Below are 54,561 nucleotides of genomic sequence, written 5' to 3' on the forward strand. Positions count from 1 at the left end.
CGCTGAGGAAAGTGCAGCGAGAGAGCGGGCGAATGAGCGGGTGAAGCGGACAGAGGCCTCGAATTCGAATCTGTTACAGCGCATTGCGACCTTGGAGGAAGAGAACCGACAATTGCGCCGAGAGCTCGAAGAAACAAAGCAGTTCAAGTCTGCTCGTGATGCTTTCTTAGAGACAACAAAGGGTTTCCGCTGAGCCATGCTGATACAAGTAACCAAGAGGCGTCAGAACGGATCTTTTAGTGCCAAGCGCGTCGCAGACGATGGTAGCGTTATCCATACACAAAACAGTCTCTCTGTGGTGCTCCCTGGTGCATACTGGGATGTGGCCAAGGTAGGCACCTTGTGGAACGTTTGCGGGCCGACAACAGAGGTTACTTTCACGGCCAACGGGTACACAATTACCGAGGACCGCATTGAGGTCGACTGGATAAAGTTCGTGAAACCAAATACCCAGCTACTGGAGATTTGGCTCCAGAAAAATGTGAAGGGCATTGGAGTGGTAAAGGCGGGGCGCCTTGCACGTAATCCTCGACTGATTGAGATGATCGAGGAACAAGACGTACACTCGCTGTTGGAAGTAGGAGTTCCGAGACAGTCCATCGCTCCATTACTGTTCAACTTCCCCAGCCCTGTCCACATGGCAGCTATCAATTGGCTTGCCGCTCATGACCTACCAGTGAGACTTGCGGCTTCCCTCTCGGCGGTTTGGCGAGATAAAACCATCGAGATGTTGGAGGAAAATCCTTTCCGCCTCCTCAAGTTCAACCTCCCCTTCAGGCAGTGCTGTGAGGTTGCAAAGAAGTTTGGATTCAATTCTTCTCACCCGAAATACCTTGCCGCGTTGGCCTTTAACCTCATATCCCAGTATTGTCGCATTACGTCATCAACCCTGATCCCTCGCTCTGTATTCGAAAAGGAATGCACAGCGATGAAGGCCGATTTCAGTAAGGTTTTACGGCACGCGATGGAGGAGGAGATTGTCGGGTACATTCGTGGTGAGGATGGCTTCCAACTCGAAGGGGAATTTCTACTCGAAGCGCTTGTAGGGCAAAGGCTACGTAATGCAATGTTGCGGTCAGCTGGCGAAGGTAGTTGCATGGCGGGGTGGGAATGCGGCATTTCCCAAGAAGAAATCAAGCTGCGATTGCGTGAGTTCGAGCTGACTATTCCATTCAGCTTAACCGATGCGCAGAGGCATGCCGTCGTGCTTGCGTGCCGCATAAACGTAATTTCGCTATCCGGCGGGGCCGGGACCGGTAAGACGACGATCCTAAAGGCTATCCTCACAGTTCTGGAAAAGCTATCTCTTGGAATTGATATCTACCAGATGGCACTCTCGGGGCGGGCCGCACAAAGAATGGCTGAGGCAACTGGTCGGCCGGCTTCGACGATCGCTAAGTTCTGTGTGGATATGGCGAGAGACAATCAGAGAACCCGCCCCGAACACTGCATTGTCGTAATTGATGAAGCCAGCATGGTTGATCTGTATTCCATGCACAACCTGTTGCGATATTTGCCTGCGGCGACGCGGTTCATCTTTGTTGGTGATGTAGATCAGCTTCCGCCTGTGGGTGGCGGCCTGCTGTTCCATCACATCATGAAATCGGATTTTCCATCGGTTGAGCTGAGGGAGGTAAAGCGGCAAAGTGCCGGGAGCGGAATTCACCTGTTCGCAACAGCAATCAGGCATCAGCGCAGTGCCATTGTCCTGCCTGACTATCAGGCGAAGGCAGACCTTGATTGCTCCATACTCCGTAGCGTGGATCCGGTAGAAATCAGTGAGTTGGTTCAAGCTCACGGTGGCTCAAAAAAGTGCGCGACCCTGACGGGCATGCAGAAAGGTAAAGCTGGTGTTGAGAACCTTAACAAGGTTATGCAACGCAAACTCGGCTTTGAGCGCCCGGCAGTGCGCTTGGCAGGTGGGGAGGGAAGCTTTGATTACGTAAGTTCCACCGGCAGAAAATTTTATCTTAACGACCCGATCCTCGTAACCAAGAACGACTACAAAACTGGCATCCGTAACGGCGATCTTGGCACTATCGTGAAGGTCTTTGATGAGGCAACTGAAGACGGACGGCTTGGCCTCTTGAAAATCGATGGCCGGACGATCGATCTCAGCGTGGACATGTTGGACAACCTGAATCTTGGTTACGCAATGACAATACACAAATCACAAGGTTCTCAGTGGGAAAACGTGGTTCTTGCCTTGGACCAGGGTGCTATACGCATGCTGGATAAGACGCTTCTCTATACTGGAGTAACACGCGCTCAAAAAAAGCTAATTGTGTGCTGTGAGGACATGGATCTGGTCCAGAAAGCCGTGGATCGGGGCTCAGTTGCCTTCCTGCGCAAAACGAACTTGTTACAGCACTTGAAGGCAGACTTTTGAGGTTGCCTGGTTGCGATTTTTGATGAGCGTCTACCTCAAGCGAAGCTCCGTCTCCTTCGACGGGCAAAACTGAATGGAACGGCGTATGGATTTATTTGAAGAGACGGGCAGTGCAACTAAGCACCTACCAGCTGAGGCGGGGACCCGCCCCTTGGCCGACATGCTAAGGCCCCGGGCAATAGAAGAAGTGATCGGGCAAGAAAAATTGCTTGCTGAAGATGGTCCATTGGGGGCCATGTTGGCAGCTGGTAAGATCTCCTCTCTGATCCTGTGGGGCCCAACCGGCGTCGGGAAAACTACAATTGGCAGATTGCTTGCTGTCAAAACGGATCTACACTTTGAGCAGATTAGCGCGATTTTCAGTGGGGTGGCTGACCTTAAGAAAGCATTTCAGGCGGCGCGTGATCGCCTTCGGTTGGGACAAGGCACTCTTTTGTTCATTGATGAGATCCATCGGTTCAACAAGACGCAGCTTGACGCTCTGCTGCCAGTTATGGAGGACGGGACCGTCACAGTCTGCGGTGCTACAACAGAGAATCCGTCATTCTCTGTAAATAAGGCCGTTCTGAGTCGCTGTCAGGTGATGGTCTTGGAACGCCTCAATGAGAACGCGTTGGCTGCCATGATCGGGCGCGCTGAAGCCGAATTGAACAAGTCTCTTCCGTTGGAGGACGAAGCCAAAGAGCTTCTATGCGCTATGGCAGATGGTGACGGACGTGCCTTGTTAAACTTGGTCGAAAGTGTGCTGGCTTGGCCTGCAGATCATATTTACTCTGCAAAGGAAGTCGGCAGCCGTCTGACACGACGCGCGGCGCAATATGATCGCGCGTCTGATGGGCATTATTCAATTGCAAGCGCCATCCAAAAGTCCATTAGGGGCTCCGACCCCGAGGCTGCGATCTACTGGGTACATAGGGCGCTTGAGGGTGGAGAAGACCCGCGCTTCGTTCTGCGACGCTTGACAATGATTGCATGGGAAGATGTTGGTCTGGCGGATCCAGAGGCATCTCGTGTCTGCCTAAGTGCTTGGGATACTTATGAGAAGCTTGGTAGTCCCGAAGGAGATCTGGCCATAACTCAGGCCGCGATTTACCTCGCATTGGCTCCGAAATCGAACGCTGGATACGTTGCGCACAAAGCTGCCCGCGCAGATGCAAAGAGAAGCGGTTCGGAACCGCCGCCAATGCATATTCTGAACGGTCCCACTGCCATGATGAAAAACCTGGGGTATGGCGAAGGCTATCAATACGATCACGATGCGCCGGACAGCTTCTCTGGTCAGAACTTCTTTCCCGAAGGTATGGAAAGGCCCGAGCATTACGATCCCGTGGAGCGGGGTTTTGAGCGGGAATTGTCGAAGAGAGTTCGATATTTCGAAAAACTTCGGCAGGAACGAAGTGACAAAATTGATTGATTGTTTCTAACTGATAGATATCCCATCCAAGAATTGACCGAATGCCATTCGAAGGGCTTTATGAAAAGACCTTTAAGAGTGTTGGACCAAACACGTTCCAATGGCTTACAAGTTGATGAAACATCGGAATAAGATAGAAAAACAAGGCATCGCCATCTTTCGATGCGCGACCAAAGAACAATATCTTTCCTGACCGTATCAGGAAGTCAGACTTACGAGGCAGGACATTGACCGAAGCGCAGAAAAAGAAGCTGGAGCAAAAGCTCTGGGATATTGCCAACGAACTACGCGGCAAAATGAATGCAGACGAGTTTCGCGACTACATCCTGGGGTTCATCTTCTACAAATACCTGTCCGAGCGTTTGCATATGTATGCCGATGACATCCTCAAGGATGAAGGGCGCACCTTCACCGGCCTTGACGCGGCAAAACCTGACGACCAGGAAATCCTGGAAGCGATCGAAGAGAACGCCCTCGAAGCACTGGGGTACTATCTCAAACCAGATGAGCTCTTCAGCTCTGTTGCCGTGCAGGGCGCGAAACCTGGCAGCTTCATCTTGGGGGACCTCACTGAAATCCTCAACAATATCCAGCGGTCGACGATGGGTACCGCCTCAGAAGAGGATTTCGATAACCTCTTTGAGGACATGGACCTGACATCGACTAAGCTTGGGCGCACGGAGCAGGCCAAGAATGACCTGATCTCAAAGGTTCTGACCGGGAGTGTCATGAACTTTGTGTATCTGGTCTGGCCCATGCGGGTTTTAGATACAGTCACGCATTGAAGCGATCCTCAAACATTATGGCGAAATGATTGCGGGCCGCAAACCATTCTCGAACATTTCGGCCGCCTTTCTCAAACTTGCGGATCGCCAAGTAGATCAGCTTCGTGGCTGCGTCTTCGGTCGGGAACGATCCCCGCGTCTTAATCGATTTGCGGATTACACGGTTCAAGCTTTCAATTGCGTTGGTGGTGTAGATGATCTTTCGGATGGCGGGATCAAAAGCAAAGAACGGGATCACTTCCTGCCAAGCCCTGCGCCAGGCCGGTGCGATGGAGGCATATTTTCCGGCCCATTTTTCCTCGAAGGCATCCAACTCCAAACCAGCTTGATCGGCTGTAGGGGCGCTGTAAATCCGCCGTAGATCAGCGGCCACTTCCTTGCGATCTTTCCAGGCACAGAAGTTCAACGAGTGGCGCACGAGATGGACAATGCACGTTTGCACGGTCGTGTCCGGAAAGGCTGCTGTGATGGCATCAGGGAAGCCCTTGAGACCGTCTACGACCGCAATCAGGATGTCTTGCAGCCCACGGTTCTTAAGCTCTGTCATCACGGAGAGCCAAAATTTGGCGCCCTCGTTGTCAGCGATCCAAAGACCGAGAACCTCGCGCACGCCATCCTTGCTGACGCCAAGGGCCACGTAGACGGCTTTGTTCTTGACCATGCGGCTATCGGCGTCACGGATTTTGACCCGTAGAGCGTCAAAAATGACGATGGGATACATCCGGTCCAGCGCCCGGGACTGCCATTCCCGAACCTCATCCAGCACCGCATTGAACCGCCCCGATTTTACCGGAGGGTGCTTTGTTCAACGTCAGGCTACTTTATCGAGTGTGTTTAGATTTGCATAGAATACCTCCTCTGCTTCTGCGGGTGTGATGTATCCGATGGGACCGAATAGCCGACGGTTGTTATACCAATCGACCCATTTCAGCGCTTCCCATTCGACTTCGCGCCTCGATTTCCATGGACCGATCTGGTTGATGACCTCTGTTTTGAACAGGCCAATGACGCATTCAGCGAGGGCATTATCATAGGAATCGCCGACTGTTCCAACCGATGGATCAATACCGAATTCGACAAGGCGCTCGGTATACTTGATCGAGAGATATTGCGATCCACGGTCTGAGTGGTGAACCAAGGTATTGTTATCAAGTGTTTTTCTTTGCCAGATTGCTTGATCCAAAGCGTCGAGAACGAACTGCGTCGCCATTGAGGTCGATACGCGCCAGCCAACGATCCGGCGCGCAAAGACATCGATGACGAAAGCGACATAGACCGTTCCCGACCACGTCGGGACGTATGTGAAGTCAGAGACCCAGAGCTGGTTAGGCCGATCTGCTTTGAACAAGCGGTTTACCTTGTCGTCAGGGCACGGCTGGGAGGTGTCCGGATTAGTCGTGACAACCTTTTTACCCCGAACTACGCCCTTGATGCCCAAATTGCGCATCAACCGCTCCACCGTGCATCGTGCGATCTCCTGATTATCGCGCAGTAAGACATGCCAGATCTTCCGCACACCATAGAGCTTGCGGTTCTCTTCCCAGGCCGCATTGATCTTGATGCACAGATCAGCGTCAGACTTCGCCCGGGCTGAAGCCCGATCAGGATCACGCGCGATGGAGCGCCGTTCATAATAGGTGGACTGGGCGATTTGCAGCATTTTGCACATCGGCTCGACCCCGAACTCACCGCGATGTTCTTCAATGAAAGCAGTCACTTGCGAAACGGGCGGTCGAGCTCCGCCTGGGCAAAATACGCTGATGCTTTCTTCCAGAATCTCATTGGCCTGCCGGAGTTCGCGCACCTCGCGCTCCAACTCCTTGATCCGCGCTTTCTCGGCACTGGTTTGGCCAGGCCGTTCGCCGCCATCACGCTGAGCCTGCCGGACCCAAACGCGAAGACTGTCTGGCGAACAGCCCAATTTGCTTGCGATCGCTGTGAATAAAGCAGCTTCGCTACGATACTCATCGCGGTGTTCCATCGCCAACCGCACCGCACGTTCGCGGAACTCAGGTGAATACGGCTTCGAGGTCTTCTTGTTGTGTGACTGTTCCATAATGGGCAATTCTCCGAAAGTTTTGCCCTCCGGTAAACCCGGGGCGGTTCACATCGGTCACGCGGCTGATCAAGTCTGGCGAAACTTGCAGGCCATAGACGTCCTCAAGATGAGCACGGATATCGCGGACCGTCAGACCGGCTGCGTAGAGGCCAATGATCTTGTCATCCATCCCATCAATGCGGGTCTGACCCTTCTTCACCAGTTCAGGTTCGAAGCTACCGTCCCGGTCCCGTGGCACAGCGATAGGCAGTTCGCCGTCTTGCCCCTTCAATCTCTTGGCGGATGACCCGTTGCGACGGTTGGTCTGATCAGGCGGGGCATCCTTGCCGTCTTCATAGCCCAAATGTGACGTCAACTCAGCACCGAGCATTCGCTCCATCAGCTTGATCTTGAGCTCTTTCATTAGACCGGCATCGCCAAGCAGGTCTTCAGGCCGCTCGCAGCCCTTCAGTAGTTCGTCCAGCAGTTCCTCGGATATGGTCATCGTCCTTGCTCCTCTCAGGAAGCATGGACCAGATCGCAGTTACACAGAAGATCGGACACTCTCGTTCTGACCCACCTGGATGCGATCGATTTCCAACTTCAGGACAGCAACGCTGATGTCTTGGGCGACGCCTATGAATACCTGATTGGGAAATTCGCCAGTGGTGCAGGCAAGAAGGCCGGTGAGTATTACACGCCACAACAGGTATCCACGATCCTCGCCCGCATCGTCACACTGGGCAAATCACGCCTGCGGTCAGTCTATGACCCCACATGTGGCTCCGGCTCCCTGCTTTTGCGGACAGCAAGGGAAGTCGATCATGTGAATGACTTCTTCGGTCAGGAAATGAACCGCACGACCTATAACCTTGCGCGGATGAACATGATCTTGCACGGGGTTCACTACCGCAACTTCGACATTCGACAAGAAGACACGCTTGAGCATCCACAGCATGAGGGGATGCTGTTCGAGGCCATTGTTGCGAACCCGCCTTTCAGTGCAAAATGGTCCGCGAATAAAATGTTCGAAAGCGATGACCGCTTTGCGGAGTATGGAAAGATCGCACCAAGTTCAAAGGCTGATTTCGCCTTTGTTCAGCACATGTTGCATCACCTTGACGAGGACGGCACCATGGCAGTCGTCCTGCCACATGGCGTGCTGTTCCGCGGCGGTGCCGAAGGGATCATTCGAGAGTTCCTTATCAAACGGAACTGGCTGGACGCGGTGATCGGTCTTCCTGCGAATATCTTCTATGGCACTGGCATTGCGACCTGCATCTTGGTCTTCAAAAAATGCAAAGAAGTCGACGATGTTCTATTTGTGGATGCGTCGACTTGCTTCGAAAAGGCTAAGGACCAGAACAATCTTCGTGACGAAGACGTGGACCGGGTGGTGGAAGCTTATCATTCGCGAGCTGAAGAGGAGCGTTTCAGCCATCGTGCCAGCCTGAAGCAAATCCAAGAGAATGACTACAATCTCAACATACCGCGATACGTCGACACGTATCAGGAAATTGAAACGGTTGATCTTGAAGCGACAGCACGGCGGCTTTGTGAGCTTGATCGAAGTGCTGTAGCGATTGACGCTGAAATCCGGCGCTTTTGCGCAGATATCGGGGTTGTGAGCCCAGTATGAGCAAGATGGTTGCGACATTCCCCAGATCGGTTCAGCCGGGCATTCCAAAACTGGCGGATACACCGAAAGGCTGGACCAGATACAAGTTGGGCGATCTGTTCGATGTCGTGTCCCGCCCTTTGAAGATGCAGGACGACGTCGAATATGATCTGGTAACGGTCAAACGGTCTCGTGGCGGCATTACGCGGCGCAGTCGCCTACCAGGCCGCAAAATCTCAGTACAATCCCAGTTTTACCTGCGAGAAGGCGATTTCTTGATCTCCAAGCGCCAAATTGTGCATGGGGCGTGCGGTATCGTCAGCGCCGAATTTGACGGCTCTATTGTCTCAAACGAATACGCCGTACTAAGACCGCGTGAAATGTTACTATTGGATTATCTGCGATACCTGAGTCATTCATTGTATTTTCAGCAAACATGTTTCCACGCCAGCATCGGCGTTCATGTCGAGAAAATGATTTTCAAGCTTGAAGATTGGTTTAGGTGGGAAATTCACCTGCCGCCTCTCAACGTCCAGCGACGCATTGTCTCTGGCCTGATTGCAGTGGAGAGAAAACTGACGGTCTTTGGTGAAACTCTCTCTCACCTGATAAATTTCAAACGTGGTGTTATGGACCGTATTTTTTCGCAAGAAATACGTTTCACCGATAGCAATGGGGCTGCATTTCCAGAATGGGAGAAAAAAAGGCTCGCTGACATTGCGACAATTGTCGGTGGAGGAACGCCAGAGAGCGATGTGCCTGAGTACTGGGGTGGAAACATCGTTTGGTTCACGCCAAGTGAAATAAAGTCCAAGTTTATAAGCGACAGTCAAAGGCACATAACTCAATTAGGGCTAAAAAGATCTTCAGCAAAATTGCTTCCCGCTGGTGCATTAATCTTATCCACTCGTGCGACGGTAGGTGAGGTCGGGATAGCAACGCGCGAGTGCACTACCAACCAAGGGTTTCAATCTCTTGTGGTCCAGTCCCCACATTACAACCAATTTTGGTACTACTGGATAAAAAAATACAAACATGAATTCTTACGGCGAGCGGCGAGAGTGTCCGATCTTCTGTGTAACTGCGATCTGGTCCATGCTTCCTGAGAGGAGCAAGGACGATGACCATATCCGAGGAACTGCTGGACGAACTACTGAAGGGCTGCGAGCGGCCTGAAGACCTGCTTGGCGATGCCGGTCTAATGAAAGAGCTCAAGATCAAGCTGATGGAGCGAATGCTCGGTGCTGAGTTGACGTCACATTTGGGCTATGAAGACGGCAAGGATGCCCCGCCTGATCAGACCAACCGTCGCAACGGGTCATCCGCCAAGAGATTGAAGGGGCAAGACGGCGAACTGCCTATCGCTGTGCCACGGGACCGGGACGGTAGCTTCGAACCTGAACTGGTGAAGAAGGGTCAGACCCGCATTGATGGGATGGATGACAAGATCATTGGCCTCTACGCAGCCGGTCTGACGGTCCGCGATATCCGTGCTCATCTTGAGGACGTCTATGGCCTGCAAGTTTCGCCAGACTTGATCAGCCGCGTGACCGATGCGGTGCTGGATGAGGTTCGGGAATGGCAGTCCCGGGCGCTGGACCGGATGTATCCCATCGTCATTTTTGACGCTCTACGGGTCAAAATCCGTGACGCCGATAGCCGCATGGTCAAGAACAAAGCCGTCTACGTGGCCCTTGGCGTCAGCAAGGATGGCGTGCGCGAGGTTCTCGGTCTTTGGATCGCTGACAACGAGGGCGCCAAATTTTGGCTCTCCGTGATGACAGAGCTTAAGAACCGTGGGCTGCAAGACATCCTGATTGCGGTCGTAGACGGTCTCAAGGGCTTCCCTGATGCCATCACAGCAGCCTTTCCGGACACGACCGTGCAAACGTGCATTGTCCATCTCGTGCGCCACTCGTTGAACTTCTGTGCCTGGAAAGATCGCAAGGAAGTGGCCGCTGATCTACGGCGGATTTACAGCGCCCCTACAGCCGATCAAGCTGGTTTGGAGTTGGATGCCTTCGAGGAAAAATGGGCCGGAAAATATGCCTCCATCGCACCGGCCTGGCGCAGGGCTTGGCAGGAAGTGATCCCGTTCTTTGCTTTTGATCCCGCCATCCGAAAGATCATCTACACCACCAACGCAATTGAAAGCTTGAACCGTGTAATCCGCAAATCGATTAAGACGCGGGGATCGTTCCCGACCGAAGACGCAGCCACGAAGCTGATCTACTTGGCGATCCGCAAGTTTGAGAAAGGCGGCCGAAATGTTCGAGAATGGTTTGCGGGAGAGTGTCCGATCTTCTGTGTAACTGCGATCTGGTCCATGCTTCCTGAGAGGAGCAAGGACGATGACCATATCCGAGGAACTGCTGGACGAACTACTGAAGGGCTGCGAGCGGCCTGAAGACCTGCTTGGCGATGCCGGTCTAATGAAAGAGCTCAAGATCAAGCTGATGGAGCGAATGCTCGGTGCTGAGTTGACGTCACATTTGGGCTATGAAGACGGCAAGGATGCCCCGCCTGATCAGACCAACCGTCGCAACGGGTCATCCGCCAAGAGATTGAAGGGGCAAGACGGCGAACTGCCTATCGCTGTGCCACGGGACCGGGACGGTAGCTTCGAACCTGAACTGGTGAAGAAGGGTCAGACCCGCATTGATGGGATGGATGACAAGATCATTGGCCTCTACGCAGCCGGTCTGACGGTCCGCGATATCCGTGCTCATCTTGAGGACGTCTATGGCCTGCAAGTTTCGCCAGACTTGATCAGCCGCGTGACCGATGCGGTGCTGGATGAGGTTCGGGAATGGCAGTCCCGGGCGCTGGACCGGATGTATCCCATCGTCATTTTTGACGCTCTACGGGTCAAAATCCGTGACGCCGATAGCCGCATGGTCAAGAACAAAGCCGTCTACGTGGCCCTTGGCGTCAGCAAGGATGGCGTGCGCGAGGTTCTCGGTCTTTGGATCGCTGACAACGAGGGCGCCAAATTTTGGCTCTCCGTGATGACAGAGCTTAAGAACCGTGGGCTGCAAGACATCCTGATTGCGGTCGTAGACGGTCTCAAGGGCTTCCCTGATGCCATCACAGCAGCCTTTCCGGACGCGACCGTGCAAACGTGCATTGTCCATCTCGTGCGCCACTCGTTGAACTTCTGTGCCTGGAAAGATCGCAAGGAAGTGGCCGCTGATCTACGGCGGATTTACAGCGCCCCTACAGCCGATCAAGCTGGTTTGGAGTTGGATGCCTTCGAGGAAAAATGGGCCGGAAAATATGCCTCCATCGCACCGGCCTGGCGCAGGGCTTGGCAGGAAGTGATCCCGTTCTTTGCTTTTGATCCCGCCATCCGAAAGATCATCTACACCACCAACGCAATTGAAAGCTTGAACCGTGGAATCCGCAAATCGATTAAGACGCGGGGATCGTTCCCGACCGAAGGCGCAGCCACGAAGCTGATCTACTTGGCGATCCGCAAGTTTGAGAAAGGCGGCCGAAATGTTCGAGAATGGTTTGCGGCCCGCAATCATTTCGCCATAATGTTTGAGGATCGCTTCAATGCGTGACTGTATCTAAAACCCGCATGGGCCAGACCAGATACACAAAGTTCATGACACTCCCGTTTGCGGCCCGCAATCATTTCGCCATAATGTTTGAGGATCGCTTCAATGCGTGACTGTATCTAAAACCCGCATGGGCCAGACCAGATACACAAAGTTCATGACACTCCCCGAGCGGCGGGGTCCACTTTCCTCGAGATAAATAAAGCTGAAGTGGCAAGAATTCGGATAAGCGTTCCCCACCCTGACGAACAACGCAAGGTCTCAGACTTTCTCTCCGCTATCGACGTAAAAATCGACGCCGTTACTTCACAGATTACCCAAATGGAGACCTTCAAAAGAGGTCTCCTGCAAAAGCTATTCGTTTAAGGCCCGCTAATGTCCGTTCAATCCGAAGCCCAACTTGAAGCAGCTCTGATCAAACGCCTGTCCTGCCTTGGGTGGACGGAGGTCTCAATCCCAGACAGCGCCGCCATGTTGGCCAATCTGAGGCTACAGCTTGAAGCGCAGAACGATGTCGCATTCTCGGACGATGAATTCCGGCGCGTTGTGAACCATCTTGAGAAGGGCAATGTGTTCGATAAAGCTCAGTCCCTGCGTGAACGCATGGCCCTACAACGGGATGACGGCACAACCAGCTATATTCGGTTCTTCAATGATCAGGAATGGTGCCGTAACCGCTATCAGATCACCTCTCAGGTTACGCAGGTCGGAAGCTATAAAACCAGATACGACGTCACCCTGCTGGTGAACGGGTTGCCATTGGTGCAGATCGAATTGAAGCGCCGCGGCATGGAGCTGCGCGAAGCTTTCAACCAGATCAACCGATATCAACGGCACTCCTTCTGGTCTGAAAGCGGCCTGTTCCAGTATGTGCAGATCTTTGTGATCTCGAACGGCGTGAATACGAAATACTATGCCAACAACAGGCATCAGGATTTCAAACAGACCTTCTATTGGGCCGGTGAAGACAACACGCCCATTAACCGGCTCGATGCTTTCGCCGACGCATTTCTTGAAAAATGCTTCGTCTCAAAAATGATCGCGAAATACGTGGTTCAGCATCAGAGCGACAAGGTCCTGATGGTGCTGCGCCCCTATCAGTATTATGCGGTCGAGCGCATCGTCGATCAGGTCATGAAAGGCCGCAAGAACGGCTACATCTGGCACACCACAGGCTCGGGCAAGACCCTGACCAGCTTCAAGGCCTCACAGGTCATCATCGAGAACCCTAAGGTCTCCAAGGTGATCTTTGTCGTGGATCGTGCGGACCTCGATTATCAGACCACCAAGGAGTTCAATTTCTTCTCTGCAGGCTCAGTGGATGGCACCGACAACACAAAGGCCCTTGTCGAGCAAATGCAGGGCGACACCAAGCTGATCGTCACCACCATTCAAAAGCTCAACACGGCCATTACCCGCGATAAGCACAGCGCCGCCCTTCAGGCGATCAAGGATGAGCGCGTCGTCTTCGTGTTCGATGAATGCCACCGCAGCCAATTCGGCGATACACATCGCAACATCGTCAAGTTCTTCACCAAGGCACAGTTGTTCGGGTTCACCGGCACTCCGATTCTTAAAGAAAATGCCATCGGCAAGCGGACCACAAGCTCCCTCTTTGAAGACTGCCTGCACAGCTATGTGATTACCGATGCGATCCGCGATGAGAATGTCCTGCGCTTCTCGGTCGAATACTGGGGAAAGCTGCGGAAGAAGGACGGTTCGCTTCTGAGCGACGAGGAGGTCGCCGGCCTTGATGTGAAGGCGTTTTTTGAAGACCAGACCCGCATTGATAGCGTCGTCGACTGGATCATCGAAAACCACGACCGCAAGACACACAACCGCGAGTTTGGCGCGCTCCTGTGCGTCAGCTCTGTAGAGGCCCTCACCCGATACTACGAGGCGTTCCAGCGTAAGAAGGTGGCTGGAGAGCATGACCTGAAAGTGGCGACCATCTTCACCTTTGCAACCAACGAAGATGACGCCGACGCGAATGGATTGATCGGTGAGCCTGACGTCATGGGTGGGCCAGATACAGCTGAGACAAGGCACAGCCGCGATAAGCTGGCGGGCTATGTGGCCGATTACAACGCAATGTATGGCAGTAACAACAGTGTTAAGGACGGCAAGGCCTTCTATACCTACTACAAGGGCTTGGCGAAGCGCATGAAGGCACGGGACAAGAAGGATTTCGTGCCAGACCAAGGCATCGACATCTTGCTGGTCGTGAACATGTTCCTGACGGGGTTTGATGCGAAAACCTTGAACACCCTCTATGTAGACAAGAATCTGCGATACCACGGTCTCATACAGGCCTTCTCGCGCACGAACAGAACACTGGGTCAGAAGAAATCGCAAGGAAACATCGTTTGCTTTCGAAACCTGAAAGACAAAACGGATGAAGCGATTACTCTATTTTCGAACAAGGATGCAGACGATACAATCCTGATGGAGCCTTATCAGGAATACGTAGACCGCTTTAACCAGGCGGTGATGGATCTGATGAAGGTCGCGGCAACGCCAGGCGCTGTCGATAAACTGGTGTCAGAAGAAGACATACTGGCCTTTGTTCAGGCATTCAGAAATCTCATTCGCATCAGAAATGTGCTGACCACTTTTGCAGAATTCTCCAACGATGACCTGGCTCTCGATCCGCAGCGGTTCGAAGATTACAAAAGCAAATACCTGGATATCCATGATCGGATCAAATCCAACGAGGATGATGACACGAAGGCTTCAATCATCGACGAGGTGGACTTCGAGCTTGAGTTGATCCGTCGAGACAACATCAATGTCGCTTACATTCTTGCGCTGCTCAGTTCGCTTGTCGCAGCGTCGCCAGACGATGAAGATGCTGCAGACACAGACGCAAAAAAGAAGGCTATCCTGGATCTGCTTGGCACAGAGGCCAGGCTGCGCAGCAAGCGTGAACTCATTGAAGAATTTATCGCATCCTACCTGCCTGCTCTTCGTGGAGAAGAGCAAACAAAGGACGCCTTTCACGACTTCTGGAACCGCAAACGCACAAGGGCCTTTGACGCAATCTGCGACGATGAAGGTCTAAACCCGAAGCTGTTCTCAAACCTTTTGGAAAACTACCAATTCTCGGAGAAAGAGCCCCTGACGGACGAGATCATGCAAGTGGTGATCAAAGCGCCAAGCGTTGTGCAACGGCGCAAGACAGCCAGGCGGATTATATCGAAGATGGTCGATCACATTGAAACTTTTGAAGAAAATATGGGTGATCTCGAAAGTGCTTGAGAAACGATATCGTCTTCAAGCGACTTGATTTGCATTGCCGCATATAGAAACGAGAGTAGAAAGGTTTGCTGAGTATTGGCCGCAAGCTGGTAAAGAATTGAAGTCAAAGGTGTTTGGAAGATCAGTTAATTGTTTAGATATTTTCCGGTATTTTTGTTGTATACTTGTAAAGAAGCTCGAATACTGGAACGTATTCTGGGGGTTACTTTGGTGCTTTCCAGACCAATCCTGCATTCGTTGTCAACTATCCAAGGTCTGGGTCCGCCAGCTGTTCGCTTTGCTCGATGAATGTAAACTTTTACCCTATTTGGCGGGCTCGTGGAGATGTGGTAGAAGTAAGATGACCAAAAAATCGAAAGGACGACTAAATAGAGATAGATTAGGCATTCCCCAAAAGAAAAAAATTGCACACATTGAAGTTGATCACATTAGGAAAACACAATTTATTCTGACAAATGATATGTTGCTGAACCAGATTCAACGTGACGGCCCGCGTGTGGCAAGGTCATTTGACAGGTTGGCTGAATATGAAATAGCAGAATGCAGCAAGATTTTTTCTTCAGTGCAAGGTGCCCTGCTGCGACACCTTCCCAAAATAGACGACAATGGTTTCAAAGCGACGTCCGCTCGCCTTCTGTCAAGCGCGAGCAACTCCTATGTTGCGAGTATAGAAGTCGCGCGACACGGGTTCCCTCTGCAATACGGTTCATTGGCTCGAATGGTTGTTGAAGCCCTGGCTACCGTTCTCGCCTTGGCCACCAGAGCAGAAGCTATTGAGCAGTTTCACGCAGGCAAGTTGAAGTCGACAAAGTGTGTTACGTGGGCCAAAGAATCCCTGCCAATATTGCCACCTTTATGGGGCATGTTGAGCAATGAATTTGTCCATATTGGCAGAGGCCACTCTACGCTGGACATGCCAAAACGTTACAAGTCTGGTGATGAGGCACTTGGTTTCATAAAGAAAACAATGATGACAATGGCCTGCCTGCTTCAGATCGTAACAGAACTAATTTATGCTGATGAAAAAATAGATTTGTTGTTTTGGAAGCCGTCTGGAGGCGGATGGACATTTGACCCTTCACCAGAATCAGCCAGATGGATGGATGAACACCTGTCATGAATCCCCAACCAAGGGCTTTTGTCTTGCCACCGTTTAGTATCGGTCTCTTTCGAGAAATGTTTGCTATGAAGTGTGCACTTCGCCTCCCGATTGGTTTCGTTACGGTGCCGAGGTTTCGAACCCCAAAAGGGACGTTTATTTCGGTCCTGAAGGGTTCTGCTGAATGCACATCTAACGGTCGCGCCATCTTGCATAGTGACGTAATAAATCTTTGTTATTGTGTTGTATTCATACGGACCGAAATTGAAAGTTCGAAATCGTGGGGGAGCAATGCAGCTTGAGAGTGCACGCATAAAGAATTTTCGGTCGCTTCGCGATATCGAAGTCAGCTTCGGCGCACATACAGCGTTCATCGGAGGCAACGGCGCGGGGAAGTCCTCTATACTGAAAGCGATTGAGAAATTTTACTCAACGTCAAAAAGCTGCGATGCTGATGACTTCTTCGGGCGCGATCAAGGGCCGCCGATCGAGATAGAACTCACCTTTCATCAGCTAAGTGATCAAGAAGTAGCATCTTTCGAGGACCGTGTTCGCGACGGTAAGCTGGTAGTAACCCGTGTTTTTGATAGTGGCACTTCAAGCGGTAGATATCATGGTGTAGTTCCCCAAATCCCTGACTTCGTTTCAATCCGATCCGCGTCCAGCGCGACGGCAAAACGCGCCGCTTACAACGCCCTGAGAGCAGATAATCCGCTCTACGCAGACCTGCCCAACGCTGGTAGCGCCGCTGCAGTTGATCAGGCACTGCTGGATTGGGAGGCAATCCATCCAGAGCAACTGGTCCTATTACCCGACGATGGGCAGTTCTTCGGCTTCCAGAACAATAGTCGTGGCAAGCTCCAGAGGCATACAAACTTTATGTTTATTCCGGCCGTTCGCGAGGCATCGGCCGATGCCGCCGATGGTAAAACGAGCGTTATTGGTAAGCTGCTTGAATTACTTGTACGAAGTCAAATCTTACAGCGAGCGGACGTCCAAGCCTTCAAGGCGAAGATGACTGAAGCCTATTTGGAGTTGGTATCGGCTGAAAACATGCCAGAGCTTGGCACCTTAGCCGGAGCGCTTACCGCAGATCTGCAAGGCCTGTACCAAGATGCGGAGGTCGCGCTGAATTGGCGCGAGATAGGAGAGATACCGGTCCCCCTACCGATGGCAGACGTGTTTCTAAAGGACGACGGTTTTGGTGGTCCGGTCGACAGACAGGGTCACGGCCTGCAACGCGCCTTCATCTTCACGCTGCTCCAACACCTCGCGCGCACGACGGATCCTGACACTGAAGATGAAGCTGCCGGGAATGCGGAAGGCCAGGCACTCGACGATAATGCGATTGCCGCAAATGCGCCAACTCTGATCCTCGCGATCGAGGAGCCTGAGCTCTACCAGCACCCAACCAAGCAGCGACATTTCGCAGAGGTGCTGCGCGGTCTAAGCAGGGGCACACTTCCGGGTGCCCAAGGGCATACCCAGATCATCTTTGGCTCGCATTCGCCGATGTTCATTTCAATGGGCAAGGCCGACGAGATACGACTCACTCGTCGCTCAGAATGCCACGGTAGCGACTTTAAGCAGTGCAGCATACAAGCCCTTGATCTTGGCATCGTGGCGCAGAAGCTCGAACGCGGCTGGAGCAAGCCTGTTGGCACATTCAACGCGCAGACCTTGATGCCGCGACTCCATATTCTTGGGGCCGAACTGGCTGAGGGGTTCTTCGCGAATGGTGTTATTCTGGTCGAGGGTCGCAGTGACAAAGCGGCGCTTACGGCGACTGCACGGATGCTCGGAGTCAACTTTGAGGCCGCAGGGATTGCTATCCTGTCGGTCGAGGGAAAGTCCAACCTCGACCGTCCTTTTGTCATTTTCCGCGAGCTGGGCATTCCGACTTTCCTGCTCTGGGACTGCGATAACCATCTGGCCCCAGCTCAGCGCAAGCCCGCAACTGACCTTGCTTTGAGTAGGCTCGCAAAGCCCGACGAAGTGTTCGAGGTCGCACCGACTGTTGATCTTGTCAGCGATTGCTATGCGCATTTCGGCAATACAATGGAACACCGCCTCAAACAGGATATCACTCCGGAAATTCACGCGAATTGTCTTGCCGCTGCCTGCGAGCCCTTTGGCGTGGAACCGAACAATGACACCCAGAAAATTCCCGAGGTCGTCTATCAGACCTTGCGTCGCGCCAGGGAACAGGGTCACGAAAGCGAAATGCTGAAGGAGATCGTGCGCGAAATGTGGCGTTATTTCCGGGATGAGGACCTGCCTGACCCTCCACAGGCGCAAGCCATGGTCCCCGTATCGTGAAAGTCGACAACGAAATGACTGAGCTTGTGTCAGCCCGAGAGCGCCGCGCACACGGTCCATGGAGCGATCTGGCGTTACATACGATCGGCTGGCGTGCCTTCCAAGATCTCTGTTCGCAGGTCTGCGAGGTGGTGCTCGGCCGTCCGGTCGAAATTTTCCGGGAAGCTCAGGATGGCGGCCAAGACGCGGTATTTTTGATACCGTCGGGCTCGGAAGCGCCTGCCATTGGCACGATTCAGTGCAAGCACACCGCAGTAGCGCGCAAGGCGCTGAAGGTGGGTGACCTATCGGGTGAGATCGAACACGTCGAAGAGCTGGTGAAGGCCGGTCTGGCCGATACTTATGTCTTCATGACTAACATGAGTATTGATGCGCCTATCGCCGTTAAGATGCGCGCGCGCTTACGCGCCCTCGGCGTACGCAAGCCGCATATCCTGGGCAGCCAGTATATCGTCAGGGTCATCAGGAGCAGCGCTCGGCTGCGCGCGCTCGTGCCACAAGTCTATGGTCTGGGCGATTTGACTTCGATCGTCGACGAGCGACTCACTGAACAAAGTCGGGCGCTCCTCGATAGTTGGATTCCAAAGCTGCGGACTTATGTTCCGACCAAGTCCCATCGCGAGGCCGTGAATGCGATCTCGGATCATGGAGTTGTGCTACTGCTCGGCAACCCATCGAGCGGCAAATCGGCGATCGGCGCGATCATTTCCACGATAGCGTCCGAGAACCCGGACAGCACCGTCCTCGCGCTCACCAGTCCGCGCGATTTCGAAGCGGGCTGGAATCCAAACGACCCCGGTCGATTTTTCTGGATTGATGACGCATTCGGTTCGAATGTACTTCGTGACGATTATGTCCAAGACTGGGCCTCTGCATTTTCGAAATTGCGTGCGGCGGTCAAACACGGCAATCGCTTCCTGCTCACCTCGCGCAAACACATCTACGAGGGTGCGCGGCGGCGACTTGGCCAGCGCAATCTCACGCAATTCGCAGACGGAAGCGCCGTAGTAGATGTGGGCGATCTGACTTTCAACGAAAAAGCACAGATCCTTTATAATCACATCAATTTCGGCGAACAGGGTCAGGTCTGGCGATCAAGTGTGAAACCATATCTTGCGGCAGCTGCCGCCGTTGAAAATTTTCTTCCCGGCATTGCAGAACGGCTTGGAGATCCGAACTTCACCAAAAGGTTGGCACCGAACGAACCTTCGCTTGTCCGCTTCATGAGGGAACCGACCGAGCACCTCGTCGATACCGTTAGTTCATTGGACGATCACCTGCAGGCAGCACTCATTTTAGTCTACGTCCACCAAGACGGTTTCGATCCCAACGATCACGATCTTTTGGCTGCACAGGCTGTCACGGAACTAACCGGGCATCCTATCACTAAGATTCAGGATAGCTTTGAAGAGCTGAAGGGATCTTTTCTTAAGCTCTCCGGACAAAGCTGGACCTTCGCGCACCCAACGATTTCGGATGCCCTAACTGAGGTTATGCGGCAGAAGCCGTATATGATGTCGGCTTTGATCCGCGGCGCGCCTATCGACACCATTCTCGGAAGCTTCACGTGCGAAAAATCCCCGCTCATACGAGACGCGCTGGTCATCCCAGCCGCACTGGACGACGGGTTGGTCGAACGCCTCGGCCGTACCCCAGATGAACTCCATCGAAATCGGATGCTATTCCACTTTCTTTACTATCGTGCCAGCGAGGCGGTTTTCTCCAAAGTCGTTCAGCAGTATCCGGATTTGTTGGAGCGATCGTCGTGGCGGAGCGACCCCATCGTCGACGACCCAAAGCTTGCAATTTACGGTCGTGCAAATCGCCTTAGAATCTTGCCCGACTACCTGCGCGAGGAAGCAGCAGACAGCCTTATGTTGGCGGCGCAAGACGGGCTTGATGCGTCTTTCTTTGAAGAGGATGACATGCTCGGCCTTTTGTCGCCGTTGAGTTTGGTCAGCATGGGTATGGGATTGCGGACCACTGTCTTACCGTCCCTCGATCACCGGATAGAAGAGATTGCCGCTGATTCCGATCTCGACGACGAACCCGATAGCCATTTTGTCAAATTGCTCGACCTTTTGGAGCGCGTGGAAGCGATGGGCGTAGACGCCGACGCTGCCGCTTTAATCGAAGAAGCACGTGATCAAGTTGGTCGCTCGGTTGAGAAGCTCAAAGAGCGCAAGTGCGAGCGGGATGAGGAGGATGAAAGTGATACAGACTGGACCCACATCGTGACGCAAAAAAAGGAAGAAACAGCTATACCGCCTGTAGTGGCTCGATCGACATTCGACGACATCGACAAATAGAAACGATTGTTCGTAAGCGATGCCTCGATCACACTGCTTGGGGGGATGAAAAGCGGCATTTCCAAAATGATGCGGGCAATCCGCCATCTTGATTGTGGTGTTCACCCGTGAACTGCGAGCCCTGGTCGGTGTTCATAATCTCTGGCGTGCCGTATCTGGCGATGTCCTCATTCAAGGCCTCGACACAAAAGCTTGCGTCCAGCGTGTTCGACAGCCGCCAGATAGAGGAACCCGCGCCGCACCGGGATGTAGGTAATGTCACTACACCAGACGTGGTGTGCGCGCGTGATTTGCCGCTTTCTTAGCAGGTAAGGATAGATTGGGTGCTGGGGATGCTTCTTGCGTAAGCGATGTGCCGCCCCCACCTTCCTTGTGAGCCTCTGATCTGAGATTCAGCCATGATGGATGTATTGTCAGGGAGTTTCTCCATGGAGCGCTCAACGGAGTTTCTCAGTAACATTGATTTGGTGGTGGGGCCGCGTGGTCACCGCCGTTGGCCGGATGCGGTGAAGGCACAGATCGTGGCCGAGACGTTGGTGGAAGGTGCGACAGTTGGCGCTGTGGCACGGCGGTATGACATGCGGGCCAATCATTTATCGGAATGGCGACGCATGGCGCGCGAGGGCAAACTGGTTCTGCCCGCTGTGACCGAGGAACCAAGCTTTGCAGCGTTGGTTGTGCGCGAAGATGTTGAGGCGACACCTGACCCTGAGCCGCCGTCGCCGTTGGATCTGATTTGTGGGAGTGTCACTGTGCGATTGGATGCAGGCACATCGGCGGCGCGCATTGCCGAGATTGCCCGCGCCTTGAATGCGCTCTCATGATGTTCCCATCAAACCGAGTGAGGATCGTTGTCGCGACCAAGCCGGTGGACTTCCGCAAGGGTCATGATGGGCTGGCAGCGCTTGTCAAAAACGAGTTGCGCAAGGACCCGTTCACCGGGATAGTTTTTGTGTTCCGCTCAAAGCGGGCAGATCGGCTGAAGTTGCTGTATTGGGACGGCACTGGTTTGGTCATGGCTTACAAAAAGATTGGAGGAACAAACCTTCACGTGGCCCGCTATCAAAGATGGTCTGATGTCGCTAAACCATGCCCAGTTTGAAGCACTTTTCTCGGGTTTAGACTGGCGCAAAGTAAGGGCTTTATCAGTGCGTCCGCCGACTGCGGCAGAGTGAATCAGGCTGTCTTTTGCAGAGGTGTTGAGCTGCAGGAAATGGTAGTCATTCCCCATGTCAAAACCAGTTGATCTCCCTAATGATGTTGAGGCCCTGGAAGGCGTTGCTTGTCGCCTCAGAGGATCGCAATCTGCGCAAGCAGGATCGTATTGATCAGTTGGAGAAACTGGTATCTGACTTCAAACGTGCGCTGTTTGGCGCAAAGTCTGAGAAGGCCGATCCCGAGCAATTTGAGCTGTCACTTGAAGACATTGAAACCTCGATGGCTATGGTTCATGCTGAAGACGAAGCGCTTGATCCGCCTGCATCGCGCTCGGCAAAACCGCGCAACACCAATCGTGGGTCACTGCCAAAGCATCTGCCCCGCATTGAAGAGGTAATTGCGCCCGATAATATGACCTGCGGCTGCGGTGGTGAGCGCCATGTAATTGGTGAGGACACGTCTGAGCGCCTCGACATCATCCCCGCCCAGTTCCGTGTGATCGTCACCCGCCGCCCAAAGTATGCTTGCCGATCCTGCACCAATGGTGTGGTGCAAGCGCCTGCACCAGCGCGCCTGATCCCAGGCGGCATGCCGACAGAGGCAACGGTGGCGCATGTTCTTGTCAGCAAATATGCGGATCACCTGCCACTGTATCGCCAGGCACAGATTTACAGCCGCCAAGGGATCGATCTGGATCGCTCCACCCTCGCGGGATGGGTTGGCAAAGCGGCCTATGAGCTACGCCCTGTCTTCGATGCGTTAATGGCTGACCTCAAATGCTCAACCAAACTCTTCATGGATGAAACAAGAGCACCAGTGCTTGATCCGGGTAGACGTAAAACCAAAACTGGTTACTTCTGGGCACTGGCCCGCGATGATAGGGCTTGGTGTGGAGCGGCACCACCGGGCGTTGCCTTTACATATGCGCCCGGGCGTTCCGGCCAATATGCAGATGACATTTTGAAAGGCTTCTCTGGCATCCTCCAAGTGGACGGATATGCCGGGTATAACCGCTTACTCAAACGCGCCGATGACAATGTCGTCTTGGCCTACTGCTGGGCCCACGCACGCCGCAAACTGCACGAAGTTGCACAATCTGGCACTGCCCCCATCGCCGAAGACGGGCTGAAACAGATCGCTGCGCTCTACCTGATCGAAAAGGATATCCGGGGTCTGGCACCCGAGGTGCGATTGGCAGCACGGCAAGACCAATCGGCACCGTTGATCGTCGCGTTTGAGGAGTGGCTCACGACCAACCGCGCGCGGCTGTCTGCCAAAGCCCCTTTGGGCGAAGCTCTCAAATACATCGCAAAATACTGGGATGGACTGTGCCTGTTTCTGACTGACGGCCGCATCGAAATGGACAGTAACGCAGTGGAACGCACGATCCGTCCCATCGCTCTGAACCGCAAGAACGCACTCTTCGCTGGCCACGACGCCGGAGCCTCAAACTGGGGCGTCATCGCTTCCTTGATCGAGACCTGCAAATTGAACAGTGTCGATCCGCATGCCTATCTGGCCGATACGTTCACTGCCATCGTCGCAGGCCACAAACAAAGCCAGATCAACGATCTGCTACCATGGAATTACGCTAAATAGGTGGGATCGGCGCACCGCTTACCTTCTTGCTGGTGTTTAAGCCCTTGTAGATCGCCTGCAAGCCCATGATCCCCATCGAACGGCGCACACGGTGGCGGCCCGCATTGAACCCATTCCTGGGCAAGTAAGCCGCAATGTGGCGGCTCCCAAAGAACGGATATTTAGTCAACACACGGTCAATCTCATTCATCAGCTGCAGGGTTTCGTCATTCATGCCGATGGGCGTGTAATACAATGATGATCGGCTGATCTTCAGCTGTTTGCATTGTTTGGTCAGGCTCTAATCTGTGCAGTCCCGGTTGATCATTTCTCTGCGTTCGCTCGGGCTCATCGCTTCAGCCCTTGTGACAAAAAATCATTTTCGACCGCCAGCTTTCCGATCTTGGCACGCTGTCCAGTTCTGCCGGACCACTTCAGACTGCATGGTGGGTAGAAATTAATATACCCGCAGCGGTCTGAGGCCAGTATCCTGCCTGACAGCCTATCACTTTCACTTTATAACTTAAGAGATTCACTCACTCACTCACTTAGTGGGTAGAAAAAATAGTTAAATAAGATTTCTGCACTGCACAAATCCGTTCGGGGCTCCGATCCGGATGCTGCGCTTTACTGGCTCGCGCGTATGCTGGAAGGTGGTGAGGACCCGCGGTATCTGATGCGTCGGATCACGCGCATGGCTGTCGAGGACATCGGGCTCGCTGATCCGCAAGCGCAGTCTGTGTGTCTGCAGTCGTGGGAAACCTACGAGCGGCTCGGGTCCCCCGAGGGGGAATTGGCGATTGCGCAGGCGCTGACCTATCTGGCGCTGGCCCCGAAATCGAACGCCGCTTATGTGGCCTATAAGGCGGCGCGGCGGGCAGCGAAGCAGACCGGGTCCGCCCCGCCGCCAAAACATATCATGAATGCGCCCACCAAGATGATGAAAGAGCAGGGCTATGGCGCGGGGTACGCCTATGACCATGACGCCGAAGACGGGTTCTCGGGGCAGAACTATTTTCCTGACGGGATGGAGCGGCCGCAGCTTTACCAACCTGTCGAACGCGGCTTTGAACGGGATCTGAAAAAACGGGTCGATTATTTCGAAAAGCTGCGGGCAGCGCGGAAAACTTGACATTCGGGGCGTGAACCGTGAGAGACCGCAGATGATTTCAACCCTGTCACTTGTAGCCATGGGTGGCGCGATCGGCGCCTCCTTGCGGTATCTGTTCGGTGTCGCAGCGATGCGGCTGACCGGGCCGTCCGATTTTCCGCTGGCAGTCTTGACGGTCAACATTATCGGGTCGTTTATTATGGGCCTGTTTGTAGTGTTTGCTGCACACAAAGGGCTCACGCAGTTTAGCCCTTTTGTGATGACCGGTGTGCTTGGCGGCTTTACGACCTTCTCGTCGTTTTCGCTTGAGACGGTAACCTTGATCGAGCGCGGCCAGATCGGGGCGGCAGGGATATATATGGCACTGTCCGTCGGGCTATCAGTGCTGGGATTAATGCTGGGCCTTATGATGGCCAGAGGGGTATTTGCATGAGCCGGGTTCAACATCTGGTCGTAGAAGAAGGCGACGGGGATCAGCGGTTGGACCGCTGGTTCAAACGGACATTTCCGCTGATTGGCCAAGGGCTGATTGAAAAGATGTGCCGCAAGGGCGATATTCGCGTTGACGGTGGGCGGGTCAAAGCCTCCTCCCGGCTGGAGGTGGGGCAAACCGTGCGCATCCCGCCGCTGCCCGACGCAGAGGCACCACCGCCGCCAAAGCGGACACGAATTTCTGACGCCGACACCAAGTTTATCCGGTCCTGCGTCATATACCGCGACGATCATATCATTGCCTTGAACAAGCCGCCCGGATTGCCCGTGCAAGGCGGGTCTGGCCAGTCAGACCGCCATGTTGACGCGCTTGCCGATGCCCTGATGTTCGAGCTTGATGAGAAGCCGCGCCTTGTGCACCGCTTGGACAAAGACACTTCGGGCGTCTTGATCATGGCGCGGACACGGTCGATTGCCGCGTCCCTGACGTCGTCGTTCCGCCACCGCGAGACCCGCAAAATCTACTGGGCCGCCGTCGCAGGCGTCCCGCATCCGAGGAACGGAACGATTAAATTCGGTCTGGTCAAAGCCTTTGGGCACGGGGCTCGTGGCGAGGGTGAAAAGATGTACTGCGTTCATCCGAAGGACATGGAATCCACCGAAGGTGCCAAACGTGCCACCACCGATTATGCGACCCTTGCACAGGCTGGCAAACGGACCTGCTGGATGGCGCTGATCCCGGTAACGGGTCGGACACACCAGCTGCGTGCGCATATGGCTGAAATCGGGCATCCCATTGTTGGGGATGGCAAATATGGCGGATCCGGTCAGGAAAACATGGGCGATGGCTGGGGCGCGCAGCTGGGGGGGGACATCTCTAAGAAGTTGCATCTGCACGCGCGGTCCCTGACGCTAGAGCATCCGGTGACTAAAGCGCGTCTGAACCTGACTGCGCCGTTGCCTGATCACATGGCGCGCACCTGGGACACCTTCCAGTGGGTGCCTTCAGATGTGCCCGCCGACCCGTTCGAGGAGGATTGGGCGTGAGCGACTGGAAGGCAAAACGCTTTTGGAAAGATGCGACTGTCGTCGAAACTGACGGCGGCTTTACCGTCGAGCTGGATGGACGGGGGATCAAGACACCGGCGAAGCGTTTGCTGGTGGTCCCGACCCGCGCCATGGCAGAGAAGGTCGCTGACGAATGGCAGGCGCAAGACGGGGTGATTAAACCTGACACTATGCCAGCTACGAAAACCGCCAATGCGGCGATCGATAAAGTCGCGGCCCAGCACGCTGAAGTGGCGGATATGCTGGCGGCATATGGAGATTGTGATCTGTTGTGCTACCGTGCGGATAGTCCGGCCGAGTTGGTGGCGCGTCAGGCTGACCGATGGGATCCGATGCTGGAGTGGGCACAGGACGTTCTAGGCGTTGGCTTGCAGACCCGTACGGGGATCATGCACGCGCCGCAGTCGCCATCGGATGTAGAGATAATGTCTAAGCGTACGCATTCGCTTAACAATTTTCAATTGGCGGCATTTCATGATCTTGTCAGCCTTTCAGGATCGCTCATCTTGGGATTTGCAGCCGCGCTTGACGCCAGAGACGCGGAATCAATTTGGGACCTTTCGCGGCTGGACGAGCTTTGGCAGGCCGAACAATGGGGCAATGACGACGAAGCCGATGCGTTGGCCGCAGTGAAAAAGGCTAGTTTTTTGCACGCTAAGTTGATGTTTGACCTGAGCTTGCCCGAATAGGTTTCACGGTGACCCCAATCCGAACGGTTGTGGGCGTTTTTTAGGCGCAGCGGCTTGACGTTCCGGCGTAACTTCGCCCAAACTCTCTTCCACTGACGGGGATAACCCCGCCAAAACATCTCCGGTCCGAAAAGGTGCCGGTTGAGCCGCCCTAAAACGTGGCGGAAAATCAGGAAGAGGTTAAAATGAATAAATCCGTATTTTTTGGTGCGCTAACAGTAGCTGGCCTTGCGGCTGGCGCTGCTGCTGCGTCCACGCTTGACGATGTCAAAGCGCGCGGCAAGCTGAACTGCGGCGTTACCACAGGTCTGGCCGGTTTTGCTGCCCCCAACGCCAATGGCGAATGGGAAGGCTTTGACGTTGCAGTATGCCGTGCGGTAGCTGCTGCTGTACTGGGCGACCCGAACGCTGTCGAATTCGTTCCTACAACCGGCAAAACCCGTTTCACCGCGCTGGCGTCGGGCGAGATCGATTTCCTCGCACGTAACACCACATGGACCTTCAGCCGGGACGTCGACCTCAAGTTCGACTTTATCGGCGTTAACTACTATGACGGCCAAGGCTTCATGGTACCAAAAGAGCTTGGCGTTTCCTCTGCCAAGGATCTGGATGGTGCGACTGTCTGCATCCAAACCGGCACCACAACCGAGCTGAACCTTGCGGACTTCTTCCGCAACAACAACATCAGCTACGAGCCCGTGCCTGTTGAAACAAACGCCGAAGGCCAACAGCAGTATCTGGCCGGTGCGTGCGACACCTATACAACCGACGCGTCCGGTCTGGCCGCGACACGTGCGACCTTTGAAAACCCAGGCGAACACATCATCCTCCCCGAGATCATCTCCAAGGAGCCTCTGGGCCCATTGGTGCGACACGGCGATAACGATTGGGGCGACGTCACCCGCTGGGTGCTGTATGCTCTGATCGCGGCGGAAGAACTGGGCGTCACATCGGCAAACGTCGAAGAGATGACCACAAACACAACCAACCCTGAGGTCGCCCGTCTTCTTGGCACTGAAGGTACATTGGGTGAGATGCTGGGTCTTGAAGCCGACTTTGCGAAGAAAGCTATCGCTTCTCAAGGTAACTATGGTGAAATCTTTGCCAAGAACATCGGCGAAGAGACCCCAATCGGTCTGGCACGTGGCCTGAACGCTCAGTGGACAGATGGCGGCCTGATGTACGCGCCTCCTTTCCGCTAAACACATTCGTCGGAGGGCGCGGAGCATTTCCGCGCCCTTTGCGCCTTTAAGACGCCAAAAATAAACCCGGCCCGCGACATCGAATGATGCGTGAATAACAGGTCCGGCACACAGGGAAAATCTGATGACGACAATGTCCGACCCTCAACAGGGCTCGTTCCGGCTGTCGATGTTGCTAAACGACACCCGCTATAGATCCTATACTTTTCAGTTCATCGCGCTGATTTTGCTTATCGCGTTGATGGCTTTTCTGGGCATTAACCTGGTGCGAAATCTTGCTGAAGCTGGATTGAACATCTCTTACGGGTTTTTGAACGTACCTGCCGGTTATGACATTAACCAATCATTAATCGACTATAACAGCCAATCATCGAACCTGCGTGCGGCGATGGTCGGTATCATAAACACCCTTCTTGTCGCCTTTCTGGCCTGCATAACCGCGACAATCCTCGGCGTGATCGCCGGTGTAGCACGGTTGTCCAAGAACTGGCTCGTTTCGAAATTGATGTCGGTTTACGTCGAGATATTCCGGAATATTCCGGTGCTGATCTGGATTTTGATGATCTACACTTTGATGACCGCTGTTTTGCCAGCGCCAAATCAATTCCGCGGCGACAACGCTACCTCAAGCATGCTGTTTGACGCCTTTGCCTTTACCAACCGCGGTATATACATCCCCGCGCCCGTTTGGGGCCCCGGATCAATGATCGTCGTGGCGACCTTCATCCTCTCGATCGTTGCGACGATTATATACCGCCGCTACGCCGTCAGCCTTCTATTCCGGACAGGCAAGCTGTTGCCAATGGGCTGGCCGACAATCGCCATCCTGCTTGTTCCGAGCATCTTGATGTTTTTCATCATGGGTAGTCCCATTGCACTAGATTACCCAGAGCTTAAAGGGTTCAACTTCCGCGGCGGTTTGCAGATCGGCGCACCACTGATCGCGTTGTGGTTGGCTTTGTCGGTCTACACTGGTGCATTCATCGCTGAAAACGTGCGCGCCGGTATTCAAGCCATTTCTAAAGGTCAGACTGAAGCTGCGTCTTCACTTGGGCTACGTCCAAAGCGTGTCATGAACCTCGTGGTTTTGCCTCAGGCGCTTCGGGTCATTATCCCACCACTGATCTCGCAGTACCTCAACATCACCAAGAATTCTTCCTTGGCGATCGCTGTTGGGTATGCCGATATCACCGCGACGCTGGGAGGGATCACCCTTAACCAGACGGGTCGCGCGATCGAATGCGTGCTTTTGCTGATGCTTTTCTACCTCACGATTTCGCTGTCGATTTCGGCAATAATGAACGTTTACAACAATTCTGTCAGCTTGAAGGAACGGTAGGATGTCAGATACACACGCCGCCTCTGTCCCTTATGTGCGGGACACTATGTTGCCACAGAACGCGCCCCCTTCGACCGCACAGGGGCCTGTCAAATGGGTTCGAGAAAGTCTGTTTTCTTCGATCCCTTATACAATCCTTACGCTCGCAGCGCTTTATGTCATCTATCTGATCCTTTCCGGGTTCCTACCCTGGTTACTGGGGGGCGTTTGGACGACATCCAATATCCGGGAATGTCGCGAAGTATTGGATGGGGCACAGGCAGGGTGCTTCTCCGTCCTGACTGAGCGCTGGAACCAACTGCTTTTCGGGATTGCGTATCCCCAAGACGGTTACTGGCGCCCGACGGCGGCGTTTGTGCTGTTGTTTGTCGCGGTGGCACCGGTGCTGTTTGGGAATCTGCCGCGCTGGCTTATCCTCTTTACCGTTCTATATCCTTTCATTGCATTCTGGCTGATATGGGGCGGATCCCTTTTCGTGCCGCTGTCGGCGCTGTTGGCGGCTCTTATCGGGTATGTGATCTACAGCAGAATCGTTAAGAAAAGCTTTGCTGGCGCATTTTTTGCAGGTCTTCTTGCGGGCGGCGTGGCGTGGGTGGTCTTCAGCTTCATCACGCCACAACTCTCGGGGGTGCTCGCACTCGAACCGGTGGCCTCGCGAAACATGGGGGGCTTTATGCTCAACATGATACTGGGCGTCATTTGTGTATCCCTTTCACTGCCATTGGGAATCCTGCTGGCGCTTGGGCGTCAATCGAGCCTTCCTATCATCAAGCTGATCTGCGTTGTTTTCATTGAGTTTATTCGTGGCGTGCCACTGATCACGCTCCTCTTTGTTGCTAACGTGGTGTTGGCCTACTTCCTGCCACCTGGCACCAACTTTGATCTGATCCTTCGTGTTATCATCATGATCACGATGTTCGCGTCGGCCTATATTGCCGAGGTTATCCGGGGCGGGTTGGCAGCGTTGCCGCGGGGGCAATACGAAGCCGCAGATAGCCTCGGGCTCGATTATGCTCAGGCGATGCGCCTGATCATCCTGCCGCAAGCGCTGAAAATCTCGATCCCGGGGATCGTGAACGTGGCTGTCGGGCTGTTCAAGGATACCACGTTGGTCTCGATCATTTCGATGTTCGATCTCGTGGGGATGATTCGCGGTCCGATCCTAGCCTCTACGGATTGGAACGGCGTTTACTGGGAACTCTGGGGTTTTGCTGCCCTTCTGTTCTTCGTCGTTTGCTACGGCATCTCGCAATATTCACAATGGCTGGAACGTCAACTCCAGACCGACCACCATTAAGGAAAGACTTTAATCATGGCTGAACAAGCTCAAGCGCTAAATGTCTCGAACGAGGTCGCGATCAGCATCGAAAACATGAATAAATGGTATGGTACGTTTCACGTACTGCGGGATATCGACCTGACCGTTTATCGTGGGGAACGCATTGTTATCGCTGGGCCGTCGGGGTCGGGGAAATCAACGTTGATCCGATGCATCAATGCATTGGAAGAACACCAAAAAGGCCGAATAGAAGTGGATGGCACCGTGCTGTCTTCTGATGTCAAGAATATCGATAAAATCCGATCCGAAGTGGGGATGTGCTTCCAGCACTTTAACCTATTTCCCCATCTGACAATTCTTGAAAACTGTACATTGGCACCCATTTGGGTCCGAAAGACGCCGAAAAAGGAAGCTGAGGAAATCGCGATGCATTTCCTCGAGAAGGTTAAAATCCCTGATCAGGCAGACAAATACCCCGGTCAGTTGTCTGGCGGCCAACAGCAGCGGGTCGCCATTGCACGTAGCTTGTGCATGCGTCCTCGCATCATGCTGTTTGATGAGCCGACCTCTGCCCTAGATCCTGAGATGATTAAGGAAGTGCTCGATACGATGGTTGAGCTCGCGGAAGAAGGGATGACCATGCTGTGTGTGACGCACGAAATGGGTTTCGCGCGACAGGTCGCCAATCGGGTCATCTTTATGGATGAGGGCCAAATCGTTGAGCAAAACGAACCTGAAGAGTTCTTTAACAACCCTCAAAGTCCGAGGACCAAGCTATTCCTTAGCCAGATTCTAGGGCACTAAGCTAGGAGGGCGGGAGTTGTTCCCGCCCTTTTTTCTACCCTGCAAGCATACGCGGTGTGATATGCGCCTCTATCTCGCCGCTATGCCAATGCACATTCTTCCAGTCGTCCACGTCGAACGCTAACACCAGCGTAGCACCAGGAGGCGTGGCACCCGAATATTGCGCTGTGAGGCCCGCACGGGGCAGCAGGTTCGCAATCTCGTTCACGCCGGGGTTGTGCGCGATCAACAACACAGTGGTGCCCTCAGCGCCATGGATGTGCGCCAACAAACGTTCCCTATGAGCAAGATAAAGGCGGTCTGTAAAGATTCGCTTAACATCAGTCGGGATGTCCAAAAGAGAGAGCGTTTCCGACGTACGCCGAGATGCTGAGCAAAGCGCAAGATCTGGCCTGTAGCCCTCTGCAACGAGCCACTGGCCAACTGATACGGCGTCTTGTCGCCCTTTATCATCCAAAGGTCGATCAAAATCAGTGGATACCCCTGCCGGCCAGCCAGCTTTAGCGTGGCGCATTAAAATAAGCCGTCGCATCAACGCTTCCTTAATTTATCGTTCGCATAAACAAGGGGGCAGAGTGTCTAAAGCAGGGAGGTAGCGATATGTAACACACTGATAAATGGTCCGCTATTGACCGCGGATAATACTCCCAGCACCATGTTCGGTGAACAGCTCGAGCAAGCAGGCGTTCGGGGCTCGCCCGTCCAGAATAACGGCTGCCCGTACGCCACCGTCGATTGCGTCAAGCGCGGTCTGTGTCTTGGGAATCATGCCGCCAGCAATAGTGCCGTCTGAAACCATCTGACGGATTTGCGTCGCAGTGAGCTCTGTCAGTACGTCCCCTTCAGCATTTTTTACGCCTGCAACGTCTGTGAGAAGAAGCAACCGATCTGCTTTTAGCGCAGCGGCGATAGCGCCTGCAGCGGTATCGCCGTTAATATTAAACGTTTCGCCATTCCGACCCATACCAAGGGGGGCAATCACTGGAATAATACCTTTATCCGCTAGATCGCGCAGCAAGCGTGGGTTCACTTCAGTCGGTGCACCGACCAATCCAAGCTCGGGGTCTTCTTGGTCACAAATGATAAGCCCGCTATCCTTACCCGATACACCCACACAGCGCCCGCCTTGCGCCGTAATGGCCTGAACGATACGTGCATTAACCAACCCAGACAGAACCATCTCGACGACTTCCATCGTCGCGGCATCGGTGACGCGTTTACCGTTGATAAACTCGGATGTGATATTCAGCCGACCCAACATATCATTGATCATGGGGCCGCCACCATGAATGATAACGGGATTCACGCCGACTTGGCGCATAAGTGCTACATCACGCGCGAACTCTTCCATGGCGTCATCGCTGCCCATGGCATGGCCGCCAAGTTTGATTACAACGGTGGCATCAGCGTAACGTTGCAAATAAGGGAGCGCTTGGCTCAGGGTGCGCGCGGTGGCGATCCAATCGCGGTTCATTTCTCGTTTTCTCATTCTCTGCCTCGGTGAACGCGGAGATACCGTTACTCCAACGTAGCGATAATGGCACGGAGCGTAGGGATGCCCCAGCCCTTTTCAGACGAGGTGACTACGATTTCAGGGTAAGCCGCTGGATGTTTGGCAAGCGCGCCGCGCACCTGTTCCAGAATTTTTTCTCGTTCGACTTCTTTAACTTTATCCGCTTTCGTCAGCACGCATTGAAATGTCACGGCCGAGCTATCCAGCAATGACATGATTTCGTCATCAACCTTTTTTACGCCGTGGCGTGCATCAATCAATACGAAGGCACGCCGCAAAGTCTGGCGACCGGATAAATACTGTTTCAACAATCGCTGCCATTTTTCAACAATGGGCAGAGGCGCATTCGCATAGCCATAGCCAGGCAAGTCGACGAGGTAATGCTCCTCGGCAGCTGTGAAATAGTTGATTTCCTGTGTGCGACCGGGGGTATTCGATGCGCGCGCCAAGGCTTTCATACCGGTTAGCGCATTTATAAGTGTAGATTTCCCGACGTTCGAGCGGCCTGCAAAACAAACTTCCATTCGGTCAGCAGGGGGTAGGCCGTCCATGGCGACAACGCCCTTTACGAACAAGGTTTCGCCTGCAAACAGCATGCGACCTTTTTCGAGCGCGCGCGCATCAGGCTCATCGGCGATGCTGAACTGAACTTGCATATGTTAAAGTACCTTTACCTGGTCACCGATAAAGACGGGACCCGTTTCAATAACCTCGGCATATACGCCGAAATCCTGGTGACCCCAACCCTTCAATATGCGTAACATTTCGATATCGCGTTCGCCAGTTTTTGGGTTCGCGGTTGTCGCCCGACATCTTTCCGTGCGTTCACGGATACGTAGTACCACGCTGCCGATCGCGACCTCTTTACCGACCCAATCTAGTTCATCCCACGGGCTTCCCGTGTCAAACCAGACGTTGCCGCGCCAGCGATGGGGCGAAACCGGTGTTCCTACCGCATCCGACACGGCACGCAAGGACGCGTAATTACATAGGCTTACAGACGGGTAGGGGGTGTCGGTAAACCCGCGCCCATCCAACCTGAAAATTGCACTTGGTTGTGCTCTGTTTTCGGGGACAAGGGGTGCGACCCATTCCAGAAATCTGCTGGTTTCACGATCGGGATGGAAGGTAAGTGAGGGGCGGTCTGGGTGGTGCAACGTAAGCAGTTCGTGCGCGCTGTCAAAGGCGGCTGTTATGGCCATTAGCGCTGGCGCTTTGGATCCGGTGCTAAAATTGGCGCAATGCGCCCACTCGGTTCCGTCGGTGCGTGCGGCGTCGTGCACGACGGCCCAGGTCCGGTCCCATGGCATAGACTGCCCTGCGGTGAGCGTAGTGTGGGCCAGCTCCTCGCGACCATGGCTCTTGAGCGGGTAGCGATAAAGCTGGGCAACCGTCGTCATTATTTCGGGTCGCCTTTACGTCCGAGCTTTATGCTCCCTTTAATATTGCCAAGAATATCGGGCTTATACCCTTGGCTTCGCATGATCAGATATTGTTGCGTAAAGGTGATCGTGTTGTTTGCTATCCAGTAAACAACAAGACCGGACGCAAACCCGCCGAGCATGAACATAAACACCCAAGGCATCCATGCGAAGATCATCTGCTGAGTTGGGTCGGTGGGGGCCGGGTTAAGTTTTTGCTGCAAGAACATGGAAACACCGAGCAACAGCGGAAGGATACCGATAAAGACAAGTGCAAGGACTGTCCCAGCTTCGGGAGCGCCCCATGGCAAAAGGCCGTACAGGTTGTAGATCGAGGTGGGGTCTGGTGCACTTAGATCCTGAAACGGACCGAAGAAGGGCGCGTGGCGCAGCTCGAGCGTCACAAAGATCACTTTATAGAGAGAGAAGAAAATCGGAATCTGCATTAAGATCGGGAGACACCCTGCGGCGGGGTTTACCTTCTCCCTCTTATAAAGCTCCATCATGCCCTGTTGAAGCTTCTGGCGATCGTCCCCAGCATCCTTCTTTAGCTTCTCCATCTGCGGCTGAAGTTCTTTCATCTTCGCCATCGACACATATGACTTATACGCCAGCGGGAAGAGCAGGGCCTTGATCAAAAGCGTCAGCCCGATGATCGCAACTCCCATATTTCCGATCAGCAGGTTAAGGTGGTGCAGAACCCAGAAGATCGGTTTCGTCAGGAAAAAGAACCAGCCCCAATCGATAGAGTCGATGAATTTATACACACCCTGAGCTTCATACGCGCGCAGGATCTCCCATTCTTTGGCACCAGCGAAAAGCTGCGTTGAGACAGTGGCAGCTTGGCCGCTGGCGACAACTTGTGTCGGCATCACTGCTTCGGTCTGGAAAATTTCTGTACGTGGCAGGTACTTGACCGTCAAGCGGGTTGGCTGGGCTGGATCAGGGATAAGATTGGTCATGAAATAGTGACCGGTAAAGCCGATCCAGCCATTGGTAACACCGTCAATGCGTTTGGAGGGCACGCCATTTACAACATCTAGATCGGGGATATCGTCCCAAGCGGTCTCAAGCAGTTCACCATTATTCATGGTGACTAAACCTTCGTGCAGAATGAAGAAGTTCTGAGCGTCGCTTGGGATACCATGACGTGCGATAAGGCCGTAAGGTGCAAGTGAAACCGAGTTTTCAGCCGAGTTTGTAATGGTTTGGTCGATCTTGAACATATAGTTCTCATCGATCGAAATTGTGCGCGAAAAGACCTGGCCGGCCTCATTATCCCAAGTTAGCGTGACAGGCGCGTCAACCGACAGCGTTTCACCATCGCTGAGCGACCAAAGAGTGCTCGGGCCGGGGACTTGATCGGGTGAGATGCCCGCGCCGGGTGCCCAGCCATAAAGCGCGTAATAAGCGTCGGTAGAGCCTGCGGGAGATAGCAATCTTACAGTCGGGGCGTCTTCCTCGATCGTTGTGTTATAGTCTTTTAGGTACAGATCATCCACTCGGCCACCAAGCAACGATATAGAGCCAGCGATACGGGCAGTCTCGACAGCAATACGCGGCGCTGTATCTAGGGCCTCTGTAGAAGACGCGCTGTCTTCGGCTGGTATGCTCGCCGACCCAGCGTTCGCTGGAACAACAGCCTCTGACGCGTTTGCATCAGTGGTTTGCAGCGGAGGCTCAGAGAGGGTTTCGGTTTCCTGAGGTGGGAACAAAACGAACCACCCTAGGATGACTATGAAACTGAGAACCGTCGCAAAAATGAGATTCTTGTTTTGATCGTCCATTTGACCGTCACCTGATGCCTGTAATATCAGCGTGGGTTCAACAGAGTAAGGTGCCAAAGGTCAAGTAAATTCGGCCCTTGCATCCGAGCGCTTCCCGTAAAGTGGATCTTATTGTCAGGCAATGTCACCGAAGGCCCGTGGCAAATAATCGAGTTTTTTGATGTGCGTATGCATCCAGCCGACGACCTGTTCGGGGGGCATAGGTTGCGCGATTCCGGGACCTTGAACGTTGTCGCAACCAAGTTGGGACAATAGTTCATGTTCTCCTGAGGTCTGCACACCGCAAGCAAGAGTTTCGGTGCCCAGATCTTGTGCCATTGCGAGGACAGTGGACAAAATGAGACGACGGTTGATGCTTAAGTTCGCTCCGGTCGTTAGCGATGGATCAATTGCTACGACGTTTATATCATATTTCTGAACGATCTCTACACAACGAGGGCCGCTGCCGAATCCATTTAGTCCGGTTTGGCTGCCCAGCTCATGAAGCTTCCGAAGAAGCATGATCACCGGTGGCCCGGGTTGGCGCTGACAAAGATAGGATGGGAGCGCGATGCGCAAAAAGCGGGGAGGGAGATCGAGCCGCTCAAGTTCCCATTCTACCTTCTGTAATAGTAGTGGATCATCCATCTGTGAAGGCGCGAGGTTGTAGATTATCTGAACTGAAGAACGACAGGTGCGCGGCAGCTTCTTTGCTTCCAAAAGAATTGTTGAGAGAGGGAAAAGTGGCTCGCTATCCGTCTCACTTGGTGCTCCCATCGACGTGCCATTTTGTTGATGAGGTATGATCGACTCGACACATGAAGCGCGTATTGCGCAAAAACCACTTACCTCACCCGAGTGCGTCGAAATTTGTGGTTGGAATAGCACTGGATCATGCTGGTGCCGGGCCGGACGTGAACGTGATATGCTATTGATCACAGGCGCTGCAACGGGCCTCACTGCATCTTGCCGCGAGGCATAGGTTGATTGAGCGACAGCGCGGGACCGTCCTAAGAATAGATATATTAGCGGGAGCAAGACCGCGCCCACGAAGGCGAACCCCTGCCATCCGAACCACAGGAATGCCAATGCCAAGGCAATCCCGATTGTGAAGCCTGCGGGCGCGAAAACGCGTTTCCCTTTGTGCAGAAAAGATTTGGCGAACTCATTGATATCGTCTTGTTTCAAAGCAGCCCCCGACTGACATATTAGCGGTTTAGGCAATAGGGGGCATGTCTGATGAAAAGGTTAATGTTCGCCTTTTGGTCTGTATAATTTGCTTCAAATTCCGAAGAGTTTCGGGGTTTACTTCGCCCGTTCGAGGCCCGCAAAATCAAACAGCTCCGGATCCAAAAGATGCGAGGGGCGCGCATTCATAAGTGCGCGAAACATCACCTGACGGCGCCCGGGACTGTTTGCTTCCCAGCCGTCTAAAATCGCTTTCACCTGCTGGCGTTGTAACCCGTCTTGCGAGCCACATAGATCACACGGAATGATTGGATAATTCATGGCAGTTGAAAATTTTTCGCAATCGGCTTCCGCGACAAGAGCCAGCGGACGGTATAGGAACAGGTCGCCTTCTTCATTCAGAAGCTTCGCTGGCATGGTCGCCAAGCGCCCGCCATGAAACAAATTCATAAAGAAAGTTTCTAGGATGTCATCCCGGTGATGGCCAAGAACCACGGCGGTGCAGCCTTCCTCACGTGCGATTCGATAAAGATGCCCACGGCGGAGCCTGCTGCACAACGCACAGAATGTGCGACCTGCGGGGATCTTGTCTGTAACGATTGAGTAGGTGTCTTGATATGCAATACGGTGCTTTACCCCCATTTTGTCGAGGAAAGCAGGCAGGACTGTTGCCGGAAAATTGGGCTGACCCTGGTCAAGGTTGCACGCGATAAGCTCTACCGGGAGGAGCCCACGCCATTGTAGCTCGTGTAGAATGGCCAGAAGAGTATAACTATCTTTCCCGCCAGACATGCAAACCAGCCATTTACCACCGGGTTCGACCATCCCGTATTGCTCAATCGCCTCGCGGGTTAGCCGCACGAGTCGTTTGCGCAGCTTCCGAAATTCGGTGCTTTGTGGTGCACCATGGAAAAGCGGGTGGATATCTTCGGGATGATCAAGCATGTGGGTGGCTTAGTGCAACTGTGTTGGCCGATCAAGCGTCGCTGCGTCGTTATCGATACTACGACGTCGTGCAGGCGAACTCTAGCGCCAGGCAATAGGACAGTCGCTAGTTTACTCAGGAACGTTGTCGATGCCGCTGCTCCCCCATGGGTGGCAGCGAGCGATGCGTTTCAGGGTAAGCCAACCCCCTTTAGTAGCACCGTGCTTGGAGAGGGCTTCTAGTGCGTAGGCGCTGCAAGTGGGGTGGTATCGACAGTTGTAGCCGACCCATGGGCTGAAAATTAGGCGGTACCCCCTGATAGGCAGTGCCAATAGACGTGCCATAGGGCTCACTTTTGAGGACCACTGCGCTGCTTGCCATGCAGAATACCCAAAGCTTTGACAAAATCCGATTGCAACGTATTGAAGGGGAGCGATGCAGTGGCACCACTGCGGCCCACGAGCACATAATCCATACCATCGCGTCCCTGATGTGGAAGCGTCAGGCGGGCAAGCTCGCGCAAGCGCCTTTTGGCGCGATTGCGGGCGACGGCGTTGCCGACTTTCTTGGAGCACGTAAAACCTACGCGTATTCCCTCCGCTTCACCGTCAGCACGTCTGCGCATCTGAAGGATAAAGCCGGGCATCGCTGCCCGAGGGGCACGCGAGGCCCGCTGGAAGTCGGGCCTATTTTTCAGCGTTTCCAAACGAAAAGAAACCGCCGGAAGCGTTTCCTCTGGTGTGGCGCATCTGCCATCCATAGGTGCCTCTGACGGTGTCATATCTTTTAAAAACCGAAGTCGCGTATTACGCGCTCAGTTCTTTCCGGCCTTGTGCACGGCGCGAGTTAATGATCTTGCGACCCGCTTTGGTTGCCATGCGTGCGCGGAAACCGTGGCGCCGTTTGCGCACAAGGTTTGAAGGTTGATAGGTGCGTTTCATCGCTCCGACTCCACTTTATACTTTAGCACGCCACCAGATTCGGCGCGTCACTGTCATTTCAAGCCCTGCTCCTAAAGCTGCAGCACGGGCAAGTCAAACCCTTGGAGCCGATATTTCGACCTTTGCAACAAATTAAGCCAGCTTATCTGCCCGATGTTACAGTTTTCTTGGGAATTGCCGTAACATGGTCCTAAAAGCCGCCTCCACATCAACCACACGTGAGGACCCTATCTGAATGGCAATATTTGACCCATCTAATAGGTAGCAGCTTATAGTGTTTTGAAAGTGACCCGACAATATGCCCGCACAAGCCTCTGAAAAACCTTTATGGTTTCGCTATTTACCCTTTGTGGGCATTCTGGTGGTCGCAGTGTTGGGGTTCTTTGCCCTGCGCGATTACCTCACTTTCGAGACATTGCGCGACAACCGCGAGGCGCTGATCGCATTCCGCGATTCGCACTATGGGCTTACGGTTCTCGTTTTTCTGGGCATTTATATTGCGATTGTCGGATTTTCTCTTCCGGGGGCTAGCATCGCAACGATCACCGGCGGTTTCCTATTTGGGACGGTGTTCGGGGTTCTGGTTAATGTGACCGGCGCGACGTTGGGGGCGGTTGTGATCTTTCTTGCCGCGCGCATGGGGCTGGGGGCCGCATTAAAAGCGCGAATGGACGCATCGGACGGGCTGGTGCGTAGGATCAAGGCAGGTATTGACGACAACCAATGGTCGATGCTGTTCTTCCTGAGGCTGGTCCCCGTGGTGCCGTTCTTCCTGGCGAACCTTATCCCTGCATTCCTTGGCGTGCCGATCCATCGCTTTGTAATTTCGACGTTTTTAGGTATTATCCCGGGCTCGCTGGTGTTCACCTCGATCGGGGCAGGGCTGGGGACGGTGTTTGCACAGGGTGCAACGCCAGACTTTGGCATTATCTTTGAACCGCATATTCTACTACCTATTCTGGGGCTCTGCGCTTTGTCGGTGCTGCCCGTCGTGTTGAAAGCTGTCACCGGCAAAAAGGAACTTTTGAAATGAATCGCATCAAAACCGACCTGTTGATCATTGGCGCAGGCTCTGGTGGACTGTCCGTCGCGGCGGGGGCCTCGCAAATGGGGGCTGACGTTGTCCTGCTCGAAGGGCATAAGATGGGCGGCGACTGTTTGAACTTTGGTTGCGTGCCGTCGAAGGCGTTGATCGCCACGGGCAAGGCCGCCTATGGCCAGCAGCATAGTGCGCAATTTGGCGTGACCAACGCGGGCGGCGAGGTCGATTATGCCGCGGCCAAGGACCATGTGGCAGATGTGATCGCGCAGATCGCGCCCGTCGACAGCCAAGAGCGGTTCGAAGGCTTTGGTGTCAAGGTCATCCGTGAATACGGGCGTTTCATTTCGGATGATGAAGTTCAGGCCGGCGATACGATCATCAAAGCGCGACGCATAGTCATTGCGACGGGGTCTTCACCCCTCGTGCCCCCAATTTCGGGCTTGGACAAAACGCCTTATGAGACGAACGAGACGCTGTTCAATTTGCGCGAAAAGCCCGATCATCTGCTGATCATCGGTGGTGGTCCCATCGGCATGGAGATGGCGCAGGCGCATATGCGCATGGGTGTTAAAGTCACCGTGATTGAGGGCGACAAAGCTCTGTCCAAGGATGATCCGGAACTCGCGGCGATCGTGTTGCAAACCCTTAAGGATGAAGGCGTAGAGATTGCCGAGGGCGCACAGGCCGCCGAAATCCGGGGCGACATCGGCGCGATCGAGGTCGAAGCCAAGGACGGGCGCGTTTTCAAAGGGTCGCATCTTTTGGTCGCTGTTGGCCGCAAAGCGAACACGGATCGGCTGGACCTAGATAAAGCAGGCATCGAGCCAATCAAAAACGGGATCAAGGTAGACGATTCCCTGCGCACCACCAATCGCAAGGTCTATGCGATTGGCGACGTTGCCGGTGGGATGCAGTTTACGCATGTTGCTGGCTACCACGGGGGGGTCGTGATCCGATCGCTAATGTTCGCGCTGCCGGCCAAGGCGAAAACGGCGCATATCCCTTGGGCCACTTACACTGATCCTGAATTGTCACAGGTCGGCCTGAGCGAGGCGCAAGCCAAGGAAAAGCATGGCGACAAGCTTGAGGTTGTTCGGTTTCACTATAACCACAACGACCGCGCCATTGCTGAACGCAAAACCAAGGGGCTGATTAAGGTCATGGTGGTCAAGGGGCGTCCCGTCGGCGCAAGCATTGTCGGCTACCAAGCAGGGGAGTTGATCAACCTATGGGCTTTGGCGCTGGCAAATAACATGAAAATGAGCCAGATTGCCTCTATGGTTGCACCTTACCCTACCATCGGCGAAATCAACAAACGTGCGGCAGGGGCATATTTCAGCCCGCGGCTGTTCGAAAGCGATTTGGTCAAGACTGTCGTTCGGTTGGTGCAGCGGTTCATCCCATAAAGCGCGCATTAATGCTTAAATCTCTCTCTGGCCGGCTTCTTATTCTGACCACCATCTTTGTGATGCTGGCTGAAGTGTTGATCTTTGTGCCTTCTATCGCGCGGTTTCGCGAAGAATACATGATGAACCGGTTGGAGCGGGCGCAGATCGCATCGCTCACCGTGCTGGCGAGCGATATGATCGACCCCGAGCTTGAGGCAGAATTGCTGCGTACTGCGCAGGTTTTCAATGTGGTGCTGCGGCGGGACCGGATCCGCCAATTGGCGCTGTCATCCCCGATGTCGCAGACGATTAAAGAGACTTACGATCTGCGCGACGCCTCTGCCTGGGTACTGATTCGCGACGCTTTTCGCCAGTTGGCGGAAACAGAGCCGGGGGTGATCCGGGTGATCGGTGCTCCTGTGCAAGATGCAGGCTTGCTTATCGAAATCACGATGGAGGCAGCGTCTCTGCGTACTGCCATGATCGACTATGGCATCCGGATCCTCGTTCTGTCGGCAGCGATCTCTATGATGACGGCCTTCTTGCTGTTCCTGACGATGCGGGCCTTCCTTCTTAAGCCGATCAAGGGCGTGGTGGGGCACATGCAGAATTACGCGCTCGCCCCCGAAGACGCGCGGCGGATCATTACACCCTCTGCCGGCGTCACAGAGGTGCGCGAGGCCGAGGAAGCGTTGATGAAGCTGGAAACCGAGCTGACCCAAGCCCTGCGGCAAAAGGAACGTTTGGCTCAGCTGGGCCAGGCGGTCAGCAAGATCAGCCATGATTTGCGCAATATTCTCACATCAGCACAGCTGTTTACGGATCGCATCGAAATGTCCGAGGATCCGACGGTCAAACGTATGGCTCCCAAGCTGGTAAGCTCCATCACCCGCGCCGTGCATCTATGCGAATCCACCTTGGCATTCGGGCGCGCTGAAGAACCAAGCCCGACGCTGACAGTGACGCCGCTCCTGCGTATTGTAGATGATGTCGTTGATAGCGAACGGTTGGCTGTTAACGGGGCGGATCTGACATTCACCTGTGACGTGCCGCCTGATCTGCATGTGCGCGCCGACCCAGAACATTTGTTCAGGGTTCTTGCGAACCTCGTGCGCAATGCACGTCAGGCAATAATCGGCACCGGGCAGCAGGGCGAAATTCTGATCACCGCAAGGGACGAAGCGAGCGATTGGATCATCCGCATCAGTGACAACGGCCCGGGATTGCCTCCTAAAGCGCGTGAACATCTGTTTACAGCATTCAAAGGCGGTGCACGCAAAGGCGGATCGGGTCTGGGGCTCGCCATCGCGGCAGAGCTGGTGCGCGGTCACGGCGGCACGTTGGAGCTGTCAGAGACGGGCGGCTCGGGCACCGTGTTTACCCTGACATTGCCCAAGGGCGATGGCTCTTTCAAATTTGTTTAAAGAAAATTCGCGTTCGGCAAAAGAAGGGGTTGCAAACCCCCGCGCCCAGAACTAAACCCCGCCTTAACGGACCGATAGCTCAGCTGGATAGAGTACCTGACTACGAATCAGGGGGTCGGGGGTTCGAATCCTCCTCGGTCCGCCACTTTCAAACATCACTAGATTTTGAACTTGGCGGCATACTAGTTCGCATTTTTAAAACAAATTGATCACCCTGTACGCATGATCGCGCGCTGGGCTGTTTGTGCTTAATTGTCCGATTTTATAGGGCGTTGCCTCTTGGGGCGAGGTAACCCGCGCGGGTGCAAGGGCGCGCGGGTTGTGGGCGTGGGTGCCTAAAGCGACAGACTTAGGCGATAGCCTCGTCCCAGCCAGTGTCCTGATCCGCCAGTTTGACACGGGTCGGCAGGCCGATGGTGTCGAGCAGGGCAAAGAGCGGCTTTGGGTCCAGCTCTTCGACGTTAACCATCGTGCCGGTATCATAGGTGCCATCTGCAATCAGCATCGCCATTGCGACCGGCGGCACGCCAGCGGTATAGGAAATGCCTTGGCTGCCGACCTCGTTATACGCGTCTTTGTGATCGGCGACGTTGTAGACAAACACCTCTACGTCCTTGCCGTCCTTGGTGCCTTTGACCAGATCGCCAATGCAGGTCTTGCCAGTATAGTTCGGCGCCAGGGTCGACGGGTCGGGCAGCACGGCTTTGACCACCTTCAGCGGCACGACCTCAAGCCCTTCGGCGGTGACCACGGGCTGTTCGGACAATAGGCCAAGGTTTTGCAGCACGGTGAAAACATTGATGTAGTGATCGCCAAAGCCCATCCAGAAGCGCACATCGGCCTGCGGGTAATTCGCGGCAAGCGAGTGCACCTCGTCATGGCCTGACATATAGGCCTTCTGCTTGCCAACGACGGGCAGATCCCATTCGCGGCCGACCTCGAACATCTTGTTCTCTTGCCACGCGCCTTCCTGCCAGCTGTAGACCGTGCCGGTGAATTCGCGGAAGTTGATTTCGGGGTCGAAGTTGGTCGAGAAATACTTGCCGTGGCTGCCCGCGTTGATGTCGACGATGTCGATGGATTTTACGTCGTCCATGAATTCGTCCACGGCGAAACGGGCAAATGCATTAACCATACCTGGATCAAAGCCCGCGCCCAGAATTGCGGTTGTGTTCGCCTTGGCGCAATCCTCGCGGCGTTTCCATTCATAGTTGCCGTACCAAGGCGGCGTTTCGCATATTTTGGTCGGATCCTCGTGAATGGCCGTGTCGATATAGGCGACGCCGGTGCGAATGCAGGCTTCAAGCACGGTCATGTTCACGAAAGGGGAGCCGACGTTGATCACGATCTGCACGCCTAGGTCGTTGATCAGCGCCTCTACCGCGTCGCTGTCCATCCCGTCGACCGCATGGGCATCAAAAACGCCGTCCTGTTTCATCGCGCCTTTGGCATGCACGCTTTCAATGATCGCTTCGCATTTTGACACGGTGCGGCTGGCGATATGCAGATCGCCCAACACGTCATTGTTTTGCGCGCATTTATGCGCCACGACCTGCGCGACGCCACCGGCACCGATGATAAGAACATTGCGTTTCATGTATTCATTACACCTCTTGTAAGGAAAGGGTTAGGAGAGGGCGGATTTAAAATCCTCGTAGTCGAATGACCGGACCGATGTAATCGTTCCATCAAGTTCACGAATGGCGATGCCGGGCATCTTGACGCCGTTGAACCAGTTCTTCTTGACCATAGTATAGCCCGCAGCGTCCTGAAACGAAATGCGGTCACCGGGTTTTAGCGGCGCGTCGAACTTGAACTCGCCAAAGATGTCGCCCGCAAGGCAGGATTTACCGCAGATCATCCAGTCGTGGGCACCGGTGTTCGGGGCCACCTTGGCGGGCTCACGGTAAATCAGCAGATCCAACATGTGCGCCTCGATAGAGCTGTCGACGATGGCAAGGTTCTTGCCGTTATGCAGGGTATCAAGCACGGTCGTCTCTAACGTCGCAGCGCCGGTGATCGCGGCCTCTCCGGGTTCAAGGTAGACCTGAACGCCATAGGTGTCGGACAGGGTTTTCAGCCGCGCGGCCAGACGGTCCAACGGGTAGCCTTTGCCGGTGAAATGGATGCCGCCGCCAAGGCTGATCCAGTCCATCCGGTGGATCGTGTCGCCAAAGCGGTCTTCGATCAACGTCAGCATATCCGCGAACCGGTCGAAATCGTCATTCTCGCAATTGTTGTGAAACATCAGACCCGTAATGCGGTCGGCCACGGCGGCGATCTGCGCCGGATCATGTTCGCCCAAACGGCTGAAGGGGCGGGCGGGATCGGCCAGATCGAATTCCGATGTCGACACACCGGGGTTCACCCGCAGCCCGCGCGTATGCCCTGCCGATGCCGCATCGAAACGGTCCAGCTGGCCGATGGAGTTGAAGATGATCTTGTCGCTATTGGCCAGCACCTCGGCGATCTCGTCATCATCGTAGGCCACTGAATAGGCGTGGGTTTCGCCGCCGAATTTCTCGTAACCCAGCTTGACCTCATACAGCGAGGAGGACGTGGACCCATCCATATATTGCGCCATGAAATCAAAGACTGACCATGTGGCAAAACATTTCAACGCCAGCAAGGATTTCGCGCCCGACGCCTCGCGCAGCCAGGCGATCTTTTCCATGTTGGTCTGGAGGCGGGATTTGTCGATCAGATAATATGGGGTCTTCATGGCAGATCCTTTACAAAACGACGCAGACGCGGTGCGCGTTCCGATTAGGGGATGTTGCCGTTCAACGCAAACTCTGATGCGTCGCGCGACTATCACGAAAGGACCGTGATCGGCCCTCCTTCAGCGCCAGATCAATTGCTGCGGAAGATACGGGATTCGCCGATCATCTGTTCAAGCGCTGCGATCCTCTCGGCACTTTGGTCAGAGCTGCGCGATTGCACATCGGCGACCAGCGCTTCGATCAGAAAGTTGATCGCCAGCGTTGAATCCCAGCTCGACGGGACCTCTACCATGGCGCGGAAACAGTGGCGGGCGTGTTTTTCGATGGGCGATCCCCATGCGTCGGTGAACAGCACGATGGTCGCCCCCTGCTTCACCGCGAGATCCGCCAGCTTTTCGAGCTCTTTCTCGTAGCGGCGGATGTCGAACACGATCAACACCGCGCCTGCGTCCATATCGAGCAAGGATTGCGGCCATGCACTGGGGGAGGAATCAAGCAGCGTAACCTGCGGTCGGATGATCTGTAGGTGATTGAAAAAATAATGCGCGTTGGACCGCGTGATGCGTCCACCCAACAGAAAAAGCCGGTGCGAAGGATCAGAGAGCAGCGCCGCAACATCGTCAAACTCGGCCAGATCGAGCCGTTCCAGCGTGCGGTTCACATTGCCCGACACAGCCTGAATAAAGCGTGACACCATGTGATCGCTGCTGTCGCTGGGGGTCTCGAGCTTGGCCAGTGGTTTTTTCATCCGTGCGCCGATTTCACCGCGGATGGCGTCTTGCATATCAGAGTACCCGTCGAACCCAAGCTTGCGTGCAAGCCTCACGATTGTGGGCGATGATACCTCGGCCAACTCAGCGAGACGGTTGATAGATTGCAGCCCCGTAAGCAGCTGGTCGTCCAGCAAAACAGCCGACAGTTTTCGTTCTGCCGCCGTCAGCTCGGCCTGCTTTTCTTTCAGCAGGTCGCGGACCAGTACTTTTTTATGCAAGTCATGTTCCTTTCGGTACAGCGCGTGGTGGTGTGAAGCAAAGATTACAGAAAAAATCTTGACAGGCTAGAAAATTCTGTAGTGATTGTGAGGCAACAAATTGACAGGGTCACCGTGACTGACACCGATTGGAATGCCGTAAACATCATAAACCCGCAGGGGCAGGGGGGCTGGTTGCTGGTGTGTGAACACGCCTCGCGCCGGATTCCTGATGCGCTAGGCGGGTTGGGGCTGTCATCTGCGGCGGGCGGGTCGCATGCGGCTTGGGACATCGGCGCGCTGGATGTGGCGCACGCGCTGTCAGATGCGCTGGACGCGCCTTTGGTTGCGGGCGATATTTCGCGGCTGGTCTATGATTGCAACCGCCCGATAACAGCCCCCGACTGCGTTCCGGCGCGCAGCGAAGTCTATGATATTCCCGGCAATGCGGGGCTGGATGATGCCCGCCGGCAGCAGCGGTATGACCAAGTACATACGCCGTTCCATGATGCGGTCACCAAAGTGCGCACCAGCTGGAAACCGACCCAAGCAGCACCGGTGTTGGTCACGATCCACAGCTTTACGCCTGTCTATAACGGGGCGACCCGCGCGGTCGAGCTGGGCTTTCTCTACCACGCTCAGCCCGCCGCGGCGCAGGCGTTGCTGGCGGTCGAACAGGCACGCGGGCGCTATGCCTCGGCGCTGAACGAACCCTATGCAGCGACAGACGGCGTGACCTATACGCTTGAAAAACATGGCGAGGCGCAGGCGCTGCCCGCCGTGATGATCGAGATACGCAATGATCTGATCGACACACCCGAAAAAGCGCAGGCCATGGCAGGGCATCTGGCCGAGAGCCTGACCCGAGCCTTTCCCGCCCCCAACAGCGAGGCCGCTAGATGAAGGCGATGCGCAGATACATTCGGGTGGTGGATGGCTTCAACTATGGCCTAGGCCGGATCATGATGTACGGGATTTTCGTCCTGATGGGGATCCTGTTGTGGTCGTCGTATAACAAAACCTTTGCATCGCCACAGCTTTGGACGCTGGAAATGGCACAGTTTGTGATGGTGGGGTATTACATCCTTGGCGGGCCGTATGCGCTGCAGATGGGCGCGAATGTGCGGATGGATCTATTTTATGCCGAGCTGACCCCGCGCAAAAAGGCGTGGACCGATTGCATCACTGTATTGTTCCTGCTGGTCTATCTGGTGATCCTGCTGTGGGGCGGTATCGAATCCACAATGTATTCCTTCAAATACGGCGGAGAGCGCAGCCCGACCGCGTGGCGCCCCTATATGTGGCCGGTCAAAGTGACCATGTGCATCGGCATCACCTTAATGCTGCTTCAAGCTGTCTCTGAGCTGTTCAAGGACATCCTTTTCCTTAAATCCGCAGAGGACACGCGCGATGCCCTATGAGTTGATCGCCATCCTGATGTTTTCGACCATGATGCTGATGCTGCTGACTGGGCAGCGGGTGTTCGGGGCGATCGGCTTTGTCGCGGTGATTGCGGCGCTGTTTCTTTGGGGGGATCGCGGCGGCTATGACATCGGCTTCTCTGCCGCGATTAAGCTGATGCGTTGGTATCCGCTGCTGACCCTGCCGATGTTCATCTTCATGGGTTACGTGCTGTCGGAAAGTAAAATTGCCGACGATCTATATAAAATGTTTCACGTGTGGATGGGCGGTTTGCGCGGCGGGCTGGCCATCGGGACGATCGGGCTGATGGTGTTGATTTCCGCCATGAACGGCCTGTCGGTGGCGGGCATGGCGATCGGTGCAACAATTGCGCTGCCCGAGCTTTTGAAGCGAAACTATGACAAACTGATGGTGACCGGGGTCATTCAAGCAGGATCGAGCCTTGGCATCCTCGTGCCGCCTTCGGTCGTGCTGGTGCTCTATGCGATGATCGCGCGGCAACCTGTGGGGCAGCTGTGGCTGGCGGGCGCGATCCCGGGGCTGATGATGGCCACGATGTTCATCATCTATATCGCCATCCGCTGTCGCATGAATCCCGATCTGGGCCCGACCCTGTCCGCCGAAGAGCGCGATGTGGGCTGGCCTGAAAAGCTGCGTCTGTTACGTGCGGGCCTGCTGCCTGTGGTGATCTTTGCCGTGATGATGGTGCCGTTTGTGAACGGCTGGACCTCGCTTGTCGAAAGCTCTGCCATTGGGGCAATCGCCGCATTTGTAGCGGCTGTGCTGAAAGGGCGGATGACGCGCACCGTTTTTGAAAACTCTGTGCGCCAGACCCTTGCGATCACCTGTATGTTCATGTGGATCATCCTCGCCGCGCTGGCCTTTGGTGCGGTGTTCGACGGGCTTGGGGCGGTCAAGGCGATTGAAAACCTGTTTACCGAACAATGGGGCCTGAACCCTTGGGTGATCCTGATCCTGATGCAGCTGTCGTTTCTGATCATGGGGACGTTTCTGGACGACACGGCGATGCTGGTCATCGTGGCCCCGCTCTATGTACCGCTGGTGGGCGCGCTCGGGTTCGATCTGGTGTGGTATGGTGTGCTTTATACGATCACCTGCCAGATCGCCTATATGACGCCGCCCTTCGGCTATAACCTGTTCTTGATGCGCGCCATGGCCCCGCCAGAGATCACGATTCGCGACATTTACCGGTCGATCATCCCCTTTGTTGGCGTGATGGTACTGGCGCTCGCGGTCGTCATGATCTTTCCGCAGATCGCGCTTTGGCTGCCGAACTATGTCTACGCGAAATAAGCATTACCAACCAAGTGGTCAGAGAAGCTGGCCCGTTTCAACCCAACCCCAACAAGGAGTATGAGACATGACAACGAGACGTAAGTTCCTGAAAGGTGCCGTCATTGCCGGCCCCGCGACCCTTGCCGCGCCGTCAATCCTGCACGCCCAAGAGCCGATACGCTGGCGTTTCCAGACCTATGCGGGGTCTGCGCTCGGGGAAGAGGTGACCAAACCCGCCATCGACGCGATCAACGAGGCGGCACAAGGCGAGCTTGAGATCGAATTGTTTTATGCGGACCAGATCGTCCCCACGGGCGAGCTTTTCCAAGCATTGCAACGCGGCACCATCGACGGCGTGCATTCGGATGACGACTCCATGGCGTCGCCGACACCTGTTCGGTCTTTCGGCGGGTATTTCCCGTTGGCCACAAAGCACGCGCTCGATGTGCCGGTGCTGTTCAATCAATACGGTCTGGCAGACATCTGGCGCGAGGAATACGCCAAGGTCGGCGTGCATTGGCTGTCTGCGGCGGGGCAAGACCCGTGTAACTTCAACACCGTCAAGCCGATCAAATCGCTGGCCGACATGGACGGGCTCAAGCTTTATACCTTCCCGACGGCGGGCCGCTTCCTGTCGCAATTCGGCGTCGTGCCGGTCAACATCCCCTACGAGGACGCCGAAGTCGCGGTGCAGACGGGCGAGCTGGACGGTATGGCGTGGTCGGGCATCACCGAAGACTACACCGTCGGCTGGGCCGATGTGACCAACTACTTCTGCACCAACAACATCTCTGGTGCTTGGATCGGGTCGTTCTTTGTCAACGCCGAGAAATGGGCAGAGTTGCCGGATCACCTCAAGCAGATCGTGAATTCCGCGATCGAGGCAAGCCACACCTATCGCAACCAGTGGTATTGGGGCGGCGAAGCACGTCTGCGCGCGTCCGGTGAAAAGCTGGAACTGACCTCGGTGCCGCAAGAAGAATGGAAAGTGGTCGAGGAAGCCGCCGTGAAATTCTGGGACGAGATGGCGGAAGAAGGCGAAACCGCCGCCAAGATCGTGCAGATTTTCCGCGACTATAACAATGTCATCTCGAAAGCGGGCCCGCCCTATACTTTCGGCTGAGCCTAGTTTGACATCATGAACATCGGGGCGGCGCATCTGTGCCGCCCCCTCACATCAAAAGGGACGTTTGCAGATGGGCAATCTTACTTTCGACACGCTCAAGGACCTGGCCGCCAAAGGCGAGGTGGACACGGTGCTGGTGGCACTGGTGGACATGCAGGGCCGCCTTATGGGCAAGCGTTTTCACGTCACGAATTTCATCGACCATTCCCACGCGGAAACACATTGCTGCAACTATCTGCTGGCGACCGATCTGGTGATGTCCACACCCGAGGGCTTTGCCTCGACCAGCTGGGAAACCGGCTATGGCGATTATGTGCTGCGGCCTGATCTGTCGACCATGCGCCATGTCCCGTGGCTGGACAAAACCGTGCTGGTGCTTGGCGATGTGCTGGATCACCACACCCATGAACCCGTGCCCCATTCGCCGCGCGCCATGCTGCAAAAGCAGATCGCCCGTCTGGATGCGATGGGCTTTGACGCGATGATGGCGACCGAGCTTGAGTTCTTTCTGTTCGAAGGCGACTACCGCACCCTGCAAAAAGAGAAATACGCCAACCTCGTGCCGCTGAACGGTCACAACGAAGACTACTGCCTGTTCCAGACTACCAAGGAGGAAAGCTTCCTGCAGCCGCTGCGCAACCATCTGGTGGGCGCTGGCATCCCGATTGAATGTACCAAGGGCGAGGCCGAAGTCGGCCAGCAAGAGCTGAACATCCGCTATGCCGACGCGCTGGCCTGTGCCGATCACCACACAATCTCCAAGCAGGCCGTGAAAGAGATCGCCTATCAGCAGGGGTTCTCTGCGTCGTTCCTGCCCAAGTGGTCGGCGGATAAGGTCGGCTCGTCCAGCCATGTGCATATGTCGCTTTGGAAAGACGGCGCACCGGCTTTCTATGACAAGGAGGCCAAGCTGGGGATGTCGCAGATGATGCAGCATTTCATGGCCGGTCTGATCGCCTACGCCCCTGATATCACATATTTCTTCGCCCCGTACATCAACAGCTACAAGCGTTTTGCCAAAGGCACCTTTGCCCCGACCAAGACCGTCTGGTCCGTTGATAACCGCACCGCGGGGTTCCGTCTGTGTGGCGATGGCACCAAGGGTATTCGCGTCGAATGTCGCATCGGCGGGTCTGACCTGAACCCCTATCTGGCGCAGGCTGTGCTGCTCGCGGCAGGGCTGAAGGGGATCGAGGAAAAGCTGCCCCTGCAAGAACCGACGATGGGCGATGTCTACGAAGACGCCAACGTCACGGAAATCCCCCGCACCCTTCGGGCTGCGACCCAGACGCTGCGCAACTCTGCCATGCTCCGAGAGGCCCTTGGCGACGACGTGGTTGACCACTACACCCGCGCAGCCGAATGGGAGCAGGAGGAATACGACAAGGTCGTGACCGACTGGGAAATCAACCGCGGATTTGAGCGAGCATAAACCATGACAAACACTTTGAAATGTATCTCACCGATCGACGGATCGGTTTACCTTGAACGTCCGGTCCTGTCGCTGGAGGCGGCACGCGATGTCTGCGCCCGCGCCAAGGCAGCACAAGGCGCATGGGCCGCTCGGCCTTTGGCCGAACGGGTCCAGCTGGTACGCGATGCCATTGCTGAGGTTGGCAAGACGACCGACCGTATGGCGCAGGAACTGGCGCATCAAATGGGCCGACCCGTGCGCTATGGCGGAGAATTTAACGGCTTTGCCGAGCGTGGGAACTACATGGCCGACATCGCCGAAAAGGCGCTGGCCCCCACAATCGTCGAAGACAGCGACAAGGCCACCCGCAAGATCACCCGCGAGGCACGCGGTGTGGTGCTGGTCGTGGCCCCGTGGAACTACCCCTATATGACGGCGATCAACACGGTCGCGCCAGCCTTGATTGCGGGTAACGCCGTGGTGCTGAAACACGCCACACAGACGCTGCAAGTCGGCGAGCGGCTGGCAGAGGCTTTCCACGCCGCCGGCATCCCTGACGATGTATTCCAGAATGTCTTTCTGGATCACGACACGACCTCGGCGCTGATCGCTGAACGGCAGTTCGGCTTTGTGAACTTCACCGGCTCTGTCGGGGGCGGCAAAGCGATGGAGGTAGCCGCCGCAGGCACCTTCACCCCCGTCGCGACTGAACTGGGGGGCAAAGACCCCGGCTATGTGCGCGCCGATGCGGATGTTGATGCCGCCGTTGACGGGCTGATGGATGGGGCGATGTTCAACGCGGGGCAGTGCTGCTGCGGGATCGAACGGATTTATGTGCACGAAAGCCTGTATGATGCCTTTGTCGAAAAGGCTGTGGCTTGGGTCAATGCGCTGAAGCTCGGGAATCCGCTTGATACGACCACAGACATCGGCCCCATGGCCAACGTGCGTTTTGCCAAGGAGGTCCGCGCCCAGATTTCCGAGGCCGTCGCCGCCGGTGCCACCGCATTGATCGAGACCTTTGAGGCGGATGACGGCGGTGCGTATCTTACGCCGCAGATCCTGACCAACGTCACCCATGACATGCGCGTGATGCGCGACGAAAGCTTTGGCCCTGTCGTTGGCATCATGCCCGTCAAGGACGACGCCGAAGCGATTGCGCTGATGAATGATTGCCAGTTCGGCCTGACCGCCGCGATCTTTACCAAGGACGCGGACGCTGCTGACGCCATCGGTGCGCAGCTGGAAACCGGTACCGTGTTCATGAACCGCTGCGATTACCTGGATCCGGCCCTGTGCTGGACGGGCTGCAAAGACACCGGACAGGGCGCGGGCCTGTCGGAGCTTGGCTATCAGGCGCTCACGCGTCCCAAATCTTACCACCTGAAAAAGGCTTGATCCTTATGGCACTGCAAAACAACTGGTCCTACCCCACCGCCATCCGCTTTGGCGCAGGCCGCATTTCCGAGATCGGAGAGGCCTGCGTGGCAGCAGGGGTGAAAAACCCGCTGCTAGTGACGGACAAGGGGCTGGCATCGATGGAGATCACGACCCGCACGCTGGACCTCATGGACTGCGCTGGCTTTGGGCGCGCAATGTTCTCCGAAGTGGACGCTAACCCGACCGAGATCAATCTAGAGGCGGGCCTGAAGGTCTACCGCGAGGGCGGGCATGACGGCGTGATCGCCTTTGGCGGCGGATCGGGTCTGGATTTGGGCAAGATGGTCGCCTTTATGGCAGGGCAGTCGCGCGGCGTGTGGGATTACGAGGATGTGGGTGATTGGTGGACCCGGGCAGATGCCGACGCCATCGCACCGATCATCGCCGTGCCCACAACCGCCGGTACAGGGTCCGAAGTCGGCCGCGCATCAGTGCTGACCAATTCGAAAACCCACGTCAAAAAGATCATCTTCCACCCCAAAGTGCTGCCCAGTGTCGTGATTTGCGACCCTGAGCTGACGGTAGGCATGCCCAAACATATCACCGCAGGCACCGGACTTGACGCCTTTGCCCACTGCGTCGAGGCGTTCAGCAGCCCGCATTTCCACCCCATGTCGCAGGGCATCGCGCTAGAAGGCATGCGGCTGGTCATCGATTATCTGCCACGCGCCTATGCGGACGGCACCGACATCGAAGCACGGGCCCAGTTGATGGCGGCAGCGGCGATGGGGGCGACCGCGTTCCAGAAAGGTCTTGGCGCGATCCACGCCATGAGCCACCCGATCGGCGCGGTGTTCAACACACACCACGGCACCACCAACGCGGTCTGCATGCCCGCTGTGCTGGACCTGAACGCGCCTGAGATTCGCGAACGGTTCGACCGCGCGGCGGGATATCTGGGGATCGACGGCGGCTATGACGGGTTCCGCGCCTTTGTGCAGGAATTCAACGACAGCTTCGGCATTCCGCGCAAACTGTCCGACATGGGCGTGTCTGCGGACCGCATCGACGATATGGTTGCAATGGCGCTCGAGGACCCGTCTTGCGGCGGCAATCCCGTTACCCTGACGTCCGACAATCTGCGGGCGCTGTTCGAGGCGACGATCTAAG

General features: G+C 55.0%; 47 protein-coding genes, 1 tRNA gene, 7 pseudogenes and 1 other annotated feature (1 of these 56 only partly in view). Of the genes and pseudogenes, 36 read left to right on the top strand and 19 right to left on the bottom strand.

What is annotated here, in order from left to right; all coding sequences use genetic code 11:
- The 4 genes from GLP52_RS15055 to GLP52_RS15070 form a co-directional block, all read left to right on the top strand.
- Positions 1-193, top strand: partial view of a hypothetical protein gene (locus tag GLP52_RS15055; protein WP_237271244.1) — the end only. 242 nt of this gene lie to the left of the window's left edge; 193 of the gene's 435 nt are visible here — the last part of the coding sequence; its start codon lies off the left edge, out of view; its stop codon occupies positions 191-193.
- A gap of 3 nt (positions 194-196) precedes the next feature.
- Positions 197-2,389 carry an AAA family ATPase gene (locus GLP52_RS15060; protein WP_237271245.1) on the top strand — a complete coding sequence of 731 codons (2,193 nt, stop codon included), beginning with the start codon at positions 197-199 and terminating at the stop codon, positions 2,387-2,389.
- 85 nt (positions 2,390-2,474) lie between these two features.
- Positions 2,475-3,803, top strand: coding sequence for a replication-associated recombination protein A (locus tag GLP52_RS15065; protein WP_237271246.1), 1,329 nt, complete (start codon positions 2,475-2,477; stop codon positions 3,801-3,803).
- 227 nt (positions 3,804-4,030) lie between these two features.
- Complete coding sequence (locus GLP52_RS15070) at positions 4,031-4,588, top strand: type I restriction-modification system subunit M N-terminal domain-containing protein (RefSeq protein ID WP_237271247.1); 558 nt, start codon at positions 4,031-4,033, stop codon at positions 4,586-4,588.
- Here the strand turns inward: GLP52_RS15070 and GLP52_RS15075 are convergent.
- The 3 genes and pseudogenes from GLP52_RS15075 to GLP52_RS15085 form a co-directional block, all read right to left on the bottom strand.
- Positions 4,578-5,384: pseudogene (locus GLP52_RS15075) on the bottom strand (IS256 family transposase); the annotation flags it as partial. The gene GLP52_RS15070 and the pseudogene GLP52_RS15075 overlap by 11 nt on opposite strands.
- Positions 5,385-5,399: 15 nt before the next feature.
- The gene (locus GLP52_RS15080; protein WP_237273455.1) at positions 5,400-6,644 is read right to left on the bottom strand and encodes an IS3 family transposase; all 1,245 of its coding nucleotides are present in this window, start codon (positions 6,642-6,644) and stop codon (positions 5,400-5,402) included.
- Positions 6,231-6,347: a sequence feature (AL1L pseudoknot), on the bottom strand. Its footprint overlaps the gene before it by 117 nt.
- A gap of 52 nt (positions 6,645-6,696) precedes the next feature.
- Positions 6,697-7,131: pseudogene (locus GLP52_RS15085) on the bottom strand (transposase); the annotation flags it as partial.
- A gap of 120 nt (positions 7,132-7,251) precedes the next feature.
- On the opposite strand from GLP52_RS15085, the gene GLP52_RS15090 reads away from it, so the two are divergent.
- The 9 genes and pseudogenes from GLP52_RS15090 to GLP52_RS15125 all read left to right on the top strand — a co-directional run bounded on the left by GLP52_RS15090 (position 7,252) and on the right by GLP52_RS15125 (position 20,792).
- Positions 7,252-8,265 (top strand): type I restriction-modification system subunit M, encoded by a 1,014-nt coding sequence (locus GLP52_RS15090; protein WP_237271249.1) that lies wholly within the window; start codon positions 7,252-7,254, stop codon positions 8,263-8,265.
- Entirely contained in the window at positions 8,262-9,350 is a 1,089-nt protein-coding gene (locus GLP52_RS15095) for a restriction endonuclease subunit S (protein ID WP_237271250.1), read from the top strand. The genes GLP52_RS15090 and GLP52_RS15095 overlap by 4 nt, the downstream gene beginning before the upstream one ends.
- 14 nt (positions 9,351-9,364) lie before the next feature.
- Positions 9,365-10,531: pseudogene (locus GLP52_RS15100) on the top strand (IS256 family transposase); the annotation flags it as partial.
- 64 nt (positions 10,532-10,595) lie between these two features.
- Entirely contained in the window at positions 10,596-11,810 is a 1,215-nt protein-coding gene (locus tag GLP52_RS15105; RefSeq protein WP_237271104.1) for an IS256 family transposase, read from the top strand.
- Between the two features lie 141 nt (positions 11,811-11,951).
- Positions 11,952-12,173, top strand: coding sequence for a restriction endonuclease subunit S (locus GLP52_RS19690; protein WP_413838698.1), 222 nt, complete (start codon positions 11,952-11,954; stop codon positions 12,171-12,173).
- 9 nt (positions 12,174-12,182) lie between these two features.
- A complete protein-coding gene (locus GLP52_RS15110) occupies positions 12,183-15,065 on the top strand; it encodes a type I restriction endonuclease subunit R (RefSeq protein WP_237271251.1) in 2,883 nt (960 codons plus the stop codon).
- A gap of 340 nt (positions 15,066-15,405) precedes the next feature.
- A complete protein-coding gene (locus GLP52_RS15115; RefSeq protein ID WP_237271252.1) occupies positions 15,406-16,185 on the top strand; it encodes a hypothetical protein in 780 nt (259 codons plus the stop codon).
- Positions 16,186-16,455: 270 nt separating this feature from the next.
- Positions 16,456-18,483, top strand: a complete 2,028-nt coding sequence (locus GLP52_RS15120) for an ATP-dependent nuclease (RefSeq protein ID WP_237273583.1) — start codon at positions 16,456-16,458, stop codon at positions 18,481-18,483.
- A gap of 14 nt (positions 18,484-18,497) precedes the next feature.
- Positions 18,498-20,792, top strand: a complete 2,295-nt coding sequence (locus tag GLP52_RS15125; RefSeq protein WP_237273584.1) for a hypothetical protein — start codon at positions 18,498-18,500, stop codon at positions 20,790-20,792.
- Between the two features lie 106 nt (positions 20,793-20,898).
- Here the strand turns inward: GLP52_RS15125 and GLP52_RS15130 are convergent.
- Positions 20,899-21,127, bottom strand: a pseudogene (locus tag GLP52_RS15130) (IS3 family transposase); the annotation flags it as partial.
- Between the two features lie 93 nt (positions 21,128-21,220).
- Between GLP52_RS15130 and GLP52_RS15135 the strand changes: the two are divergent.
- From GLP52_RS15135 to tnpC, 4 genes and pseudogenes are all read left to right on the top strand, one after another.
- Positions 21,221-21,616 (top strand): transposase, encoded by a 396-nt coding sequence (locus GLP52_RS15135; protein ID WP_237271144.1) that lies wholly within the window; start codon positions 21,221-21,223, stop codon positions 21,614-21,616.
- On the top strand, positions 21,613-21,894 hold the full coding sequence (gene tnpB, locus GLP52_RS15140) for an IS66 family insertion sequence element accessory protein TnpB (protein WP_237271234.1): 282 nt from the start codon (positions 21,613-21,615) through the stop codon (positions 21,892-21,894). The genes GLP52_RS15135 and tnpB overlap by 4 nt, the downstream gene beginning before the upstream one ends.
- Positions 21,869-21,967, top strand: coding sequence for a hypothetical protein (locus GLP52_RS19695; RefSeq protein WP_443069442.1), 99 nt, complete (start codon positions 21,869-21,871; stop codon positions 21,965-21,967). The genes tnpB and GLP52_RS19695 overlap by 26 nt, the downstream gene beginning before the upstream one ends.
- 54 nt (positions 21,968-22,021) lie before the next feature.
- A pseudogene (gene tnpC, locus GLP52_RS15145) lies at positions 22,022-23,549 on the top strand (IS66 family transposase).
- On the opposite strand, the gene GLP52_RS15150 reads toward tnpC, so the two are convergent.
- Entirely contained in the window at positions 23,542-23,763 is a 222-nt protein-coding gene (locus GLP52_RS15150) for an IS3 family transposase (RefSeq protein ID WP_237271255.1), read from the bottom strand. The pseudogene tnpC and the gene GLP52_RS15150 sit on opposite strands and share 8 nt — an antisense overlap.
- Before the next feature lie 336 nt (positions 23,764-24,099).
- Between GLP52_RS15150 and GLP52_RS15155 the strand changes: the two are divergent.
- The 8 genes and pseudogenes from GLP52_RS15155 to GLP52_RS15190 all read left to right on the top strand — a co-directional run.
- Positions 24,100-24,660: pseudogene (locus tag GLP52_RS15155) on the top strand (replication-associated recombination protein A); the annotation flags it as partial.
- 31 nt (positions 24,661-24,691) lie between these two features.
- On the top strand, positions 24,692-25,072 hold the full coding sequence (crcB, locus tag GLP52_RS15160) for a fluoride efflux transporter CrcB (RefSeq protein ID WP_093731791.1): 381 nt from the start codon (positions 24,692-24,694) through the stop codon (positions 25,070-25,072).
- Positions 25,069-26,118 carry an RluA family pseudouridine synthase gene (locus tag GLP52_RS15165; RefSeq protein ID WP_093731792.1) on the top strand — a complete coding sequence of 350 codons (1,050 nt, stop codon included), beginning with the start codon at positions 25,069-25,071 and terminating at the stop codon, positions 26,116-26,118. Before crcB ends, GLP52_RS15165 begins: the two co-directional genes overlap by 4 nt.
- On the top strand, positions 26,115-26,828 hold the full coding sequence (locus GLP52_RS15170; RefSeq protein WP_237271256.1) for an ATP12 family chaperone protein: 714 nt from the start codon (positions 26,115-26,117) through the stop codon (positions 26,826-26,828). The genes GLP52_RS15165 and GLP52_RS15170 overlap by 4 nt, the downstream gene beginning before the upstream one ends.
- A 185-nt stretch (positions 26,829-27,013) precedes the next feature.
- Positions 27,014-28,030, top strand: a complete 1,017-nt coding sequence (locus tag GLP52_RS15175; RefSeq protein ID WP_093731794.1) for an amino acid ABC transporter substrate-binding protein — start codon at positions 27,014-27,016, stop codon at positions 28,028-28,030.
- Between the two features lie 124 nt (positions 28,031-28,154).
- Positions 28,155-29,369 carry an amino acid ABC transporter permease gene (locus tag GLP52_RS15180; RefSeq protein ID WP_237271257.1) on the top strand — a complete coding sequence of 405 codons (1,215 nt, stop codon included), beginning with the start codon at positions 28,155-28,157 and terminating at the stop codon, positions 29,367-29,369.
- A gap of 1 nt (position 29,370) precedes the next feature.
- Positions 29,371-30,666: an amino acid ABC transporter permease gene (locus GLP52_RS15185; protein ID WP_093731796.1), complete on the top strand. Its 1,296-nt coding sequence runs from the start codon at positions 29,371-29,373 to the stop codon at positions 30,664-30,666.
- A 15-nt stretch (positions 30,667-30,681) separates the two neighbouring features.
- Positions 30,682-31,452: an amino acid ABC transporter ATP-binding protein gene (locus GLP52_RS15190; RefSeq protein WP_093731797.1), complete on the top strand. Its 771-nt coding sequence runs from the start codon at positions 30,682-30,684 to the stop codon at positions 31,450-31,452.
- 34 nt (positions 31,453-31,486) lie between these two features.
- Here the strand turns inward: GLP52_RS15190 and GLP52_RS15195 are convergent, their stop codons facing one another.
- The 11 genes and pseudogenes from GLP52_RS15195 to rpmH form a co-directional block, all read right to left on the bottom strand.
- Positions 31,487-31,720 (bottom strand): hypothetical protein, encoded by a 234-nt coding sequence (locus GLP52_RS15195; RefSeq protein WP_237272698.1) that lies wholly within the window; start codon positions 31,718-31,720, stop codon positions 31,487-31,489.
- Positions 31,721-31,756: 36 nt separating this feature from the next.
- Positions 31,757-31,984: pseudogene (locus GLP52_RS15200) on the bottom strand (SixA phosphatase family protein); the annotation flags it as partial.
- A 93-nt stretch (positions 31,985-32,077) separates the two neighbouring features.
- On the bottom strand, positions 32,078-32,941 hold the full coding sequence (gene argB / locus GLP52_RS15205; protein WP_208596006.1) for an acetylglutamate kinase: 864 nt from the start codon (positions 32,939-32,941) through the stop codon (positions 32,078-32,080).
- A 29-nt stretch (positions 32,942-32,970) separates the two neighbouring features.
- The gene (gene yihA, locus GLP52_RS15210; RefSeq protein ID WP_093731800.1) at positions 32,971-33,621 is read right to left on the bottom strand and encodes a ribosome biogenesis GTP-binding protein YihA/YsxC; all 651 of its coding nucleotides are present in this window, start codon (positions 33,619-33,621) and stop codon (positions 32,971-32,973) included.
- 3 nt (positions 33,622-33,624) lie between these two features.
- Entirely contained in the window at positions 33,625-34,365 is a 741-nt protein-coding gene (locus GLP52_RS15215) for an MOSC domain-containing protein (protein WP_237271258.1), read from the bottom strand.
- Complete coding sequence (yidC, locus tag GLP52_RS15220) at positions 34,365-36,173, bottom strand: membrane protein insertase YidC (protein WP_093731801.1); 1,809 nt, start codon at positions 36,171-36,173, stop codon at positions 34,365-34,367. Before yidC ends, GLP52_RS15215 begins: the two co-directional genes overlap by 1 nt.
- Positions 36,174-36,287: 114 nt before the next feature.
- A complete protein-coding gene (locus tag GLP52_RS15225) occupies positions 36,288-37,340 on the bottom strand; it encodes an EAL domain-containing protein (RefSeq protein ID WP_167354499.1) in 1,053 nt (350 codons plus the stop codon).
- A gap of 117 nt (positions 37,341-37,457) precedes the next feature.
- Entirely contained in the window at positions 37,458-38,285 is an 828-nt protein-coding gene (ttcA, locus tag GLP52_RS15230; protein ID WP_093731803.1) for a tRNA 2-thiocytidine(32) synthetase TtcA, read from the bottom strand.
- 111 nt (positions 38,286-38,396) lie between these two features.
- On the bottom strand, positions 38,397-38,609 hold the full coding sequence (gene yidD / locus GLP52_RS15235; protein WP_272903335.1) for a membrane protein insertion efficiency factor YidD: 213 nt from the start codon (positions 38,607-38,609) through the stop codon (positions 38,397-38,399).
- Positions 38,610-38,614: 5 nt separating this feature from the next.
- On the bottom strand, positions 38,615-39,025 hold the full coding sequence (gene rnpA, locus GLP52_RS15240; RefSeq protein ID WP_093731805.1) for a ribonuclease P protein component: 411 nt from the start codon (positions 39,023-39,025) through the stop codon (positions 38,615-38,617).
- Positions 39,026-39,071: 46 nt separating this feature from the next.
- Complete coding sequence (rpmH, locus tag GLP52_RS15245; protein ID WP_093731806.1) at positions 39,072-39,206, bottom strand: 50S ribosomal protein L34; 135 nt, start codon at positions 39,204-39,206, stop codon at positions 39,072-39,074.
- A 298-nt stretch (positions 39,207-39,504) separates the two neighbouring features.
- Here rpmH and GLP52_RS15250 point away from each other — a divergent pair, with 298 nt between their 5' ends.
- The 4 genes from GLP52_RS15250 (at position 39,505) to GLP52_RS15265 (ending at position 43,205) form a co-directional block, all read left to right on the top strand.
- Positions 39,505-40,239 carry a TVP38/TMEM64 family protein gene (locus GLP52_RS15250; protein ID WP_237271259.1) on the top strand — a complete coding sequence of 245 codons (735 nt, stop codon included), beginning with the start codon at positions 39,505-39,507 and terminating at the stop codon, positions 40,237-40,239.
- Positions 40,236-41,654, top strand: coding sequence for a dihydrolipoyl dehydrogenase family protein (locus GLP52_RS15255; protein ID WP_237271260.1), 1,419 nt, complete (start codon positions 40,236-40,238; stop codon positions 41,652-41,654). Before GLP52_RS15250 ends, GLP52_RS15255 begins: the two co-directional genes overlap by 4 nt.
- An 11-nt stretch (positions 41,655-41,665) precedes the next feature.
- Entirely contained in the window at positions 41,666-43,060 is a 1,395-nt protein-coding gene (locus GLP52_RS15260) for a sensor histidine kinase (RefSeq protein WP_237271261.1), read from the top strand.
- A gap of 68 nt (positions 43,061-43,128) precedes the next feature.
- Positions 43,129-43,205, top strand: a tRNA-Arg gene (locus GLP52_RS15265).
- A gap of 204 nt (positions 43,206-43,409) precedes the next feature.
- Here GLP52_RS15265 and GLP52_RS15270 read toward each other — a convergent pair.
- The 3 genes from GLP52_RS15270 to GLP52_RS15280 all read right to left on the bottom strand — a co-directional run bounded on the left by GLP52_RS15270 (position 43,410) and on the right by GLP52_RS15280 (position 46,774).
- Positions 43,410-44,657, bottom strand: a complete 1,248-nt coding sequence (locus GLP52_RS15270) for a saccharopine dehydrogenase family protein (RefSeq protein WP_237271262.1) — start codon at positions 44,655-44,657, stop codon at positions 43,410-43,412.
- A 30-nt stretch (positions 44,658-44,687) separates the two neighbouring features.
- Positions 44,688-45,782, bottom strand: a complete 1,095-nt coding sequence (nspC, locus tag GLP52_RS15275) for a carboxynorspermidine decarboxylase (RefSeq protein ID WP_093731811.1) — start codon at positions 45,780-45,782, stop codon at positions 44,688-44,690.
- A gap of 131 nt (positions 45,783-45,913) precedes the next feature.
- On the bottom strand, positions 45,914-46,774 hold the full coding sequence (locus tag GLP52_RS15280; RefSeq protein WP_093731812.1) for a MurR/RpiR family transcriptional regulator: 861 nt from the start codon (positions 46,772-46,774) through the stop codon (positions 45,914-45,916).
- A 114-nt stretch (positions 46,775-46,888) separates the two neighbouring features.
- Between GLP52_RS15280 and GLP52_RS15285 the strand changes: the two genes are divergently transcribed.
- From GLP52_RS15285 to GLP52_RS15315, 7 genes are all read left to right on the top strand, one after another.
- A complete protein-coding gene (locus GLP52_RS15285) occupies positions 46,889-47,656 on the top strand; it encodes an N-formylglutamate amidohydrolase (RefSeq protein ID WP_093731813.1) in 768 nt (255 codons plus the stop codon).
- Positions 47,653-48,174: a TRAP transporter small permease subunit gene (locus GLP52_RS15290; RefSeq protein ID WP_093731814.1), complete on the top strand. Its 522-nt coding sequence runs from the start codon at positions 47,653-47,655 to the stop codon at positions 48,172-48,174. Before GLP52_RS15285 ends, GLP52_RS15290 begins: the two co-directional genes overlap by 4 nt.
- Positions 48,164-49,489 carry a TRAP transporter large permease gene (locus GLP52_RS15295; protein WP_093731815.1) on the top strand — a complete coding sequence of 442 codons (1,326 nt, stop codon included), beginning with the start codon at positions 48,164-48,166 and terminating at the stop codon, positions 49,487-49,489. Before GLP52_RS15290 ends, GLP52_RS15295 begins: the two co-directional genes overlap by 11 nt.
- A gap of 67 nt (positions 49,490-49,556) precedes the next feature.
- The gene (locus GLP52_RS15300) at positions 49,557-50,594 is read left to right on the top strand and encodes a TRAP transporter substrate-binding protein (protein ID WP_237271263.1); all 1,038 of its coding nucleotides are present in this window, start codon (positions 49,557-49,559) and stop codon (positions 50,592-50,594) included.
- Between the two features lie 73 nt (positions 50,595-50,667).
- Positions 50,668-52,029, top strand: coding sequence for a glutamine synthetase family protein (locus tag GLP52_RS15305; RefSeq protein WP_237271264.1), 1,362 nt, complete (start codon positions 50,668-50,670; stop codon positions 52,027-52,029).
- A gap of 3 nt (positions 52,030-52,032) precedes the next feature.
- Positions 52,033-53,409, top strand: coding sequence for an aldehyde dehydrogenase family protein (locus GLP52_RS15310; RefSeq protein WP_237271265.1), 1,377 nt, complete (start codon positions 52,033-52,035; stop codon positions 53,407-53,409).
- A 5-nt stretch (positions 53,410-53,414) separates the two neighbouring features.
- Positions 53,415-54,560, top strand: coding sequence for an iron-containing alcohol dehydrogenase (locus tag GLP52_RS15315; protein WP_237271266.1), 1,146 nt, complete (start codon positions 53,415-53,417; stop codon positions 54,558-54,560).
- The last annotated feature ends 1 nt before the right edge of the window (position 54,561 follow it).

The organism is Sulfitobacter sp. M22 (genome assembly GCF_021736025.1).
Lineage (GTDB): Bacteria > Pseudomonadota > Alphaproteobacteria > Rhodobacterales > Rhodobacteraceae > Sulfitobacter > Sulfitobacter litoralis.

Excerpts from the sequence above, each read along its gene's own strand:
- argB (WP_208596006.1), bottom strand. The coding sequence starts at position 32,941 with ATGAGAAAACGAGAAATGAACCGCGATTGGATCGCCACCGCGCGCACC.
- GLP52_RS15295 (WP_093731815.1), top strand. The coding sequence starts at position 48,164 with ATGCCCTATGAGTTGATCGCCATCCTGATGTTTTCGACCATGATGCTG.
- rnpA (WP_093731805.1), bottom strand. The coding sequence starts at position 39,025 with ATGGATGGCAGATGCGCCACACCAGAGGAAACGCTTCCGGCGGTTTCT.
- yidC (WP_093731801.1), bottom strand. The coding sequence starts at position 36,173 with ATGGACGATCAAAACAAGAATCTCATTTTTGCGACGGTTCTCAGTTTC.
- nspC (WP_093731811.1), bottom strand. The coding sequence starts at position 45,782 with ATGAAGACCCCATATTATCTGATCGACAAATCCCGCCTCCAGACCAAC.
- GLP52_RS15120 (WP_237273583.1), top strand. The coding sequence starts at position 16,456 with ATGCAGCTTGAGAGTGCACGCATAAAGAATTTTCGGTCGCTTCGCGAT.
- GLP52_RS15150 (WP_237271255.1), bottom strand. The coding sequence starts at position 23,763 with ATGAATGACGAAACCCTGCAGCTGATGAATGAGATTGACCGTGTGTTG.
- GLP52_RS15065 (WP_237271246.1), top strand. The coding sequence starts at position 2,475 with ATGGATTTATTTGAAGAGACGGGCAGTGCAACTAAGCACCTACCAGCT.
- GLP52_RS15110 (WP_237271251.1), top strand. The coding sequence starts at position 12,183 with ATGTCCGTTCAATCCGAAGCCCAACTTGAAGCAGCTCTGATCAAACGC.
- GLP52_RS15125 (WP_237273584.1), top strand. The coding sequence starts at position 18,498 with ATGACTGAGCTTGTGTCAGCCCGAGAGCGCCGCGCACACGGTCCATGG.
- GLP52_RS15315 (WP_237271266.1), top strand. The coding sequence starts at position 53,415 with ATGGCACTGCAAAACAACTGGTCCTACCCCACCGCCATCCGCTTTGGC.
- GLP52_RS15250 (WP_237271259.1), top strand. The coding sequence starts at position 39,505 with ATGCCCGCACAAGCCTCTGAAAAACCTTTATGGTTTCGCTATTTACCC.
- GLP52_RS15270 (WP_237271262.1), bottom strand. The coding sequence starts at position 44,657 with ATGAAACGCAATGTTCTTATCATCGGTGCCGGTGGCGTCGCGCAGGTC.
- GLP52_RS15080 (WP_237273455.1), bottom strand. The coding sequence starts at position 6,644 with ATGGAACAGTCACACAACAAGAAGACCTCGAAGCCGTATTCACCTGAG.
- GLP52_RS19695 (WP_443069442.1), top strand. The coding sequence starts at position 21,869 with ATGTCGCTAAACCATGCCCAGTTTGAAGCACTTTTCTCGGGTTTAGAC.
- GLP52_RS15190 (WP_093731797.1), top strand. The coding sequence starts at position 30,682 with ATGGCTGAACAAGCTCAAGCGCTAAATGTCTCGAACGAGGTCGCGATC.
- GLP52_RS15310 (WP_237271265.1), top strand. The coding sequence starts at position 52,033 with ATGACAAACACTTTGAAATGTATCTCACCGATCGACGGATCGGTTTAC.
- GLP52_RS15175 (WP_093731794.1), top strand. The coding sequence starts at position 27,014 with ATGAATAAATCCGTATTTTTTGGTGCGCTAACAGTAGCTGGCCTTGCG.
- crcB (WP_093731791.1), top strand. The coding sequence starts at position 24,692 with ATGATTTCAACCCTGTCACTTGTAGCCATGGGTGGCGCGATCGGCGCC.
- rpmH (WP_093731806.1), bottom strand. The coding sequence starts at position 39,206 with ATGAAACGCACCTATCAACCTTCAAACCTTGTGCGCAAACGGCGCCAC.
- GLP52_RS15180 (WP_237271257.1), top strand. The coding sequence starts at position 28,155 with ATGACGACAATGTCCGACCCTCAACAGGGCTCGTTCCGGCTGTCGATG.
- yidD (WP_272903335.1), bottom strand. The coding sequence starts at position 38,609 with ATGGCACGTCTATTGGCACTGCCTATCAGGGGGTACCGCCTAATTTTC.
- GLP52_RS15260 (WP_237271261.1), top strand. The coding sequence starts at position 41,666 with ATGCTTAAATCTCTCTCTGGCCGGCTTCTTATTCTGACCACCATCTTT.
- tnpB (WP_237271234.1), top strand. The coding sequence starts at position 21,613 with ATGATGTTCCCATCAAACCGAGTGAGGATCGTTGTCGCGACCAAGCCG.
- GLP52_RS15185 (WP_093731796.1), top strand. The coding sequence starts at position 29,371 with ATGTCAGATACACACGCCGCCTCTGTCCCTTATGTGCGGGACACTATG.
- GLP52_RS15165 (WP_093731792.1), top strand. The coding sequence starts at position 25,069 with ATGAGCCGGGTTCAACATCTGGTCGTAGAAGAAGGCGACGGGGATCAG.
- GLP52_RS15300 (WP_237271263.1), top strand. The coding sequence starts at position 49,557 with ATGACAACGAGACGTAAGTTCCTGAAAGGTGCCGTCATTGCCGGCCCC.
- GLP52_RS15215 (WP_237271258.1), bottom strand. The coding sequence starts at position 34,365 with ATGACGACGGTTGCCCAGCTTTATCGCTACCCGCTCAAGAGCCATGGT.
- GLP52_RS15290 (WP_093731814.1), top strand. The coding sequence starts at position 47,653 with ATGAAGGCGATGCGCAGATACATTCGGGTGGTGGATGGCTTCAACTAT.
- GLP52_RS15095 (WP_237271250.1), top strand. The coding sequence starts at position 8,262 with ATGAGCAAGATGGTTGCGACATTCCCCAGATCGGTTCAGCCGGGCATT.
- GLP52_RS15105 (WP_237271104.1), top strand. The coding sequence starts at position 10,596 with ATGACCATATCCGAGGAACTGCTGGACGAACTACTGAAGGGCTGCGAG.
- GLP52_RS15135 (WP_237271144.1), top strand. The coding sequence starts at position 21,221 with ATGGAGCGCTCAACGGAGTTTCTCAGTAACATTGATTTGGTGGTGGGG.
- ttcA (WP_093731803.1), bottom strand. The coding sequence starts at position 38,285 with ATGCTTGATCATCCCGAAGATATCCACCCGCTTTTCCATGGTGCACCA.
- GLP52_RS15115 (WP_237271252.1), top strand. The coding sequence starts at position 15,406 with ATGACCAAAAAATCGAAAGGACGACTAAATAGAGATAGATTAGGCATT.
- GLP52_RS15305 (WP_237271264.1), top strand. The coding sequence starts at position 50,668 with ATGGGCAATCTTACTTTCGACACGCTCAAGGACCTGGCCGCCAAAGGC.
- GLP52_RS15255 (WP_237271260.1), top strand. The coding sequence starts at position 40,236 with ATGAATCGCATCAAAACCGACCTGTTGATCATTGGCGCAGGCTCTGGT.
- GLP52_RS15060 (WP_237271245.1), top strand. The coding sequence starts at position 197 with ATGCTGATACAAGTAACCAAGAGGCGTCAGAACGGATCTTTTAGTGCC.
- yihA (WP_093731800.1), bottom strand. The coding sequence starts at position 33,621 with ATGCAAGTTCAGTTCAGCATCGCCGATGAGCCTGATGCGCGCGCGCTC.